This window comes from Pseudomonas sp. W2Aug9 (genome assembly GCF_023127755.1).
GTDB classification, from domain to species: domain Bacteria; phylum Pseudomonadota; class Gammaproteobacteria; order Pseudomonadales; family Pseudomonadaceae; genus Aquipseudomonas; species Aquipseudomonas synxantha_A.
In genome coordinates this window covers 115,344-172,776 of sequence record NZ_SPKL01000010.1, presented here as the reverse complement: position 1 = coordinate 172,776, position 57,433 = coordinate 115,344, and the positions used below count along the sequence as shown (strand labels likewise).

General features: G+C 60.9%; 53 protein-coding genes, 1 other RNA gene and 1 riboswitch (2 of these 55 only partly in view). Of the genes, 21 read left to right on the top strand and 33 right to left on the bottom strand.

Annotated elements, in window-relative coordinates; genetic code table 11:
- Window positions 1–325, top strand: partial view of a GNAT family N-acetyltransferase gene (locus E3O56_RS07745; RefSeq protein ID WP_032877712.1) — the 3' portion only. It extends 158 nt beyond the left edge of the window; 325 of the gene's 483 nt are visible here — the last part of the coding sequence; its start codon lies off the left edge, out of view; the stop codon is at window positions 323–325.
- Between the two features lie 108 nt (window positions 326–433).
- Entirely contained in the window at window positions 434–1,177 is a 744-nt protein-coding gene (locus tag E3O56_RS07740; RefSeq protein ID WP_103734610.1) for a YkgJ family cysteine cluster protein, read from the top strand.
- Between the two features lie 51 nt (window positions 1,178–1,228).
- Here the strand turns inward: E3O56_RS07740 and E3O56_RS07735 are convergent, their stop codons facing one another.
- Both E3O56_RS07735 and E3O56_RS07730 read right to left on the bottom strand, forming a co-directional pair.
- Window positions 1,229–2,011 (bottom strand): transporter substrate-binding domain-containing protein, encoded by a 783-nt coding sequence (locus E3O56_RS07735; RefSeq protein WP_078820316.1) that lies wholly within the window; start codon window positions 2,009–2,011, stop codon window positions 1,229–1,231.
- A 162-nt stretch (window positions 2,012–2,173) separates the two neighbouring features.
- Window positions 2,174–2,407 carry a hypothetical protein gene (locus E3O56_RS07730; protein ID WP_005784964.1) on the bottom strand — a complete coding sequence of 78 codons (234 nt, stop codon included), beginning with the start codon at window positions 2,405–2,407 and terminating at the stop codon, window positions 2,174–2,176.
- Window positions 2,408–2,600: 193 nt separating this feature from the next.
- Here E3O56_RS07730 and E3O56_RS07725 point away from each other — a divergent pair, with 193 nt between their 5' ends.
- From E3O56_RS07725 to E3O56_RS07700, 6 genes are all read left to right on the top strand, one after another.
- On the top strand, window positions 2,601–3,767 hold the full coding sequence (locus E3O56_RS07725) for an efflux RND transporter periplasmic adaptor subunit (protein WP_103734613.1): 1,167 nt from the start codon (window positions 2,601–2,603) through the stop codon (window positions 3,765–3,767).
- Window positions 3,764–6,859 (top strand): multidrug efflux RND transporter permease subunit, encoded by a 3,096-nt coding sequence (locus E3O56_RS07720; protein WP_248128061.1) that lies wholly within the window; start codon window positions 3,764–3,766, stop codon window positions 6,857–6,859. Before E3O56_RS07725 ends, E3O56_RS07720 begins: the two co-directional genes overlap by 4 nt.
- 7 nt (window positions 6,860–6,866) lie before the next feature.
- Entirely contained in the window at window positions 6,867–7,544 is a 678-nt protein-coding gene (locus E3O56_RS07715) for a heavy metal response regulator transcription factor (RefSeq protein WP_005784958.1), read from the top strand.
- Entirely contained in the window at window positions 7,534–8,898 is a 1,365-nt protein-coding gene (locus E3O56_RS07710) for a heavy metal sensor histidine kinase (protein WP_148853472.1), read from the top strand. The genes E3O56_RS07715 and E3O56_RS07710 overlap by 11 nt, the downstream gene beginning before the upstream one ends.
- 382 nt (window positions 8,899–9,280) lie before the next feature.
- Window positions 9,281–10,603, top strand: coding sequence for an OprD family porin (locus E3O56_RS07705; protein ID WP_032877718.1), 1,323 nt, complete (start codon window positions 9,281–9,283; stop codon window positions 10,601–10,603).
- Window positions 10,604–10,708: 105 nt separating this feature from the next.
- On the top strand, window positions 10,709–12,193 hold the full coding sequence (locus tag E3O56_RS07700) for a diguanylate cyclase (protein ID WP_032877720.1): 1,485 nt from the start codon (window positions 10,709–10,711) through the stop codon (window positions 12,191–12,193).
- A 67-nt stretch (window positions 12,194–12,260) separates the two neighbouring features.
- Here E3O56_RS07700 and lpxC read toward each other — a convergent pair whose 3' ends face one another.
- The 18 genes from lpxC to rsmI form a co-directional block, all read right to left on the bottom strand.
- Entirely contained in the window at window positions 12,261–13,172 is a 912-nt protein-coding gene (gene lpxC, locus E3O56_RS07695) for a UDP-3-O-acyl-N-acetylglucosamine deacetylase (protein ID WP_003171886.1), read from the bottom strand.
- A 112-nt stretch (window positions 13,173–13,284) separates the two neighbouring features.
- Complete coding sequence (gene ftsZ, locus E3O56_RS07690; RefSeq protein ID WP_005784951.1) at window positions 13,285–14,490, bottom strand: cell division protein FtsZ; 1,206 nt, start codon at window positions 14,488–14,490, stop codon at window positions 13,285–13,287.
- 75 nt (window positions 14,491–14,565) lie between these two features.
- Window positions 14,566–15,828, bottom strand: a complete 1,263-nt coding sequence (ftsA, locus tag E3O56_RS07685; RefSeq protein ID WP_003188682.1) for a cell division protein FtsA — start codon at window positions 15,826–15,828, stop codon at window positions 14,566–14,568.
- 15 nt (window positions 15,829–15,843) lie between these two features.
- Window positions 15,844–16,713, bottom strand: a complete 870-nt coding sequence (locus E3O56_RS07680) for a cell division protein FtsQ/DivIB (RefSeq protein ID WP_032803262.1) — start codon at window positions 16,711–16,713, stop codon at window positions 15,844–15,846.
- Window positions 16,714–16,716: 3 nt separating this feature from the next.
- Complete coding sequence (locus tag E3O56_RS07675) at window positions 16,717–17,673, bottom strand: D-alanine--D-alanine ligase (RefSeq protein ID WP_032877721.1); 957 nt, start codon at window positions 17,671–17,673, stop codon at window positions 16,717–16,719.
- The gene (gene murC / locus E3O56_RS07670; RefSeq protein WP_005784945.1) at window positions 17,670–19,118 is read right to left on the bottom strand and encodes a UDP-N-acetylmuramate--L-alanine ligase; all 1,449 of its coding nucleotides are present in this window, start codon (window positions 19,116–19,118) and stop codon (window positions 17,670–17,672) included. Before murC ends, E3O56_RS07675 begins: the two co-directional genes overlap by 4 nt.
- Window positions 19,111–20,181, bottom strand: a complete 1,071-nt coding sequence (murG, locus tag E3O56_RS07665; protein ID WP_032877722.1) for an undecaprenyldiphospho-muramoylpentapeptide beta-N-acetylglucosaminyltransferase — start codon at window positions 20,179–20,181, stop codon at window positions 19,111–19,113. Before murG ends, murC begins: the two co-directional genes overlap by 8 nt.
- A complete protein-coding gene (gene ftsW / locus E3O56_RS07660) occupies window positions 20,171–21,382 on the bottom strand; it encodes a putative lipid II flippase FtsW (protein WP_164365925.1) in 1,212 nt (403 codons plus the stop codon). Before ftsW ends, murG begins: the two co-directional genes overlap by 11 nt.
- A gap of 8 nt (window positions 21,383–21,390) precedes the next feature.
- Window positions 21,391–22,737, bottom strand: a complete 1,347-nt coding sequence (murD, locus tag E3O56_RS07655) for a UDP-N-acetylmuramoyl-L-alanine--D-glutamate ligase (protein ID WP_248128060.1) — start codon at window positions 22,735–22,737, stop codon at window positions 21,391–21,393.
- 6 nt (window positions 22,738–22,743) lie between these two features.
- Window positions 22,744–23,826: a phospho-N-acetylmuramoyl-pentapeptide-transferase gene (gene mraY, locus E3O56_RS07650; protein ID WP_005784939.1), complete on the bottom strand. Its 1,083-nt coding sequence runs from the start codon at window positions 23,824–23,826 to the stop codon at window positions 22,744–22,746.
- A complete protein-coding gene (gene murF, locus E3O56_RS07645; RefSeq protein ID WP_248128059.1) occupies window positions 23,826–25,196 on the bottom strand; it encodes a UDP-N-acetylmuramoyl-tripeptide--D-alanyl-D-alanine ligase in 1,371 nt (456 codons plus the stop codon). The genes mraY and murF overlap by 1 nt, the downstream gene beginning before the upstream one ends.
- On the bottom strand, window positions 25,189–26,652 hold the full coding sequence (locus E3O56_RS07640) for a UDP-N-acetylmuramoyl-L-alanyl-D-glutamate--2,6-diaminopimelate ligase (RefSeq protein WP_005784935.1): 1,464 nt from the start codon (window positions 26,650–26,652) through the stop codon (window positions 25,189–25,191). Before E3O56_RS07640 ends, murF begins: the two co-directional genes overlap by 8 nt.
- Window positions 26,652–28,394 (bottom strand): penicillin-binding protein 2, encoded by a 1,743-nt coding sequence (locus E3O56_RS07635; protein WP_248128219.1) that lies wholly within the window; start codon window positions 28,392–28,394, stop codon window positions 26,652–26,654. Before E3O56_RS07635 ends, E3O56_RS07640 begins: the two co-directional genes overlap by 1 nt.
- On the bottom strand, window positions 28,394–28,687 hold the full coding sequence (gene ftsL / locus E3O56_RS07630; RefSeq protein ID WP_003188663.1) for a cell division protein FtsL: 294 nt from the start codon (window positions 28,685–28,687) through the stop codon (window positions 28,394–28,396). The genes E3O56_RS07635 and ftsL overlap by 1 nt, the downstream gene beginning before the upstream one ends.
- Window positions 28,684–29,625 (bottom strand): 16S rRNA (cytosine(1402)-N(4))-methyltransferase RsmH, encoded by a 942-nt coding sequence (gene rsmH / locus E3O56_RS07625; RefSeq protein WP_087945273.1) that lies wholly within the window; start codon window positions 29,623–29,625, stop codon window positions 28,684–28,686. The genes ftsL and rsmH overlap by 4 nt, the downstream gene beginning before the upstream one ends.
- 2 nt (window positions 29,626–29,627) lie before the next feature.
- Window positions 29,628–30,083, bottom strand: coding sequence for a division/cell wall cluster transcriptional repressor MraZ (gene mraZ, locus E3O56_RS07620; protein WP_003171868.1), 456 nt, complete (start codon window positions 30,081–30,083; stop codon window positions 29,628–29,630).
- A 355-nt stretch (window positions 30,084–30,438) separates the two neighbouring features.
- Window positions 30,439–30,792: RNase P RNA component class A (gene rnpB / locus E3O56_RS07615), an RNA gene on the bottom strand.
- A gap of 95 nt (window positions 30,793–30,887) precedes the next feature.
- Window positions 30,888–31,793 (bottom strand): 16S rRNA (cytidine(1402)-2'-O)-methyltransferase, encoded by a 906-nt coding sequence (rsmI, locus tag E3O56_RS07610; protein WP_164699512.1) that lies wholly within the window; start codon window positions 31,791–31,793, stop codon window positions 30,888–30,890.
- Between the two features lie 176 nt (window positions 31,794–31,969).
- On the opposite strand from rsmI, the gene E3O56_RS07605 reads away from it, so the two are divergent.
- The 4 genes from E3O56_RS07605 to E3O56_RS07590 all read left to right on the top strand — a co-directional run bounded on the left by E3O56_RS07605 (window position 31,970) and on the right by E3O56_RS07590 (window position 35,417).
- Window positions 31,970–33,781: a penicillin-binding protein activator gene (locus E3O56_RS07605; protein WP_248128058.1), complete on the top strand. Its 1,812-nt coding sequence runs from the start codon at window positions 31,970–31,972 to the stop codon at window positions 33,779–33,781.
- Complete coding sequence (locus E3O56_RS07600; RefSeq protein WP_005784926.1) at window positions 33,781–34,152, top strand: YraN family protein; 372 nt, start codon at window positions 33,781–33,783, stop codon at window positions 34,150–34,152. Before E3O56_RS07605 ends, E3O56_RS07600 begins: the two co-directional genes overlap by 1 nt.
- Window positions 34,153–34,245: 93 nt before the next feature.
- Window positions 34,246–34,839 carry a phosphoheptose isomerase gene (locus tag E3O56_RS07595; RefSeq protein ID WP_007904374.1) on the top strand — a complete coding sequence of 198 codons (594 nt, stop codon included), beginning with the start codon at window positions 34,246–34,248 and terminating at the stop codon, window positions 34,837–34,839.
- Entirely contained in the window at window positions 34,836–35,417 is a 582-nt protein-coding gene (locus E3O56_RS07590; protein ID WP_005784922.1) for a BON domain-containing protein, read from the top strand. The genes E3O56_RS07595 and E3O56_RS07590 overlap by 4 nt, the downstream gene beginning before the upstream one ends.
- A 69-nt stretch (window positions 35,418–35,486) precedes the next feature.
- On the opposite strand, the gene E3O56_RS07585 is transcribed toward E3O56_RS07590, so the two are convergent.
- Both E3O56_RS07585 and E3O56_RS07580 read right to left on the bottom strand, forming a co-directional pair.
- The gene (locus E3O56_RS07585) at window positions 35,487–36,260 is read right to left on the bottom strand and encodes an OmpA family protein (RefSeq protein ID WP_148853468.1); all 774 of its coding nucleotides are present in this window, start codon (window positions 36,258–36,260) and stop codon (window positions 35,487–35,489) included.
- A gap of 177 nt (window positions 36,261–36,437) precedes the next feature.
- Window positions 36,438–37,082, bottom strand: coding sequence for an MBL fold metallo-hydrolase (locus E3O56_RS07580; protein WP_032877732.1), 645 nt, complete (start codon window positions 37,080–37,082; stop codon window positions 36,438–36,440).
- A gap of 149 nt (window positions 37,083–37,231) precedes the next feature.
- Between E3O56_RS07580 and E3O56_RS07575 the strand changes: the two genes are divergently transcribed.
- The 4 genes from E3O56_RS07575 to E3O56_RS07560 are packed head-to-tail and all read left to right on the top strand — an operon-like array spanning window position 37,232 to window position 40,665.
- Window positions 37,232–37,822 (top strand): paraquat-inducible protein A, encoded by a 591-nt coding sequence (locus tag E3O56_RS07575; protein WP_248128057.1) that lies wholly within the window; start codon window positions 37,232–37,234, stop codon window positions 37,820–37,822.
- A complete protein-coding gene (locus E3O56_RS07570; protein WP_032877734.1) occupies window positions 37,819–38,463 on the top strand; it encodes a paraquat-inducible protein A in 645 nt (214 codons plus the stop codon). Before E3O56_RS07575 ends, E3O56_RS07570 begins: the two co-directional genes overlap by 4 nt.
- Window positions 38,444–40,093, top strand: coding sequence for an MlaD family protein (locus E3O56_RS07565; RefSeq protein WP_032877736.1), 1,650 nt, complete (start codon window positions 38,444–38,446; stop codon window positions 40,091–40,093). Before E3O56_RS07570 ends, E3O56_RS07565 begins: the two co-directional genes overlap by 20 nt.
- Before the next feature lie 14 nt (window positions 40,094–40,107).
- Window positions 40,108–40,665, top strand: coding sequence for a PqiC family protein (locus tag E3O56_RS07560; protein ID WP_032877738.1), 558 nt, complete (start codon window positions 40,108–40,110; stop codon window positions 40,663–40,665).
- A gap of 12 nt (window positions 40,666–40,677) precedes the next feature.
- Here the strand turns inward: E3O56_RS07560 and E3O56_RS07555 are convergent, their stop codons facing one another.
- The 5 genes from E3O56_RS07555 to E3O56_RS07535 form a co-directional block, all read right to left on the bottom strand.
- Window positions 40,678–43,410 carry a LuxR C-terminal-related transcriptional regulator gene (locus tag E3O56_RS07555; RefSeq protein ID WP_248128056.1) on the bottom strand — a complete coding sequence of 911 codons (2,733 nt, stop codon included), beginning with the start codon at window positions 43,408–43,410 and terminating at the stop codon, window positions 40,678–40,680.
- Window positions 43,411–43,660: 250 nt separating this feature from the next.
- On the bottom strand, window positions 43,661–45,025 hold the full coding sequence (locus E3O56_RS07550) for a DUF1329 domain-containing protein (RefSeq protein ID WP_005784906.1): 1,365 nt from the start codon (window positions 45,023–45,025) through the stop codon (window positions 43,661–43,663).
- 42 nt (window positions 45,026–45,067) lie between these two features.
- Complete coding sequence (locus E3O56_RS07545) at window positions 45,068–46,927, bottom strand: DUF1302 domain-containing protein (RefSeq protein ID WP_032877744.1); 1,860 nt, start codon at window positions 46,925–46,927, stop codon at window positions 45,068–45,070.
- A 332-nt stretch (window positions 46,928–47,259) separates the two neighbouring features.
- A complete protein-coding gene (locus E3O56_RS07540) occupies window positions 47,260–48,942 on the bottom strand; it encodes a fatty acid--CoA ligase (RefSeq protein WP_005784903.1) in 1,683 nt (560 codons plus the stop codon).
- Between the two features lie 265 nt (window positions 48,943–49,207).
- A complete protein-coding gene (locus tag E3O56_RS07535) occupies window positions 49,208–49,840 on the bottom strand; it encodes a LysE family transporter (RefSeq protein WP_078820303.1) in 633 nt (210 codons plus the stop codon).
- An 84-nt stretch (window positions 49,841–49,924) separates the two neighbouring features.
- Between E3O56_RS07535 and E3O56_RS07530 the strand changes: the two genes are divergently transcribed.
- From E3O56_RS07530 to E3O56_RS07520, 3 genes are all read left to right on the top strand, one after another.
- Entirely contained in the window at window positions 49,925–50,890 is a 966-nt protein-coding gene (locus E3O56_RS07530; protein ID WP_078820395.1) for a 2-hydroxyacid dehydrogenase, read from the top strand.
- Window positions 50,891–50,920: 30 nt separating this feature from the next.
- Window positions 50,921–51,919 (top strand): class I SAM-dependent methyltransferase, encoded by a 999-nt coding sequence (locus tag E3O56_RS07525; RefSeq protein ID WP_032877748.1) that lies wholly within the window; start codon window positions 50,921–50,923, stop codon window positions 51,917–51,919.
- Window positions 51,920–51,970: 51 nt separating this feature from the next.
- Window positions 51,971–52,089, top strand: a riboswitch (yybP-ykoY riboswitch).
- An 88-nt stretch (window positions 52,090–52,177) separates the two neighbouring features.
- The gene (locus E3O56_RS07520; RefSeq protein ID WP_005784895.1) at window positions 52,178–52,762 is read left to right on the top strand and encodes a TMEM165/GDT1 family protein; all 585 of its coding nucleotides are present in this window, start codon (window positions 52,178–52,180) and stop codon (window positions 52,760–52,762) included.
- Window positions 52,763–52,827: 65 nt separating this feature from the next.
- Here the strand turns inward: E3O56_RS07520 and E3O56_RS07515 are convergent, their stop codons facing one another.
- From E3O56_RS07515 to E3O56_RS07500, 4 genes are all read right to left on the bottom strand, one after another.
- Window positions 52,828–53,646 (bottom strand): M48 family metallopeptidase, encoded by an 819-nt coding sequence (locus E3O56_RS07515; protein ID WP_005784894.1) that lies wholly within the window; start codon window positions 53,644–53,646, stop codon window positions 52,828–52,830.
- Between the two features lie 109 nt (window positions 53,647–53,755).
- Window positions 53,756–54,376, bottom strand: coding sequence for an SOS response-associated peptidase (locus E3O56_RS07510; protein WP_005784892.1), 621 nt, complete (start codon window positions 54,374–54,376; stop codon window positions 53,756–53,758).
- Between the two features lie 37 nt (window positions 54,377–54,413).
- Window positions 54,414–54,674 carry a DUF2007 domain-containing protein gene (locus tag E3O56_RS07505; protein ID WP_032877751.1) on the bottom strand — a complete coding sequence of 87 codons (261 nt, stop codon included), beginning with the start codon at window positions 54,672–54,674 and terminating at the stop codon, window positions 54,414–54,416.
- A gap of 31 nt (window positions 54,675–54,705) precedes the next feature.
- Window positions 54,706–54,888 (bottom strand): CPXCG motif-containing cysteine-rich protein, encoded by a 183-nt coding sequence (locus tag E3O56_RS07500; protein WP_032877753.1) that lies wholly within the window; start codon window positions 54,886–54,888, stop codon window positions 54,706–54,708.
- A gap of 132 nt (window positions 54,889–55,020) precedes the next feature.
- On the opposite strand from E3O56_RS07500, the gene E3O56_RS07495 reads away from it, so the two are divergent.
- Window positions 55,021–56,184, top strand: a complete 1,164-nt coding sequence (locus E3O56_RS07495) for a 1-acyl-sn-glycerol-3-phosphate acyltransferase (protein WP_223017596.1) — start codon at window positions 55,021–55,023, stop codon at window positions 56,182–56,184.
- Between the two features lie 166 nt (window positions 56,185–56,350).
- Here the strand turns inward: E3O56_RS07495 and E3O56_RS07490 are convergent, their stop codons facing one another.
- Window positions 56,351–56,599 (bottom strand): hypothetical protein, encoded by a 249-nt coding sequence (locus E3O56_RS07490; protein WP_032877757.1) that lies wholly within the window; start codon window positions 56,597–56,599, stop codon window positions 56,351–56,353.
- A gap of 182 nt (window positions 56,600–56,781) precedes the next feature.
- Here E3O56_RS07490 and E3O56_RS07485 point away from each other — a divergent pair, with 182 nt between their 5' ends.
- Window positions 56,782–56,991: a hypothetical protein gene (locus tag E3O56_RS07485; protein ID WP_005784881.1), complete on the top strand. Its 210-nt coding sequence runs from the start codon at window positions 56,782–56,784 to the stop codon at window positions 56,989–56,991.
- Between the two features lie 59 nt (window positions 56,992–57,050).
- Here E3O56_RS07485 and E3O56_RS07480 read toward each other — a convergent pair whose 3' ends face one another.
- Window positions 57,051–57,433: the 3' portion of a YajG family lipoprotein gene (locus E3O56_RS07480; RefSeq protein ID WP_032877759.1), read on the bottom strand. The gene runs 202 nt beyond the window's last position; the window shows 383 of its 585 coding nt (coding positions 203–585); its start codon lies beyond the right edge, outside the window — the gene reads right to left on this strand; it ends in the stop codon at window positions 57,051–57,053.

The window sequence follows — 57,433 nt, the reverse complement described above, 5'->3', positions numbered from 1 at the left end:
CGCCAGCCTGGATGAATGGCGCCGACAGTTCGTGACCGATGCCGAGTGCGACCCGACGTTGTGCCTGGTCGCCATTAACGCCGACGGCATTCTCGGTGTCGCCCAGTGCTGGACCAGCGCCTTCATCAAGAACCTTGCGATACATCCTTGCGCCCAGGGCCAGGGGCTGGGGCGCGCCTTGTTGCTGCACAGCTTTCAGGTGTTCAAGCAGCGCGGCGAACCTTATGTCGACCTCAAGGTGCTGGAAAGCAACCTGCGTGCCCGGCAACTGTATGAAAGTGCCGATATGAGATTTGTCCTGCGCGACACTGTGCCCAAGGGCTGACAACCCCTGGCGCATAACTTGCTTCCAGAGTGCCGAGCGGTCGATAGAGGTAAAAAACCCGTCACCCCTCAAGCGTGCCCTCTGACCTAGCCTGGTGACAGATCCGCCATGAACACTCAGTTTTCTTGCGTAGGTTGCGGCAAATGCTGCAGCGACCATCACGTCCCCCTGACCCTCGCAGAAGCCCGTAGCTGGGCGGCGGACGGCGGTAACGTCATCGTCCTGGTCGAGGGTTTCCTCGGCAACGGCCTGGGCCTGCCCCTGCAACAACGTGAACACGCCGAGCGCCGATCGGTGATGGTGCCCAGCGGCACTACCGAGGCGTTTGTGGCAATCACCTTTGCCGCCTATAACGCCGGACGCTGCCGGAATCTTGACGAAGACAACCTTTGCCGCATCTATGAACGACGCCCACTGGTGTGCCGGATCTACCCGATGGAGATCAACCCGCATATCCCGCTGAACCCGAGTGCCAAGGATTGCCCGCCAGAATCCTGGGAACAGGGCCCGGCTTTGATCGTCGGTGGCGAGTTAATGGACAAGGAACTGGCTGAACTGATCGGCCGCTCGCGCCAGGCCGACCGTGATGATGTACAAACCAAGGAAGCGGTGTGTGCGTTGCTCGGCATTCGTACCACAGCGCTCAAGGGCGACGGCTTTACCGCCTACCTGCCGGATATGCAGGCGTTTGCCCAAGCTGTCGAGCAGGCAGTGGTCCAGCCGAGCATGGCCAATGAATGGGTGTTCCATGTATCCGGTATGGACATCGCCGAACAACTGCTGGACGCCGGGGCGCAGATTGCCACCGAAGTGCCGGCCAACTATGCGTTTATCTCGTTGCGGGCTGCCTGACCGCCGACGGGGATTTGACTGAGTCTGCTCCCGCATTGAGATCTATCTCGATCATGGAGTGGCAGGCGCTACATCCAGACCATAGGGCTGGAGGATGCGTTGGTATTCGCCGTTTTGCATCAGCTGTTCAAGCGCATGGTTCAGCTCATTGCGCAGCGCGGTATCAGGTTTGCGTACCGCGATAGCCACGCTGTTGCCCAACAAGCCCGATGACACCACAGGCCCCAGGAAACCGAAGTCCAGGCCGTCGGCGGTGTCGAGCAGCGCCTCACGGATCTCCACGGCACCTTGCAAGGTCGCATCGATATCACCCGACACCAGGCTCTGAATCAGTTGATCGTTGAGCCAGAAACTTCTGATGATCACCCCCGCCGGTGCCCACTGCGAGAGCGCAAAGGCTTCACGATTACTCCTGACCAACACCCCCACGCGCTTGCCCTTGAGCGAGCGCCGGCCAGGGATCAAGCCTGAGCCTTTACGACCCACCAGGCGGGTGGTGATCGGGTAGAGGTCATCGGTAAAACTCACCCGTTGTCGGCGCCGACATGTCGGCGCCATACCCATGATCGCGTCGAACTGCCGGGCTTCGAGGGCCGGAAAATTTTCCATGACGACTTGGTCAACCCAGATACAGCGCACGTTGAGTTGTTCGCACAAGGCATTGCCCAGTTCGATGTTCAGCCCCACCAATTGCCCTTGCGGGTTGCGGCTCTGAAAGGGGGGAAAATGCGCGGCCACGGCGAAACGAATCTCGCGCCGCGGTTGAACGTCGCCCGCAACGGCAGTCGTCGAGAGCAAGAAGGCAAGCACTGCACAGAGGTGTATCAGGGCCACGGGAACGTCCTTTTCCGGAAAGCTTACTCACTCGTCCCGATGGAGCGTCATCGGGACGAAGCAAACGCTGTGCAAGCTTTCAAGAATCGACCGCGGACCTACAAGTAGAAATATCGACAGGCGACGTAGGCAACAGCCTATAACGCGAGCTTCGATTTAGCCTTAACGTTTACCCATCGAACGGCGCGTGCCTGGAGGTGCCATGCCTGGGGTCTTGGTATGGCCGTTCTTGGCGCCACCTTTGTACCAGGGCTGGCTGGCGTTTTTGGCGCCTGCCAGTTCACCCGGCTTGAAGGGGAACTTGAACGCCGGGATCTCGGCTTTTTCAGCACTGTCGGCGGTGGCCGAATCGACGAGGTCGGCCGCTTCAACAGGGGGTTGGGTGGGGGAAGTCATAGGGGCTCCGGCACAGCTATAGGTGTAAAAACGCGAGTATACGGGGCCGAGGCTGCCAGCAGTAACTTCAAGCGACAGGCTCACACAGCCTAACTGTCACGGCTGTCAGTTTGCCGTCACCGTGCTGACGGTGAAACAGCGCTATAAAGCAGCTTTCCAAACTCCAACGTGCAGTTTGCGCCGGCGTCCTCCTATGCAGATCAAACGAAACATGGCCCTGATAGTGGGTGCCCTCCTGATACTGGCTGTCGCAGCCTGGGCATTGACCCGGCCGGTCAAAGCACGGCTGGCGGCGCCTACCGCCATTCCCGTGCGGGTGGTGAGCGTGACGCAACAGGATGTTCCGCGGTTTGTCAGCGGTATCGGCTCGGTGCTGTCGTTGCACAATGTGGTGATTCGCCCGCAGATCGACGGCATCCTCACCCGATTGCTGGTCAAAGAAGGTCAGTCGGTGAAGGCCGGTGACCTGCTGGCGACCCTCGATGACCGCTCGATCCGCGCCAGCCTCGACCAGGCCAAGGCGCAACTGGGTGAAAGCCAGGCGCAGTTGCAAGTGGCACTGGTCAACCTCAAGCGCTACAAGGCACTGAGCATTGACGACGGCGTATCAAAGCAGACCTATGACCAGCAGCAGGCATTGGTGAACCAGCTCAGGGCCACCGTGCAAGGCAATCAGGCTGCGATTGATGCTGCTCAGGTACAACTTTCCTACACCCAGATTCGCTCCCCCGTCAGTGGTCGCGTGGGCATTCGCAGTGTGGATGAAGGTAATTTCCTGCGCATGAGCGACACCCAGGGGTTGTTCTCCGTCACCCAGCTCGACCCGATCGCCGTTGAGTTCTCCCTGCCGCAGCAGATGCTGCCGACCCTGCAGGGCCTGATCGCGGCGCCAACCCCGGCCAGCGTCGACGCCTACCTGGGCGCCGATACCGACGGCGACACCGGCCACCTGCTCGGCGAAGGCCACCTGAGCCTGATCGACAACCAGATCAGCTCCACCACCGGCACCCTGCGGGCCAAGGCCGAGTTCAACAACCCATCGCAAAAGCTGTGGCCGGGGCAACTGGTGACCATCAAGATCCAGACGGCCCTCGACAAGCATGTTCTAGTGGTGCCACCGACCGTAGTACAGCGTGGGCTGGACTCGCACTTCGTGTACCGGGTGAACGGTGATAAAGCAGAAGTGGTGCCGGTACAGGTTGCCTATCAGGACAGCGAGATCAACATCATCAAAGGCGTGCAGGCTGGGGACGTGCTGGTCAGCGACGGTCAGTCGCGGCTCAAGGCCGGCGCCCAGGTGGAAGTACTCAAGGAGCCACCACAGGTGATCCAGACCGCTGACGCCACGGTGCAACCATGAGCGGCAGCCGTTCGCCCTCGGCCTGGTGCGTTGATCACCCGGTCGCCACCCTGTTGTTGACGTTTGCCTTGGTACTGCTGGGGGTCATCGCCTTCCCACGCCTGTCCATCGCCCCGTTGCCGGAAGCGGAATTTCCGACGATCCAGGTCACCGCGCAACTGCCCGGTGCCAGCCCGGACACCATGGCCTCATCAGTGGCCACGCCCCTGGAAGTGCAATTCAGTGCCATCCCCGGCGTGACCCAGATGACCTCCAGCAGCGCCTTGGGCTCAAGCCTTTTGACGTTGCAGTTCACCCTGGAAAAAAGCATCGACACCGCCGCCCAGGAAGTCCAGGCCGCGATCAACACCGCCTCCGGCAAGCTGCCCAGCGATATGCCGAACTTGCCGACCTGGAGAAAGGTCAACCCGGCGGACAGCCCGGTACTGATCCTCAGCGTCAGTTCAGGCAGCATGCCCAGCACCGAGCTGAGTGATTATGTGGAAACCCTGCTGGCGCGCCAGATCAGCCAGATCGACGGCGTCGGCCAGATCAACATCACCGGCCAGCAACGCCCGGCGATTCGCGTGCAGGCCTCCCCCGACAAACTCGCGGCCATCGGGCTGACCCTCGCCGACATACGCCTGGCCATTCAGCAGTCGAGCCTCAACTTGGCCAAGGGCGCGATCTATGGCGAGAACAGCGTCTCGACTCTGTCGACCAACGACCAGCTGTTTCATCCCGAAGACTACGGCCAGTTGATCGTTTCCTACAAAGACGGCGCACCGGTTCAACTGCGCGATATCGCCAACGTCATCAATGGTTCGGAAAACGCCTACGTGCAAGCCTGGTCCGGCGATACGCCAGGGGTCAACCTGGTGATTTCGCGTCAGCCCGGCGCCAACATCGTCGAAACCGTCGACCGCATCCAGGCCGAACTGCCGCGCCTGCAAGGCATGTTGCCGGCCTCGGTGCAGGTCAGCGTATTGACCGACCGCACCAAGACCATCCGCGCCTCCCTGCATGAAGTGGAAATGACCCTGCTGATCGCCATCCTGCTGGTGGTGGCGGTGATGGCGCTGTTTTTGCGCCAGCTCTCGGCGACACTGATTGTTTCGGCCGTGCTGGGTGTATCGCTGGTGGCCAGTTTTGCCCTGATGTACGTGATGGGGTTCAGCCTGAACAACCTGACCCTGGTCGCTATCGTGATCGCCGTGGGCTTCGTGGTGGACGATGCGATTGTGGTGGTGGAGAACATCCATCGGCACCTGGAGGCCGGCCTGGGCCAGCGCGAAGCGGCGATCAAGGGGGCCGGCGAAATCGGCTTTACCGTGGTGTCCATCAGCTTCTCGCTGGTGGCGGCGTTTATTCCGCTGCTGTTCATGGGCGGTGTGGTCGGGCGGTTGTTCAAGGAGTTCGCGCTGACGGCCACTTCGACCATCCTGATTTCGGTGGTGGTTTCGCTGACATTGGCGCCGACCCTGGCCGCCTTGTTCATGCGCGCACCGAGCCATCCTGCCCACGCCAAACCCTCCTTCAGCGAGCGCCTGCTGGCCGGCTACGCGCGCAATCTGCGCCGGGCACTGGCGCACCAACGCAGCATGGCGGCGATCTTCGTGGTGACCCTGGCCCTGGCCGTGGTCGGTTATGTGTTTATCCCCAAGGGTTTCTTCCCGGTGCAGGACACCGGTTTCGTGCTCGGCACCAGCGAGGCGGCGGCCGATGTGTCCTACAAAGACATGGTCGCCAAGCACAAGGCCCTGGCGGACATCGTCAAGGCCGACCCGGCGGTGCAGGCGTTTTCCCACTCGGTGGGCGTCACCGGCAGCAACCAGACCATCGCCAACGGGCGCTTCTGGATTGCCTTGAAAGATCGCGGTGATCGCGACGTGTCCGCCAGCCAGTTCATCGACCGCCTGCGCCCGCAACTGGCGAAGGTGCCCGGTATCGTGCTGTACCTGCGCGCCGGCCAGGACATCAACTTGAGTTCCGGCCCCAGCCGCGCCCAGTACCAATACGTGCTCAAGAGCAACGACGGCCCGACGCTCAACACCTGGACCCAACGCCTCACCGAGAAACTGCGCAGCAACCCGGCGTTTCGTGACCTGTCCAACGACCTGCAACTGGGCGGCAGCATTACCCACATCAACATCGACCGCCAGGCCGCTGCCCGCTTCGGCCTGACCGCCACCGATGTCGACCAGGCGCTGTACGACGCCTTCGGCCAGCGCCAGATCAACGAGTTTCAGACCGAGATCAACCAGTACCAGGTGATACTCGAACTGGACAGCCAGCAACGCGGCAAGGCCGAAAGCCTCAACTACTTTTACCTGCGCTCGCCGCTGACCAACGAAATGGTGCCGCTGTCGGCACTGGCCAGGGTCGAGCCGCCCAGCGTGGGGCCGTTGTCCATCAGCCATGACGGCATGTTCCCCGCCGCCAACCTGTCGTTCAACCTGGCGCCCGGCGTGGCCCTGGGCGACGCGGTGATCATGCTCGACCAGGCCAAGAGCGACATCGGTATGCCGAGCACCCTCATCGGCAACTTCCAGGGCGCGGCCCAGGCGTTCCAGAGTTCGCTGGCCAGCCAACCGTGGCTGATCCTCGCAGCGCTGGTGGCGGTGTACATCATCCTGGGTGTGCTGTACGAGAGTTTCGTGCACCCGCTGACGATCATTTCCACCCTGCCCTCGGCGGGCCTGGGGGCGCTGATCATGCTGTGGCTGCTGGGCCAGGACTTTTCGATCATGGCCTTGATCGGCCTGGTGTTGCTGATCGGCATCGTCAAGAAAAACGGCATTTTGATGATCGACTTTGCACTGGAGGCCCAGCGCATGCGCGGGCTGACGCCGGAGGATGCAATTTATGAAGCCTGCGTCACGCGGTTCCGACCGATCATCATGACCACCCTCGCCGCCCTGCTCGGCGCGGTGCCCTTGATGTTGGGCTCGGGCCCGGGGGCGGAACTGCGTCAACCGCTGGGCATTGCGGTGGTGGGAGGCTTGCTGGTGAGCCAGGCGCTGACGCTGTTCACGACTCCGGTCATATACTTGTACCTTGAACGGACTTTCCACAGGCCCAAACCAGCGCTGGCGCTGGCGACCACACACTGAGGCGGTCATGCGCGTCCTGATTATTGAAGATGAAGAGAAAACCGCAGACTACCTGCACCGTGGCCTGACAGAGCAAGGCTACACCGTCGATGTGGCACGCGAAGGCGTCGAGGGCCTGCACCTGGCGCTGGAGAATGAATACGCGGTGATCGTGCTCGACGTGATGCTCCCCGGCCTGGACGGCTTTGGCGTATTGCGGGCGTTGCGCGCCCGCAAGCAGACGCCGGTGATCATGCTCACCGCCCGCGAGCGCGTGGAGGACCGCATTCGCGGCCTGCGTGAGGGCGCCGATGATTACCTGGGCAAGCCGTTTTCGTTTCTTGAGCTGGTGGCGCGCCTGCAAGCCCTCACCCGCCGCAGCGGCGGCCATGAGCCGGTGCAGGTAACCGTCGCCGACCTGTGGATCGACTTGATCAGCCGCAAGGCCAGTCGCAACGGTGTACGCCTGGACCTGACCGCCAAGGAGTTCTCGCTGCTCAGCGTGTTGGCGCGTCGCCAGGGAGAAATCCTGTCCAAGACCGCGATTGCCGAGATGGTCTGGGACATCAATTTCGACAGCGATGCCAACGTGGTGGAAGTGGCGATCAAGCGCCTGCGCGCCAAGCTCGACGGGCCGTTCGAACACAAGCTGCTGCACACCATTCGTGGCATGGGCTATGTGCTGGAGAACCGCAGTGTCGGCTAACTCCATCGCCCTGCGCCTGAGCGGCATGTTTACCCTGGTGGCGCTGCTGATCTTCGTGTTGATCGGCGGCGCGCTGTACCAGCAGGTGGATCGCGGCCTGGGGTTGTTGCCGGGCGCCGAACTGGATGCGCGCTACAGCGTGCTGGAATCGTCGGTGAACCGCTTCGGCACGCCGGAGCATTGGGTCAAGATAAAGTCCAAGCTCAAGCTGCTGGGGGAAGAGGACAAGCGCATTCGATTCTGGGTGGTCAGTAGCGACCCGAGCTATGAATATGGCGAGCCGGACGCGCAAATCCGCGCCTTTGCACAGGGCCCGACGGGCAAGCGCGACCTGCGCCTGCCCGGCCACGCTTATCCGTTCAAGGTGCTGGTCAGCCAGTTTGCGGCCAAGGACCAGCGCCCGGCGTTGCGCTTTATGATCGCCATCGACACCGAAAACTTCCGCGCCACCCAGCATCATTTGCTGGTGGCGTTGATCAGCCTGGCAATGGTGGGTGTGGTCATGGCCGCGCTGCTGGGTTTCTGGGTTGCGCGCATCGGCTTGAAGCCACTGGAAAAGCTCTCCGACGAAGCGCGCAAACTCGCCCCGCCCAAACTCTCGGGGCGCTTGCAATTGTCACCGCTGCCGCCGGAGTTGAGCCTGTTCGTCAATTCGTTCAATGCCACTCTCGACCGCGTGGAACAAGCCTACTCGCGCCTGGAATCGTTCAACGCCGACGTGGCCCATGAACTGCGCTCGCCGCTGACCAACCTGATCGGCCAGACCCAAGTCGCACTGACACGCGGGCGTTCGGCCGAGCACTATTTCGAGGTGTTGCAATCGAACCTGGAAGAGCTGGAACGGCTGCGCTCGATCATCAACGACATGCTGTTCCTCGCCAGCGCCGACCAGGGCAGCAAAGCCACCAAGCTGATCGAATGCTCACTGGCCGATGAAGTGGCCACCACCCTCGACTATCTGGACTTCATCCTCGAAGACGCTCAGGTGCGGGTGCGGGTGCACGGCGACGCCCGGGTGCATATCGAAAAGGCCCACCTGCGGCGTGCGCTGATCAACCTGCTGAGCAATGCCGTGCAACATACCGCGCCCGGACAGGTTATCAACGTGCACATCCAGGTGCAGGGGCAACAGGTAGCGATTGGCGTGACCAACCCGGGCGAGGCGATCGCCAGCGAACACTTGCCACGCCTGTTCGAACGTTTCTACCGGGTGGATGCATCACGCAGCAACAGCGGGGCCAATCACGGGCTGGGGCTGGCGATCGTCAAGGCGATTGCGTTGATGCATGGCGGGGATGTGTTTGTGCGCAGCGAAGGCGGTGGCAATACCTTTGGTATCACCCTTCCGGTCTAAACAACTCGGTCAAAAATGTGGGAGCTGGCTTGCCTGCGATAGCATCACCCCGGTGCGCCTGGCATACCGAGGTGTCTGCATCGCAGGCAAGCCAGCTCCCACAGAAGATCCTATCGCCCACACTGTTGCGATTTGGGCAATAGTTATTATCTTGTTACACTCTGTATCGCACCGCTCGCCTGCGTTACTTTGACGCATCGATGAGCGCGACGGCAAAGGCAGCTGACCCGCTTACCCGAATTTCCCTCGACTTATTTCCAGGGCTCTACACTGGGAATCTGTCTTAAAGCCGCTGACTTCAGCGGCTTTTTTTTGCCGTGAAAAAAGGCCGGGCACACCCCACGACACTGGCCGTTCATGATTGACCAAAGGAGCTCCACCGGTGAAGAACTCGCTGACGTTCACCCCGTTATTCCTCGCAATCGCAGCAACGATCATCCCCCTTGCCCACGCGGCGGACGCCCCGCCCGACGAAGGCTTCGTCGAGGGTTCGCACCTCACGGTCAACACCCGCAACTACTACATGAACCGCGACCGTCGCGACATCCATACCGATGACAGCAAGGAATGGGGCCAGGGCTTTATCGGCACTTTCGAGTCCGGCTACACCCAGGGCACCGTCGGCTTTGGCCTGGACGTCAACGCCATGCTCGGCCTGAAGCTCGACGGCGGCGGCGGCACTGATGGCTCCAGCATCCTTCCCTACGGCAGCGGCAACGGCAAGGCACCGGGTTCGTTTTCCACCGCCGGCGGCACCTTGAAAATGCGTGCCTTCGATACCGAACTGAAAGCCGGCGACCTGTTCCTCAACAACCCGGTGATCGCCGGCGGCATGACGCGCATGTTGCCGCAGACGTTCCGGGGTGTAAGCCTGACCAACCACAGCTTTGACGGCTGGATGATCGAAGGCGGCCAGGCCAGCTTTACCAAGCTCTACAACCAGAGCGGCCATCGGCGCATCGGCACCAGCTACGGTGCATTGCCGGCCAATGCCGACAGCCAGCACCTGGACTGGGCCGGCGTGTCGTTCAGCGGCATTGCCGGGTTGACCAGCAACCTGTACGCCTCCGAACTCAAGGACGTATGGCACCAGTACTACTACGACCTCGAATATACCTACGCCCTCAATGATCTGGTCAGCCTGACCCCCGGCCTGCACTACTACCACACCCAGGACACCGGCCAATCGCTGCTGGGTGATATCGACAACAACACCTACAGCCTGCATTTCACTGTAGGCGTGGGCAACCACAGCGTCACGGCCACCTATCAGCGGGTCAACGGCAACACGCCGTTCGACTACATCACCCAGGGCGACAGCGTGTACCTGGACAACTCCCAGCAGTACTCGGACTTCAACGGCCCCAACGAGCGCTCCTGGAAGCTCAAGTACGCCTACGACTTCGCCGGCCTCGGCGTGCCGGGGCTGACGTCTGCCGTGTCCTACATCAGCGGCAAGACCGACCTGACCAAGGTCGACCCCAACAGTCGTGGCTACAGCAGTTGGTACAGCGCCGACGGCAAGGACGCCAAGCATTGGGAACGGGATATCGACGTGAAATATGTGGTGCAGGGTGGCAAGGCCAAGGACCTGGCCGTGCGCCTGCAATGGGCGACTAATCGAGGAAGCAATGGCTACTCGGCAGTGGATCGGGATGTGGATGAGTACCGTGTGATTGTGGATTACCCCATCAACATCTTCTGACAACGTTCCAAATGTGGGAGGGGGATTGCTCCCACATTTGGGTTCTGCGACCTATTCCAGAGTTGCTACTAAGCTATTGGCATCCTCAAAGCAGAAGTGCGTCCGATGAGCCCAAGCCTTACCCGCCCTGAGCGCCTGCTTATCCTGGGCAGCACGCTGACAGTGTTGCTGATCGTGGGAGTCGTCACGGCGCTGCTGATTCGTGAACACGCCAATACCTTGCAGACGGCCAAGCGCACCGCCAATACCATCACCCAATTGATCGACGCCGACGTGTTGCGCAATGTCGAACTCTACGATGTGGGCCTCAAGGGTTTGATCACCGCTACCGAACGTACTGACCTGCAGGATGTATCCGCGAGTATCCGTCAGTTGGTGCTGTTCGACCGCTCCGCCGCCGCGCCATACAAGGGCGATGTCCTGTTGCTGGATCCCACCGGCGAGGTGATTGCCGACTCGTCACTGCTCACGATCAAGCCCGGCAACTTCGCTGATCGGGACTATTTTCAGGTTCACCGCCAGAATCCGGACGTGGGGTTGTACATCAGCCGTCCGTTCATGGCCCGCTGTGTGTGCGATGACCAATGGCGCATCGCGTTCAGCCGCCGCGTTTCGTCACCGGACGGGCGCTTCCTGGGAGTCGCCGTCGCGTCCATGCGCCTGTCGTACTTCCACCAGCTGTTCACCAGCCTGAATATCGGCAGCAACAGCACGATCAACCTGCTCAACCACCAAGGCATCCTGCTGGCGCAAGAGCCTTTGCTGGAAGCGGATATCATCAATAAGGACCTGAGCCAACGCCCCAACGTCGCACGTATGCTGCGTGAACGGGACGGCAGTTTCCAAAGCATCTCCAGTGTCGACCATCAGGCACGCCTTTACAGTTTCTCCAATGTGGGCAATTTGCCATTGATCGTTGCGGTGGCCCTTTCCAGTGATGAAGTGTTCGCGCCCTGGCGGCGCGCAGCGTGGCTGGTCAGCCTTGCGACGGGGGTGTTATGCGTGGGTCTGTTGTGGCTGACCTGGGCGCTGTGCATGGAATTGCGCCGTCGCCATCGTGCTGAGCAAGTGCTGTCAGAACTGGCAGCCACCGACGCCCTCACCGGCCTGGCCAACCGTCGTACTCTGGACGAGCGTTTGCGTATGGAATGGGACCGTGCGCAGCGCTCAACCGAGCCGCTGACTGTGCTGATGATCGACGTGGACCACTTCAAGGCCTTCAACGACCGCCACGGCCATCAGGGTGGGGATGATGCGTTGCGGGCAGTCGCGCAGGTAATCAACAGCACTATCCGTCGCCCGGCCGACCTGGCCGCGCGTTATGGCGGTGAAGAGTTCGCCGCGGTGCTGCCCCATACCGACGCCAAGGGCGCCTGGGTGATCGCCGAGCGTATCCGCCAGAGCGTTCAGCATTTGCCGCAGGTGGCCGGGGATGATCAGCCGATCACGGTGAGCATCGGCATGAGTACCTGGCACAAGCACAGCCGTATCACCCTTGAGGACTTGCTGCTCAAGGCTGACCAAGCGTTGTATGAGGCCAAGCACAGTGGGCGTAACCGCATTGTGGATGCGGCAACCCATCCCATATAAAACGGCGCGCCATAAAAAAAGGCCACCCGAAGGCAGCCTTTAAAAACTAAAGAAAGAGAGTTGTTACTTACACCGCCGCAACGGGACGCATGTAAGAGATCGGTGCGGTGCTGGCATCTTCGAAGGTCACGACTTCCCAAGCGTCTGTCTGCTCAATCAACTTGCGCAGCAGCTGGTTGTTAAGGGCGTGGCCCGACTTGAAGCCTTTGAACTCGCCTATCAGGCTATTGCCCAGCAGGTAGAGGTCACCGATTGCATCGAGGATCTTGTGCTTCACGAATTCGTCTTCGTAGCGAAGGCCGTCTTCGTTCAGTACACCATCCGCGTCGACCACAATGGCGTTTTCAACGCTGCCGCCGAGTGCGAGGTTGTGCTTGCGCAGGTACTCGATGTCACTCATGAAACCAAAGGTACGGGCGCGGCTGACTTCTTTTACGAACGAAGTGCTGGAAAAATCCACGCTTGCACTTTGGGTGCGGTCACGGAATACCGGGTGATCGAAATCGATCTCAAAGCTCACTTTAAAGCCTTCGAACGGGACGAAGGTGGCGCGCTTGTCGCCGTCTTCTACTGTCACTTCCCGCAGAATGCGAATGAACTTCTTGGCTGCGTCCTGTTCTTCCAGGCCGGCAGATTGAATCAAGAATACGAAGGGTCCAGCGCTGCCATCCATGATCGGGACTTCGGACGCGGAGAGCTCGACGTAGGCGTTATCGATGCCCAGGCCAGCCATGGCCGAGAGCAAGTGCTCCACCGTGTCCACTTTGACGTCACCGTTGACCAGAGTGGTCGACATCGTGGTTTCGCCAACGTTTTCCGCGCGAGCAGGAATCTGCACCACAGGGTCCAGGTCGGCACGAACAAACACGATGCCGGTGTCGACAGGTGCGGGCTTGAGGGTCAGGTATACCTTCTCCCCGGAGTGCAGACCTACACCTGTGGCACGGATAATATTCTTCAGGGTGCGTTGTTTAATCATGGCTTGGACCGCTTCAGCGCAAATTGCGAACTGGTATCAACAAAGGCTGGCGATAATAACAGACCAGACCTTTGCTGAACACCAATCACCTTCATAGCCCTGATACATTCCATTAATCGGCCTGACGACGCAGGAATGCCGGGATGTCCAGGTAGTCCAGATCATCTTGCGGATTCAGGCTACGGGATGCAGCAGCACCGGCCTGGGCCTGGTTGCGCATCACGGTCGGACGGTCCAGATCACGGTAGTTCACCGACGGCAGTTCCTGGCGAGCAGGTGCTGCAGCGGCCGCTGCCTGATTAGCCTGGCTGACCTGGCTGTTGTGCAGGGTGTTGTCGATGACCTTTACAGGCTTCTCGATTTTCGCACCCAGGCCGGTCGCAACCACGGTTACATGCAGTTCATCACGCATATCCGGATCGATAACGGTACCCACCTTGACCATGGCGTGCTCGGACGCGAAGGCTTCGATGATGCTACCCACGTCGGAGTACTCACCCAGGGACAGGTCGGGACCTGCGGTGATGTTTACCAGGATGCCGCGTGCACCTTGCAGGTTCACGTCTTCGAGCAACGGGTTGCGGATGGCCGCTTCGGTCGCTTCGCGTGCACGGTTAGGACCGCTGGCGCAGCCAGTGCCCATCATCGCCATGCCCATTTCGCTCATGACGGTACGAACGTCGGCAAAGTCGACGTTGATCATGCCCGGACGCTTGATGATGTCGGAGATACCGCGAACGGCACCGGCCAGTACATCGTCAGCCTTGGCGAACGCAGACAGCAGGCTTGCGTCCTTGCCCAGGATGGTCAGCAGTTTCTCGTTGGGGATGGTGATCAACGAGTCGACGCTTTCAGACAGCAGACGGATACCTTCGTCGGCGATCTGCATGCGCTTGCGGCCTTCGAACGGGAACGGACGCGTCACGACCGCAACGGTCAGAATCCCCATTTCCTTGGCCACTTCGGCAATGATCGGAGCAGCACCGGTACCGGTACCGCCGCCCATGCCGGTGGTGATGAACACCATGTTGGTGCCTTGCAGCACTTCGGCAATACGCTCGCGGTCTTCCAGAGCGGCTTGACGGCCGACTTCCGGATTGGCGCCAGCGCCGAGGCCCTTGGTCACCGCTGTGCCCAATTGCAGGATGGTCCGCGCGCCGATGCTTTTCAGCGCCTGGGCATCAGTGTTGGCGCAGATGAATTCAACGCCTTCAATGTTGCTCTTGACCATGTGGTTGACAGCGTTGCCGCCGCCACCGCCGACACCGATTACTTTGATAACCGGGCTAGCGGGGATGTTGTCTACGAGTTCAAACATGTTCCCTCTCCTTTCGTTTTCTCTAGTTTTTTCGCCTACTGCTTACTGCGGGTGCTGCGGTGTTGCGGTAAATCTTTAGAAGTTGCCTTTGACCCAAGCCTGCAACCGCTCGAACAACGGCGCTTTGGCTTCGTCGTCACTGCGGTAGCTGTCGCGGATGCTCGGGCCCGACAGGGAAATGCCATCGGTCTGCTTTTGCAGCCCGTACAACAGCAAGCCCACACCGGTGGAATAAATCGGGTTGCGCACGACGTCGCCCAGGCCTTTCACGCCATGGGGCACGCCCAGGCGCACAGGCATGTGGAAGATCTCTTCGGCCAGTTCGACCGCGCCTTCCATTTTCGAGGTGCCACCGGTCAGCACGATGCCGGCCGGGATCAAATCTTCGTAGCCGCTGCGACGCAGTTCGGCCTGGATCAGGGTGAACAGTTCGTCGTAGCGCGGCTCGACCACTTCGGCCAGAGCCTGGCGCGACAGTTCGCGCGGTGGACGGTCGCCCACGCTCGGCACCTTGATGGTCTCGCCGGCACCGGCCAGTTTGGCCAGGGCGCAGGCGTAGCGGATCTTGATTTCTTCGGCGTACTGGGTCGGTGTACGCAACGCCATGGCGATGTCGTTGGTGACCTGGTCGCCGGCAATCGGGATCACCGCGGTGTGACGGATCGCACCCTCGGTGAAGATCGCGATGTCGGTGGTGCCGCCGCCGATGTCCACCAGGCACACGCCCAGCTCTTTTTCGTCGTCGGTGAGTACCGAGTAGGCCGAAGCCAACTGCTCGAGAATGATGTCGTCGATTTCCAGGCCGCAACGGCGCACGCATTTTTCAATGTTCTGTGCGGCGTTGACGGCGCAGGTCACCACGTGAACCTTGGCTTCCAGACGTACGCCCGACATGCCCAGGGGCTCGCGCACGCCTTCCTGGTTATCGATCACGTAGTCCTGCGGCAGGGTGTGCAGCACGCGCTGGTCAGCCGGGATCGCCACGGCCTGGGCGGCGTCGAGGACGCGCTCAAGGTCGGCCGAGCTGACTTCACGGTCGCGGATCGCCACGATGCCATGGGAATTCAGGCTGCGGATATGGTTGCCGGCCACGCCGACGAACGCCGAGTGAATCCGGCAACCGGCCATCAGCTGCGCTTCTTCGATGGCGCGCTGGATCGATTGCACGGTGGACTCGATGTTCACCACCACGCCCTTCTTCAGGCCCCGGGACGGATGCGTGCCAATACCGACGATTTCGATCGCGCCGTCTTCCCCAACCTCGCCCACCAGCGCCACCACCTTGGAGGTGCCGATATCGAGACCGACGATCATTTTGCCGCTTTGCACGTTTGCCATGGGTCCTGCCTCTTCTTAATTCTTCGCGACAGCGGGTTGTGCTGCCGTGGGCGCGGCCGGTGCACGCCAGCCGACGGCCAGGCCGTTGGCGTAACGCAGGTCGACGCTCGCAATGTTCGTAATCTGTTCTTTCAAGGTTTTTTCATAGATGGCAATAAAGCGGCGCATCTTTTCCACCAAGCGGTCGCGTCCCAGCAACAACTCGATGCCCGGGCCGGAACTGCCTGCCCCGGTCGTCAAAAACCAGCTGCCCCGTTCACGCAGTTCCAGGCGTGCAATGGAGAAGCCCAGTGGCCGCAGCATCTGGCTCAAGGCCTGGTACTGCTGCATCACTTGCTGCTGCGCCCGCTGCGGCCCGAACAGCTGCGGCAGGTGCTCATAGTTGGCCAGCTCACGCGGGGTGAACGCCTGGCCCTGGTTGTTCAACAGCGCTTCATCACCCCAACGGGCCACGGGCAGTTGTTCTTCCAGGCGGATCGTGACCTGGTCGGGCCATACGCGGCGCACTTCGGCGTGTGCGATCCACGGCATCTGTTCCAGCTCCGAGCGCATACCGGCCAGGTCGATGGTAAAGAAGCTCGCGGCCAGGTACGGGCCGATGCGCTGCTGTACCGCCTGCTGGCTGATGTAGCTCAAGTCGCCCTGCACGCTGATCTTGGTGATCGGCCGGTCGGCATACGGCAGCAGGCGTTGCGCGCCTTCGTAGGTACCGAACCCCAGCACCACCAGCAATACCGGCCAGAACAGCGCCTTGATAAAACCAAAGTTGGCTTTGGGCAGGCGCGCCGACATCGGCTCTTTGGCCACCATGCGGCTGGCACCCCGTGGCACCGGCTTGCGGCTCGGTGCTTGTGGGGGCTGATGACGAAGCGATGCGCCTTTCATGTCTTAGCCTCGTGACTCGATACTTGCCGCCAGGATCGCCAGCACCAACTGCTGAAAATCCAGGCCGGCTGCGCGAGCGGCCATCGGCACCAGGCTGTGGTCGGTCATCCCCGGTGCGGTGTTGACTTCAAGGAACCAGAAATTCCCTTGGTCATCCTGCATCACGTCTGCCCGCGCCCAACCGGCGATACCCAACGCCTCACAGGCTTTCGCCGTGAGGTCCATCAATTGCTGTTCCTTGGTTGCTTCGAGGCCACATGGGATCCGGTACTGGGTATCGGAAGCCAGGTACTTGGCGTCGTAGTCATAAAAGGTGTGGGGCGTGCCCAAGGCGATGGGCGGCAATACCTGGCCACGCAGGGTGGCGATGGTGTACTCGGGACCGGAAATCCACTGTTCCACCAACACTTGCGAATCGTAGGTACTTGCCGCTTTCCATGCGTCGATCAATTCGGCGGCCGAGTTCACTTTAGCCATGCCGATACTGGAGCCTTCATGGGCTGGTTTGACGATCAAAGGCAGGCCCAGTTCCTTGGCCGCAGAAATACAATCGTCTTCGCTGCACAGCACGGCGTGACGCGGGGTCGGAATACCCAGGCTGTGCCACACCTGCTTGGTGCGCAATTTGTCCATCGCCAGCGCGGAAGCGAGGATACCGCTACCGGTGTAGGGGATGCCGGCACATTCGAGCAGGCCTTGCATGCTGCCGTCTTCACCGCCACGACCATGGAGGATGATGAAGGCGCGGTCGATCTTCTCGGCTTGCAGACGGGCGAGGAAGTCATCGCCGACGTCGATGCCAAAGGCGTTCACACCGGCACTTTGCAGCGCCTGGAGCACGGCATTGCCGGACTTGAGCGACACTTCGCGCTCAGCGCTCTTGCCGCCGAACAGCACAGCGACGCGACCGAAATCGGCAGGCGCGACAGTGGAAAACAGGGAGCCGTAGTCAGTGATCATTTCGACGCCCCCTTTGCCACGGCTGCAAACAGCGGGCTCGCCAGCAACTTGGGCGCAAGGCCACCGATATCACCGGCACCCTGGCACAGCAGGATGTCGCCGGCGCGCAGCAACGGCTTGACGATAGGGGCCAGGTCGACGCCACGCTCGATGTAGATCGGGTCCAGTTGGCCACGCTGGCGGATGCTGTTGCACAGCTTGCGGCTGTCAGCGCCCGGGATCGGTTCTTCACCGGCCGGGTAAACCTCCATCAGCAGCAGCACGTTGGCATCGGCCAGTACATTGACGAAATCGTCGTACAGGTCGCGGGTACGGCTGTAGCGGTGCGGCTGGTAAACCATCACCAGGCGGCGCTCCGGCCAGCCGCCGCGCACGGCCTTGATCACAGCGGCAACTTCGGTCGGGTGGTGACCGTAGTCGTCCACCAGCATCACGTCACCGCCTTCAACCGGCAACTGGCCGTAGACCTGGAAGCGACGGCCGACACCGGCAAAGCGCGACAGCCCTTCGACGATGGCTTCATCGCTGACGCCCTCATCGGTGGCGATGCAGATGGTCGCCAGGGAGTTCAGCACGTTGTGGTTGCCCGGCATGTTCACCGAGACATCCAGCGGTTCGCGGTCGGGACGCAACACGGTGAAGAAGGTTTGCATGCCTTCCTGGCGTACATTGATTGCGCGCACATCGGCGTCTTCGCTGAAGCCGTAGGTCACGGTCGGACGCTTGACCTGCGGCAGGATTTCACGCACCACCGGATCGTCCAGGCACACCACCGCCAGACCGTAGAACGGCAGGTTGTGCAGGAAGTCGACGAAGGTTTTCTTCAGTTTATTGAAGTCACCGTCGTAGGTCGCCATGTGGTCTTCGTCGATGTTGGTGACGACGGCGACCAGCGGTTGCAGGTGCAGGAAGCTCGCATCGCTTTCATCGGCTTCGGCGATCAGATAGCGGCTGGTGCCGAGCTGGGCATTGGTGCCGGCTGCATTCAGGCGGCCACCGATGACGAACGTCGGGTCCAGGCCACCGGCGGCGAACACCGAAGCGATCAGGCTGGTGGTGGTGGTCTTGCCATGGGTACCGGCGACGGCGATGCCGTGGCGATAGCGCATCAGTTCGGCGAGCATCTCGGCACGCGGCACCACCGGGATACGGCGTTCAAGGGCGGTGGCCACTTCCGGGTTGGACGTGTTCACGGCACTGGACACCACCAGCACGTCGGCCTCGGCGGCGTTCTCGGCACGGTGGCCGATAAAGATCTGCGCACCGAAGGACTTCAGACGCTCGGTGACCGGCGACTCTTTCAAGTCCGAGCCGGACACCTGGTAGCCCAGGTTCAGCAGTACTTCGGCGATGCCGCACATGCCCACACCACCGATACCGACGAAGTGAATGCGACGGATGCGGCGCATCTCGGGTTGCGGCATGGCTTTCTGATTCTCAACCATGGGCCACCTCCAGGCAGATATCGACCACGGTGCGGGTTGCGTCAGGTTTGGCCAGGCGGCTTGCGGTGCTCGCCATGCTGTTGAGTCGTTCCGGTTGCATCAAAACCTCGGTCAGGCGTGCGGCCAAATCGGCGGCGCCAGTCGTTCTTTGCGGCAGCAGGAAGGCAGCGCCCTCCCCGGCCAAATATTCGGCGTTGCGGGTCTGGTGATCGTCGATCGCATGGGGCAAAGGCACCAGCAACGACGGCAGACCGGCAGCGGCCAGTTCACTGACGGTCAGCGCACCAGCGCGGCAGACCACCAGGTCGGCCCAGCCATAGGCTTGGGCCATGTCTTTGATGAAGGGCTGTACATTGGCCTCCACACCGGCCTCGCGATAACGCGTGGCGGTGACTTCATCATGGTTCTTGCCGGCCTGGTGGAAGATCTCCGGGCGCAGAGTCTCAGGAAGTTGCGCAACGGCTTCAGGCAGCAATTTGTTCAGTGGCTCGGCGCCCAGGCTTCCGCCCAGGATCAGCAGGTGCGCCTTGCGGCCGGCCAGAGCGTCACGCGCAATGGCCATGAACAGTTCGGTACGCACTGGGTTACCGGTGGTACGAAGCTTGTCCGAGGCAGCGAAGGTTTTCGGGAAGGCTTCACACACCCGCGATGCCAACGGCACCAGCAGACGGTTGGCAGTCCCGGCGACGGCGTTCTGTTCGTGCACGATCACCGGTACGCCAGCGAGCTTCGCCGCAACGCCACCAGGGCCGGTCACATAACCACCGAAACCGAGCACGCACACCGGCTTCAGTTCGCGGATGATCCTGCGTGCCTGCATGACCGCCTTGAGCAACACGAACGGCGCCTTGAGCAGGGACAACTTGCTCTTGCCACGCAGGCCGGTGACGTTGATCAAATGCAGGGGCAAACCGGCATTGGGCACCAACTCGTTTTCAATGCCACGGGGCGTACCCAACCAGTGCACGGTATAGCCGCGGTTCTGGAATTCACGGGCGCAAGCCAGGGCCGGGAACACATGCCCCCCGGTGCCGCCGGCCATGATCAACACGTTAGCGCCCATGGGTCGGCTCCTCGGCGAAGTCGCTTTCGCTGAACTCCATCTCTTCGCTGCCCAAGTGGGTTCGACTCTCCCACTCGATACGCAGCAACAAGCCAAGACAGGCGCAGCAGATCACCAACGAACTGCCACCGTAGCTGAGGAACGGCAAGGTCAGGCCCTTGGTCGGCAACAGGCCGACGTTCACGCCGATGTTGATCAGGAATTGGCCGATCCACAGGAACGCCAGCCCGTAGGCAACGTAGGCGGCAAAGAACTGCTTGGCCTTCTCGGCCCACAGACCGATGTACATGGCGCGTACACAGACGAATACGAACAGGCCGACAGTGCACAGCGAACCCACGACACCCAGCTCTTCGGCCAGTACCGAGAACACGAAGTCGGTGTGGGCTTCGGGCAGGTAGAACTGCTTCTGCACGCTGTTGCCCAGGCCCACGCCCAGCCACTCGCCGCGACCGAAGGCAATCAGCGCCTGGGTCAACTGGTAGCCGGAACCGAACTGATCGGACCAGGGGTCGGTAAAGGTAATCAGACGCGCCATCCGGTAAGGCTGCGCTTGTACCAGAATGGTCACCGCCGCGACTGCCAATACCACCATCAAGGTGAAGCGGAACAGTCCGACGCCGCCGAGGAACAGCATGGCCGCCGCAGCCCCCATCATGACCACGGTGGCACCGAAGTCGGGTTCCATCAGCAATAGCCCGGCCATGGGCAGCAGCACGATGAAGGGTTTGAAGAAGCCCATCCAGCTTTCGCGCACTTCTTTCTGACGGCGTACCAGGTAACCGGCCAGGTAGATCACCACGAACACTTTGGCGATCTCCGAGGGCTGCACGTTGAACGCGCCGAAGCCGATCCAGCGCATCGAACCGTTCACCTCGCGGCCGATGCCGGGCACGATCACCATCACCAGCAAGCCGAACGCGCCGATCAGCATCAGCCAGCCCAGACGCTGCCAGGTGGCGATAGGAATCATCATGGTGACGATGCACGCGCCGAGGCCGATCACCAGATACACCAGGTGACGGATCATCATGTAAAGGGTATTGCCCGACTGCACGGCAGCCACTTCGGAGGATGCCGAAGTGATCATCACCAGGCCCAGGCCGAGCAGCGCGAGGCACCCGGCGAGCATCGGGAAATCGAGGTCGATGCCGCGCCCGGTAATGATCGGCGACGGGTACGGCTTGATGATGTTTTTCAGGTTGAGGCTCATGCCAAGGCCTCCACGGCGCGGGCGAACAGCTGACCGCGCTCTTCGTAATTCTTGAACATGTCGAAACTGGCGCAGGCCGGCGACAGCAGCACCGCGTCACCCGGCTGGGCCAGGGCTTTGCATTGGGCAATGGCGTCATCCAGCGAAGTCGCGCGTACTTGCGGCACCGCGTCGCCGAGGGCGGCGGCGATCAGGTCCGAATCGCGACCCACCAGCACCACGGCGCGGCAATGGGCGGCGACCGGATTTGCAAGGTCCTTGAAGTCGGCGCCCTTGCCATCACCACCCGCGATCAGCACCAGCTTGCCGTCGATATCGGCACCCAGGCCCTCGATGGCAGCCAGGGCGGCACCGACGTTGGTGGCCTTGGAGTCGTTGTAGTAGCTCACGCCATTGAGGTCGCGTACCCACTGGCAGCGATGCTCAAGGCCAGCGAACGTACGCAGGCTGGCGAGCATCGCGTCGAATGGCAGGCCAACCGCATGACCGAGTGCCAGTGCAGCCAGGGCATTGGACTGGTTATGTGCGCCACGGATCTTCAGCTCGCGTACCGGCATCAGGTTCTGGAATTCGAAGGCCAGGTACTTCTCGCCGTTCTCTTCGCGAATGCCGAAGCCTTTGAAATCGGGTTTGCCCAGGCCGAAAGTCCAGCAAGGCATGCCCTCGCCCATCAGCGGACGGCTCAGGGCATCCTGGCGATTGACTACAAATTGCCTGGCGCCACGGAAGATCCGGTGCTTGGCCAGGTGATAAGCCGGCAGGCCGCTGTAGCGGTCCATATGGTCTTCGCTGACATTCAGCACGGTGGCCACTTCAGCGCCGAGATCGTGGGTGGTTTCCAGCTGGAAGCTCGACAACTCCATCACGTACAACTCGACGTCGTCGCTGAGCAGGTCCAACGCCGGCACACCGAGATTGCCGCCCACAGCCACGCGCTTGCCGGCCGCAGCCGCCATTTCGCCGACCAGGGTGGTCACGGTGCTCTTCGCATTGGAACCGCTGATGGCCACGATCGGCGCCTTGGCGTTACGCGCAAACAGATCGATATCACCGGACAGCTTGACGCCACGCGCTGCAGCAGCTTGCAGGGCGGGTGTAGCCAGCGCCAGGCCGGGGCTCACGTAGAGCTCATCGGCACGGCACAGAAACTCGACATCCAACTCGCCACAACGCACTTCCACGTGCGGGTAGTCACGGCGCAGCGTGACCAGCTCCGGTGGATTTTCCCGCGTGTCGGCCACGGCAAACGACGTGCCCCGGTTCGCCAGGAAGCGAACCAGGGACATGCCGCTCTTGCCGAGGCCGACAACGATGCGGAAGTGGTCTGAAGCGATCAGGGACACTCGTTTCTACCTCAGTTTCAGGGTGGCAAGGCCGACCAGTACCAGAATCACGGTGATGATCCAGAAACGGACAATCACACGTGGCTCGGGCCAGCCCTTGAGTTCAAAGTGGTGGTGGATCGGCGCCATGCGGAACACACGACGCCCGGTCAATTTGAAGGAAGCCACCTGGATGACCACCGACAGGGTTTCCATCACGAACACACCGCCCATGATGAACAGCACGATTTCCTGGCGAACGATCACCGCAATGGTGCCCAGGGCAGCGCCCAGCGCCAGCGCGCCGACGTCACCCATGAAGACTTGTGCCGGGTAGGTGTTGAACCACAGGAACCCCAGGCCGGCACCGATCAGCGCGCCGCAGAACACGATCAGCTCACCGGCGCCCGGTACGTAAGGGATCAGCAGGTATTCTGCGAATTTCACGTTGCCCGACAGGTAGCAGAAGATGCCGAGTGCACCGCCAACCATCACCGTCGGCATGATCGCCAGGCCATCAAGGCCGTCGGTCAGGTTCACCGCGTTGCTGGAGCCGACGATCACGAAATAGGTCAGCACCACGAAGCCGACACCCAGTGGAATGCTCACATCCTTGAGCATCGGGATGATCAAGGTGGTTTCCACGGCGCTTGGCGCAGTGGTGTACAGGAAGACTGCCGCAGCGAGGCCGAACACCGACTGCCAGAAATACTTCCAGCGGCTTGGCAGCCCCTTGGAGTTTTTCTCGATCACTTTGCGGTAGTCATCCACCCAGCCGATGGCACCGAACAGCAGGGTCACCAGCAGCACCACCCACACGTAGCGGTTATGCAGGTCGGCCCAGAGCAAGGTGCTGACGCCGATGGACGACAGGATCAGCGCACCGCCCATGGTCGGCGTGCCGGACTTGGACAGGTGCGACTGCGGGCCGTCGTTGCGAACCGATTGACCAATTTGCAGGTTCTGCAGGGTGCGGATCATCCACGGCCCCAGGAACAGTGACAAAGACAGCGCGGTCAGCACACCCAGGATCCCGCGCAGGGTCAGGTACTGAAAGACCGCGAAGCCTTTGTGGAACTGTTGCAGATACTCAGCCAGCAGCAGCAGCATTAATGTTTCTCCGTACTTGAGCCACACAAGGCTGCGACGACGTTTTCCATCACCGCGCTGCGCGATCCCTTGATCAAAATGGTTGTGTGTTTGTCGTGTTCAGTCGCCGTCAGCGCCTGGATCAATTCAGCTTGCGTCGCAAAATGCCGCGCACCGGGACCGAAGGCGCTCACGGCGTGAGTCATGTTCGGGCCGACCGCGTAGAGCGCGTCGACCTTGCCGCTGGCGTAGGCACCTACTTCCCGATGGGACTGCTCGGCCCAGTCGCCCAGCTCGGCGATATCGCCCAGCACCAGTACTTTGCGGCCATCGAAACCCTTGAGCAGATCTATGGCGGCGCAGACCGAGGACTGGTTGGCGTTGTAGGTGTCATCAATCACGCGCATCCCGTTGGCAGCCAATTGCGCCACAGTGCGGCCCTTGACCGGCTGCACCGCGCCCAGGCCCGTAGCGATACCGAACAGCGACACGCCCAGGGCATGGGCGGCGGCGGCGGCGGCCAGGGCGTTGGCAACGTTATGGTTGCCCAGCAGGTTCAGCTGCACGTGTTCGCTGCCTTGCGGGGTATGCAAGGTGAAGGACGGGCAACCGCGGGCGTCGACGGTGATATTTGAAGCATGGAAGTCGGCCGCGGCATTGAGCACCGCAAACGTCAGCACCTTGCGACCGGCGGCGCGTACACGCCAGGTCTCGAAAGCCTTGTCGTCCAGGTTCAGCACAGCGGTGCCTGAGGCGTCGAGCCCTTCAAGAATTTCACCCTTGGCTTCGACGATTTTTTCCGGGCCGCCGAACTCGCCGACATGGGCGGTACCGGCATTGTTGATGATCGCCACGTGAGGCTTGGTCAGCGCCACGGTGTAGGCGATTTCGCCGATACGCGAAGCCCCCAGCTCGATCACGGCTGCCGTGTGCTCCGGGGCCAGTTCGAGCAGGGTCAGCGGTGCGCCGAAATCATTGTTGAGGTTGCCCCGGGTCGCAAGCACCGGCCCGCGCGTACGCAGGACACCGGCAAGCAGTTCCTTGACCGTGGTCTTGCCGCTGGAGCCGGTAATGGCCGCCACCGGCTTGTCAAAAGCAGCGCGGTTGAGCGCCCCCAATTGACCCAAGGCCAAGCGAGTATCGGGCACCAGCAATTGCGGCAAGGTGGAGTCGGGCACTTCACGCTGTACCAAGGCACCGACGGCACCTTTGGCGGCGACTTCGTTCAGGTAGTCGTGACCATCGAAGCGCGGGCCTGCCAAGGCGACAAACAACTGCCCAGGCTGAATGTTGCGGCTGTCGATACTCACGCCGTTGAAGGTGCAATCGCTCGACACTACGCGGGCCGACAGGGCCTGGGTGAGTTGGCTGAACTGCATGACTTTAAGCATGGGCGACCTCCCAGGCAGTCAAGGCGTGATCAGCCTCGACCAGATCGGAGAAGGCATGGCGCTCGCCGTTGATTTCCTGGTAGTCCTCGTGCCCCTTGCCCGCCAGCACCACCACATCGTCAGCGCTGGCGCTGGCAATCAGTTGGGCAATGGCGGCACCACGACCAGCAACGAAGGTGGCCTTGGAGGCATCTTTGAAGCCGACACGGATGTCATCGAAAATCTGGCTTGGGTCTTCACTGCGCGGGTTGTCGTCGGTGACGAGTACGCCGTCGGCCAAACGCTCGACAATCTCAGCCATCAATGGACGCTTGCCGCGATCGCGATCACCGCCGCAGCCGAACAGGCAGAGCAATTTGCCCTTGGCATGTGGGCGCAGGGCTTCGAGAACTTTTTCCAGGGCATCCGGGGTATGGGCGTAATCGACCACCACCAGCGGCTGTTTGCCGCCACCCAGGCGCTGCATACGGCCAGCCGGGCCCTCAAGCTTGGGCAGTACGCGCAGGATTTCATCCAGGGCGTAATCCAGACCCAGCAGCGCGCCGATGGCAGCGAGTACGTTGCTCAGGTTGAAGCGGCCGAGCAAGGTACTGCGCAAGTGGTGTTCGCCCTGGGGCGTGACCAACGTGGCGCGTACGCCCTCGTCATTGAACTGGGCTTCGCGGCAATACAGGTAGGCACTGGAATCTTTCAGGCTATAACTGATCAGGCGTGCTTCGCTTTCTTCGCCAGCCAGTTGACGGCCAAATGCGTCGTCCAGGTTGATCACCCGGCACTTCAGGTCATTCCAGGCAAACAGCTTGGCCTTGGCGGCGGCGTACGCCTCCATGGTGCCGTGGTAGTCGAGGTGATCACGGGACAGGTTGGTCATCACCGCAACGTCAAAGGCCAGGGCAGCCACTCGCCCCTGATCCAGACCATGTGAGGAAACTTCCATGGCAACCGCCTTGGCGCCGGCCTTTTTCAGGTCGGCCAGGGTCGCTTGCACGGCAATCGGGTTCGGCGTGGTGTGCAGGCCGCTTTGCAGCGCACCATAAAAGCCAGTGCCCAGGGTGCCGACGATGCCGCAGTGCTGGCCCAACAGGTCAAGAGCCTGGGCGACCAACTGGGTCACGCTGGTCTTGCCATTGGTGCCGGTCACGCCGATCAGGTTGAGTTGGCGGCTCGGGTCGCCGTAAAAACGCCCGGCGATGTCAGAGAGCTGCGCAGCCAGGCCCTTGACTGGAATCAACGGCACGTCGGTGATCGGCAGCACAGTGGCGCCTTCCACTTCATAGGCCACAGCCGCCGCGCCGCGCTGCAGGGCGTCTGCGATATGCGCACGACCATCGAACTTGCCGCCAGGCACCGCCAGGAACAGGTCACCGGCGCGTACGTTGCGGCTGTCCAGGCTCAATTCGCGAATCAGCAGATCGCGGCCGGCATGGGCAAAAATCTTGTTGAGGCTCAGAGACATCAGCCGCGCCCTCCATTGGCTTTGACAGCGGCGGCCGGTGGTCCGGCGTTGGCTTGTTGGGTCGACGGCAGATTGTCCGGCGTGATGTTCATCAGGCGCAGGGTGCCGGACATCACTTTGCTGAACACCGGCGCCGAGACCAGGCCACCGAAGTAGCCGGCTTTACTCGGTTCGTCGATGACCACGACGATGGCGTAGCGCGGGTCGCTCATCGGGCCGAAGCCAGCGAACAGCGAGCGGTAGGAATTTTCGGCGTAGCCTTTGGTGCCCACGGACGTCTTACGCGCAGTACCGGACTTGCCTGCCACGTGATAAGCCGGCACCTGAGCCCGGAATACACCGCGTGGAGCTTCGATCACTTGTTGCAGCATGCCCTGGATGGTCTTGGCGACTTTTTCCGGAATGACCTGGTTGGCTTTCGGCGGTTCGTCCACATGGATCAGGCTCAGCGGCACCATGCGGCCGTTATTGGCCAACACCGAAAACGCGTGGGCCAGCTGGATCGCAGTGACCGACAGACCGTAGCCGTAGGACAGCGTGGCAGTCTCGGCCTTTCTCCACTCGCGGTAGTTCGGCAGGTTGCCCACGCGCTCACCCGGGAAATCGAGGCCGGTGGGTTGCCCCAGACCGATTTTCTGCGCCAGGTGATAGATCGTTTCGCCGCCAATGTCGAAGGCGACCTTACTCATGCCCACGTTACTGGAATTGATCAGGATGCCTGTCAGATCCAGCACCGGACCTTCGCTGCGGGATACGTCACGAATGGTGTATTTGCCAAGTTGCAAGGTGCCTGGGTAAACCTCGACCTTGTCGGTAGGTTTCCAGCGCCCGGTTTCCAGGGCAGCGCTCATGGAGATGGCTTTCATGGTCGAACCGGGCTCGAACACGTCGATCATTGCGCGGTTACGCATCATCGCCGGCTGCAGGTTGCGACGGTTGTTGGGGTTGTAGGTCGGCTGGTTGACCATGGCGAGGATCTCGCCGGTCTTCACGTCCATGATCACCAGGCTACCGGCCTTGGCGCCGTTCTCGATGATCGCGTTACGCAGTTCGCGGTTGGCCAGGTATTGCAGGCGCAGGTCGATCGACAACGCCAGAGGCTTGCCGGCCTTGGCGTTTTTGGTGACCTGGACATCCTTGATCAGCCTGCCGCGCCGATCCTTGATGACCTGCCGCTTGCCCGGAACTCCGGCCAGCCATTCGTCGTAGGCCAGCTCAACGCCTTCGCGACCATGATCATCGATATCGGTAAAGCCGACCATGTGCGCGGTGGTTTCACCGGCCGGGTAGAAACGACGAAACTCCTCGATGCCGTAGACACCGGGGATTTTAAGGTCGAGCACCTGCTGGCCCTGCTCGGGTGTGAGCCCGCGAACCAGATAGATGAATTCCTTGTTGGCCTGGGCTTCGAGGCGATCGGTCAGGGCCTTGCGGTCCTGGCCAAGGGCGGCGGCCAGCTCGGGCCACTTGTCCTTGGCAACTTGCAGCTCTTTAGCGTTGGCCCACAGCGTCGTCACCGGGGTACTGACGGCCAGGGGTTCGCCATTACGGTCGGTGATCAGGCCGCGGTGCGCAGGAATTGGAATATGCCGCAGGCTGCGGGCGTCACCCTGGCCGATCAGGAAGTCGCGGTCGACCACCTGCAGGTCGAAGATGCGCCAGACGATGGCACCCACCATCAATGCCAGCAAGCCGAGCATCAGGCGGAAACGCCACGGGTAGAGTGCGCCTTCGAGCTTCATCATGGCGCCACCATGCGAACTTCGGCCGCGCCCGGGATGTGCATCTTCAACTGCTCGGTGGCCAGCACTTCGATACGGCTGTGGGCTGTCCAGGTACTTTGTTCGAGGATCAACCGGCCCCACTCCGCCTGCGCCTTGTCACGCACGCTCAACTCCCCATACAGGGTATTGAGCAACTGACGGTTCCAGTGGGCGCTGTAGGACACCGCAATCGCGGACACCAGCACGCCGACAAACAGCAGCAACATAAAGAAGCTGCCGCCCGGCAGGGGTTTGGCGAAAAGCTTGCTCACCGCAGCTTCTCCGCGACGCGCATGACGGCGCTACGGGAACGTGGGTTGGCCTTGAGTTCGGCTTCGGAAGCGAACTGCGCTTTGCCATGGATTTTGATTTTCGGCACAAAGGCTTCGAAACGTACCGGCAGGTTGCGCGGCAGGTTGTCGGACTCGCCCTTGACCAGACGACGCATGAACAGTTTGACGATGCGGTCTTCCAGGGAGTGGAAGCTGATCACCACCAGGCGACCGCCCACTTCCAGAGCATCCAGAGCGGCTTCGAGGCCGGCTTCCAGATCGCCCAATTCGTTGTTGACGTGAATGCGCAGACCCTGGAACGCGCGAGTTGCCGGGTTCTTGCCCTTTTCCCACGCAGGGTTGGCGACCTTCAACACTTCGGCCAGGTCGGCGGTACGCTCGAAAGGCTGGATTTCCCGACGCTCGACCACGGCACGCGCCATCCGGCCGGCGAAGCGTTCTTCGCCGTATTCCTTGAATACGCGGGCGATTTCTTCCACCGGTGCAGTGGCGATGAACTGGGCAGCGCTGACCCCACGTGTGGGGTCCATGCGCATATCCAGGGGGCCGTCGTTCATGAAGCTGAAGCCGCGCTCAGGGTCGTCGAGCTGCGGCGAAGACACGCCCAGGTCGAGCAAAACCCCGGCCACCTTGCCTGCCATGCCGCGCTCGGCGACTTCGGCACCCAGCTCGGCAAAGCTGCGCTGCACAACGACAAAGCGGCCGTCTTCGGCCGCTAGCGCTTGCCCGGTGGCAATCGCTTGAGGGTCCTTGTCGAACCCGAGGAGCTTACCGTCGGGCCCGAGCTGGCTGAGTATCAAACGGCTGTGCCCGCCCCTGCCGAAGGTGCCATCCAAATAGCAGCCATCCGCGCGTACGGCGAGAGCCTCAACGGCTTCGTCAAGCAGTACGGTGATGTGGTTAAAGCCGCTATCAATAGTCACAGGATCAAATCACGCAGTTCATCAGGCATGGCGCCCGGTTGTTGAATAGCAGCCAGGTCAGCTGCAGACACAGCATCCCAGGCATCTTCGTCCCACAATTGGAACTTGTTCAGTTGGCCCACCAGCATTGCGCGCTTGTCGAGCTTGGCGTACTCGCGCAGACGCGGAGGCACCAGGAAACGACCGCTGCCATCGAGTTCAAGGTCAACGGCATTGCCGATCAGCAAACGCTGGAGGCGGCGGTTTTCTTCACGCAATGAAGGCAGCGCGCGCAACTTGGTTTCAATCAACTCCCACTCATCGAGAGGGTAAACACACAAACAAGGGTCAACGGCGTCAATCGTGATGATTAACTGCCCTGAACTTCGCGAAATGAGCTCGTCACGATACCGGCTCGGCATGGCGAGACGGCCTTTTGCATCGAGACTGATAGCGTTAGCTCCGCGAAACACAGATGCGTTTCTCCAAATTTTAGCGTTTTACGTTCAAAAAACCCACTTTGTGCCACTTTCCGCCACTTGCGCACACTATAGGAATGCGCCTACCACACCGTCAAGGCGCGGATTCAAGGAAAAGCCTTACAGAACGGAGATTTAGGAGGGTAAGAGGAGGAGAAACGAGAGTTTGACGATGTTTTTGACTCAACAACGGCAAATAGCTCATGGAGCTACGACTTAAAGTTAAAGTAATTTATTAAGAGTAAGATTTTTTTGGTATTACGAAGACGCATCTGCCAATGATTTGGCAGGGAGGGATTCTTGCGTTACTACCGGGTTTGCGCACGAGATTCGAACGCAAGGAAAAAAGGTGGAGAGTCGATCTGTAAGCCGGGTTCTGTCTTGAACAGTCATTCGTCTACGATGGCCATCACTGGACATCTTTAGCAACCTACCCGGTCCCAGCGCGGGCCACGCCTTGGGACCCTATTTGGTCTTGCTCCAAGTGGGGTTTACCTAGCCACGAACTGTTGCCAGTCGTGCGGTGCGCTCTTACCGCACCTTTTCACCCTTACCGGCACCGAAGCGCTTAGGCGGTTATTTTCTGTGGCACTTTCCGTAGGCTCACGCCTCCCAGGCATTACCTGGCACTTCGCCCTATGGAGCCCGGACTTTCCTCCCCCCCCTAATTTTCATAGAGGGCAGCGACTGTCCAATCGACTCTCCGCCGCGCAGGTTAACGGCACGAAGGTCTGAGGACAAGTATTAAAGTGCGGCAGTGCCATCATGTTCAGACGAAATACAGATTCGACCCCGGAACTATTCAGCCTTCTGTTTATCGAGCGCCACTTGATACAACACGTTTTTACGCACCCCGGTAATTTCTGCGGCAAGGGCAGCGGCACGCTTGAGCGGCATCTCCTTGAGCAACAAGTCGAGGATGCGCATGGCTTCGCTGCCCACGGCATCTTCATTCTCCGGCGCACTCCAGCCCGCCACCAGCACCACACATTCGCCTCGCTGCTGATTGCTGTCGCCCTCGACAAACGCCCGCAACGCCTCCAGCGGCAGCCCCTTGAGGGTTTCGAAGGTCTTGGTCAACTCCCGGGCCAGCAATGCCAGGCGCTCGCCGCCGAACACCAGTTCCATATCCTGCAGGCATTCAAGGATGCGGTGCGGAGCTTCGTAGAAGATCAGGGTGCGCGGCTCTTCCTTCAGGGCCTGAAGGCGCGCGCGACGGCCGACTGCCTTGGCCGGCAGGAAACCTTCGAAAATAAACCGATCCGACGGCAAGCCTGCGGCAGATAATGCGGCAATCAGCGCGCACGCTCCCGGAACAGGCACTACATTGATACCAGCGGCGCGTGCCTGGCGGACCAGGTGGTATCCCGGATCGGAAATCAACGGCGTACCCGCATCGGAGATCAATGCCACGTCATCACCGGCCAGCAAGCGGGTGATGAAACGGCTGCCTTCTTCACGCTCATTGTGCTCATGGCACGCCGCCAGTGGCGTGCTGATTCCAAAATGCTGCATCAACCGTTGGGAGTGTCGCGTGTCTTCCGCCGCGATCAATTTAACCTCGCGCAACACCTTCAGCGCCCGGGCACTGATGTCGTCCAGGTTGCCAATCGGCGTCGCCACCACAAAAAGCGAGCCAGCAGTGGAATTCAATGGACCTGGAGCAGTCAAAACGCACACCTCGATGGTTGGCAAAAGCCACATTGTAGCGCGTAGACGCCTTGAAAATATGCCATCACGGTGGATGCCGTTTCAGCCAGCCTTTGCCAATCGCAACATTTACACGACCTAAATCCACGGTTTCACGCCACTAACATCGCGCCTGGGCCAGTGCTTGGGTACACTTCCACGCTAATTTGATCGGTATCAGGAACACTTACATGATCGCTTGCCTGCGGCTGCTCTCCGCCCTCTGCCTCGCTGCCTTGCTGGCCGCGTGTGCCAGCTCGCCCTCGTCCAGCCTTGGCGACCTGCCACGGACTCCGGATGCCAGTATCGAGCAACTGCTCGAACAGGCAACGAACGCCAACACGCCAGAAAAGGCCGCCATGCTGCGCCTGAGTGCGGCAGACCTGGCCTATCAGCAGAACAATGCCGGCCGCTCGTCGCAGATCCTTGCGCAGGTGCCCCTGGACGCCCTCAAACCCGCCGCGCAGATATTTGCCAGCACCCTGGCCGCCGAACTGGCGATGACTCGCAACCAGCCCAAGGCGGCATTGGCGGCGCTGAACCATCCCAGCCTGCAAAGCCTGAAGGAGCTGCCGGTAGACCAGCAGATCCGCACCGGTACCGTGCACGCCCGCGCTTACGAAGCCGACGGCCAGACCCTGGCCGCCGCTCGCGAGCGGGTCGCCATGGCGCCGCTGCTGACCGGCGATGCCGCTGCAAGCAACCACGAAGCCATCTGGGTGCTGATTGCCGCGCTGCCGGCCGAACAGTTGCAAGCCACCGGCAACCCGACACTCGATGGCTGGGTGACCCTGGCCCAGGCGGTCAAGGGCGCCGGCACCCTGGAGCAACAACAGGCTGCTATCGATACCTGGCGCGCACAGAACCCGGGCCACCCGGCAGCGGTGCAACTGCCCACGCCGCTGACCAGGCTCAAGGAACTGGCCAGCCAGCCCCTGAACAAGATCGCCGTGCTGCTCCCGCAGGAAGGCCCATTGGCTTCGGTCGGCAAGGCATTGCGAGAGGGTTTCATGGCGGCTCACTACCAGGCCGAACAGGCCGGGCAGAAGGCGCCGGTCATCGAGTTCTACGACAGCTCGCGCCTGAGCTCCCTCGATGACTTCTACGCCAAGGCCCAGGCCGCCGGCGTGCAATTGGTGGTCGGCCCGCTGGAAAAACCACTGGTGAAACAACTCAGTGCACGCCCGCAATTGCCGATCACCACCCTGGCACTCAATTACAGCGAGACCGACCAAGGCCCGGCGCAACTGTTCCAGTTCGGCCTGGCCGCTGAAGACGAAGCCCGTGAAGTGTCGCGCCGCGCCCGTGCCGATGGCCTGCATCGCGCTGCAGCCATGGTGCCGCGTGGCGAATGGGGCGAGCGTGTCTACAAAGCCTTCCGCCAGGATTGGGAAGCCAATGGCGGCACTGTGATGGGCGTCGAGTATGTCGATCAGCCAGTGGCACTGGCCCAGCAGATCGCCGACCTGTTCCAGTTGCGTAAAAGTGAAGGTCGCGCCAAGAGCCTGCAAAGCACGGTCGGCACCGACGTTGCCGCCCAGCCTTCGCGTCGCCAGGACATCGAGTTCATCTTCCTGGCGGTCACCCCGCAACTGGCCCAGCAGATCAAGCCGACCCTGAACTTCCAGTACGCCGGCGATGTGCCGGTCTACGCCACGTCCCATGTCTTCAGTGCCAGCGGCGACCGCAACCAGTACCTGGACATGACCAACGTGATGTTCTGCGAAACCCCTTGGCTTCTTGACACCACCGACCCGCTGCGCAACCAGGTCGCCGCGCAATGGCCGCAAGCCAATGGCAGCCTGGGCCGCCTGTACGCGATGGGCGTCGACGCCTACCGCCTGGCACCGCGCCTTGGCCAACTCAAGGCGTTGCCGGACACCCGTGTCGACGGTCTCTCGGGCAACCTGGGCATCAGCGCCAACCAGCGCGTTGACCGCCAGATGCCATGGGCGAAGTTCGTCGGCGGCGCCATTCAGCGCCTGCCCGATACCCCACGCTGATGCCTGAGCGGTCCAGCGCACAAAGCGGCAAGGATGCCGAACTTCAAGCGCTGAAATATCTGCAACAACAGGGTCTGCGCCTTCTGGCGCAGAACTGGTTATGTAAACGCGGCGAGCTTGATCTGGTCATGCTTGACGGCGATACAGTAGTATTCGTCGAAGTCCGCTACAGAAAACACGCACAATGGGGTGGCGCGCTCGCCAGTATCGACGGGCGCAAGCGTCAGAAACTGATACTCGCCGCGCAGTTTTTTCTGCTAAAAGAGCATCGCTGGGCTGACAGCCCCTGCCGTTTCGATGTGGTCGCCATAGAAAGCACACCGTCGGGTCCTGCTGATCTGAACTGGCTCAAAGATGCCTTCGACAGCTGACGCACCCGGCACCTTCACCACACACTTTTGCTCTTTGCATTGCGGGCTGCACATTACCTGTGCCAAACAGCCGCGCTACTTAAGGTCACACAGATGGACATGCAATCCCGAATTCGCCAGCTTTTCCAGGCCAGCATCGACACCAAGCAACAGGCGATGGACGTACTTGCACCGCACATCGAGCAAGCCAGTCAGGTCATGGTCAACGCCTTGCTCAACGAAGGCAAAATGCTTTCGTGCGGCAACGGTGGTTCGGCTGGCGATGCCCAGCATTTCTCTTCCGAGCTGCTCAACCGCTTCGAGCGCGAGCGCCCGAGCCTGCCGGCCATTGCCTTGACCACCGACTCGTCGACAATCACTTCGATTGCCAACGACTACAGCTACAACGAAATCTTCTCCAAGCAGATCCGCGCCCTCGGCCAGCCCGGCGATGTGTTGCTGGCGATTTCCACCAGCGGCAACTCGGCGAATATTATTCAAGCGATCCAGGCCGCACATGATCGTGAAATGATTGTCGTAGCCTTGACCGGTCGCGATGGTGGCGGCATGGCTTCGCTGCTGCTGCCTGAGGACGTGGAGATTCGCGTCCCGGCCAATGTCACTGCACGCATTCAGGAAGTCCACCTGCTGGCGATCCACTGCCTGTGCGATCTGATCGACAGCCAACTGTTCGGGAGTGAAGAATGACCGTTAACCGCCTCAGCCTTTTGGCCATTACGCTGTGCCTCGCCATCAGCGGCTGCAGCTCGGCAATCACCGCTACACGGGACACCCCCATCCAGGACGACCGGGGCACACGTACTTTCGGCAGCACCATCGATGATTCGCTGATCGAAACCAAGGTCAAGGTCAATGTCGCCAAGGCCGCCACAGACCTGGGCAACGGCGCCTCGCGCATCGTGGTGACCAGCTTCAACGGCGTCGTCCTGCTGGCAGGGCAAACCCCGCGCGCCGACCTCAAGGCCCAGGCTGAACAAGCCGCTGCGGGCGTGCAACGAGTCAAGAAGGTCCACAACGAATTGCAGGTCATGGACCCGATCACCCTGCTGGCCATCAGCAACGATGCGCTGCTGACCACCAAGATCAAGGCGCAGATGCTCACCGACAGCGCGGTGCCGGGCTCGCGCATCAAGATCGTTACCGATAATGGCATCGTCTACATGATGGGCCTGCTGACCCAGGCCGAAGCGACCCGTGCCGCCAACCTGGTGCAGGGCGTGTCGGGCGTACAGAAGATCGTGAAGGTGTTCGAATACATCGACTGATGTAGACACACAGCCACAAAAAAGGGCGCCGTGCATTGACTGCACGGCGCCCTTTTTAGTGGCCAGTGTTTACTGGTACTGCTGGTACGGGTTGCCCTGGAACTGATTGTTTTGCTGTGGCGCCTGTTGTTGCTGACCAGGCTGGCCGTATTGCTGGCCTGGGATCGGGCCGAGGTTGACTTCGACACGACGGTTCTGGGCACGGCCATTCACATCGCTGTTGCTGGCAATCGGGTTATCCGGGCCGGCACCGCGAGCACTCAGGTTGGCAGCACTGACACCCTGGGAAGTCAGGTAGTCGGCCACGCTCTGCGCACGGCGCTGGGACAGGTCCATGTTCAGTTGGCGACTACCGGTGCTGTCGGTGTAGCCGACGATCTGGATGGTGTTCTGGTTGAACTGCTTGAGGGAGTTGGCCAGGTTATTGAGCGGCTGGTAGAAGCTGCTGGCGATCGCGGCCGAGTTGGTGGCGAAGGTGATGTTGCCCGGCATGATCAGCTTGATCTGGTCACCCTGGCGCTGCACTTCCACACCAGTGTTGGCCATGCTTTCACGCAGTTTTTTCTCTTGCTGGTCGGCGTAGTAGCCATAGCCGGCAGCACCGGCACCCGCAACGACGGCGCCAATCAGCGCGCCCTTGCCACGGTTGTTATGGTCGATGGCCGCACCGGCCAATGCACCGGCCAGCGCGCCGAGGCCGCCGTACTTGGCGGTCTTGCTCATACCGCTTTCAGAACCATTGCCGGCCTGTCCCTGGCTGCCGTCATAAGGATTAGGTGAGGCACAGCCAGACAACAGGGCTACGGCGGTAGCGACAACAAGCAGACGACGCGGAGTAAACATGAAGGGAGCTCCTACTTTTGCATTCTGTGATGCAGAGGACATTGGCAATGGACCTGTGCCGAGTTTGGAACGCGACAAGCGGCAAAAATTCCGTGGGGCGTGCGCAAAGCATAGCTGTCTTTGGCTCGAGCCTGTGCCTGCGTGTCTGTACCGACTTGTATCAGAGCCGACAACCCATCACGCACGCACGAAAGGATTCTCTCGCATCTCATCGCCCAGCAACGTATCCGGCCCATGCCCTGTCACCACTGTCGCGCGCTCATCCAGCGTGTATAAGCGCTGCTTGATCGACCGCACGATCGTCGCCTGGTCGCCGCCCCACAAATCCGTGCGCCCAACGCCGCGCCGGAACAAGGTGTCACCGGCAATCAGCAGCTTGGCATCGGCAAACCAGAAGCTCATCGAACCCGGCGTATGCCCAGGGGTGTGCAAGGCAACACCGCATCCACAGGCCAATTCTTCATCGTGTTCCAGCCAGCGATCCGGCGACGGCACTGGCACATAGGGCACGCGAAACATCTGGCATTGCATTTCCAGGTTATCCCATAGAAATTGATCATCTTTGTGCAGGTGCAGCGTGGCTCCGGTTTTTTCTTTCAATTGGCCAGAGGCCAGGAAGTGATCCAGGTGAGCATGAGTGTGGATAATGCTCACCACCTTCAGACCCAACGCATCAAGACGCGACAGGATCAATTCGTGATTGCCGCCGGGGTCGACTACGATGGCTTTTTTAGTGATCGGGTCGCCAATGATGGTGCAGTTGCACTGCAACGGGCCGACGGGGAAGGTTTCGCGAATCAGTGGTGGTTTTTCGGTAGTCATGAGTGTCCTGCAAGCTCTCTGGCGCGTTCCAAGTGCAGTATGGTGGAGGTTGCCCCCACTCTGGAAGGGATCGATTCGGCGATGTATCCGCTGCTAAGCTACACAAGCGCCATCCCCCGCTGCAGTCAGTCGCATTTGGAGCAACACCCATGGCGAATCAACAGATCATCTGCGAGCACTGCGACTGCGTGTACGAAAAGGTCACGCTCGCCAAACATCAAAAAGCCCTGTGTGTGCAGTGCTCGGGTGTGCTGCAGCGCTATAACGGCCTGTCGGTGCAACAACGCCTCGCGCTGACGGTGACCGCAGCAGTGCTGTGGACCTTTGCCAACTTTTATCCGGTGATGAGCATCAGCCTGCAGGGCTTGAAAAACAGTGCGACACTGTGGGATTCGGTGGTGGCGCTGAGCCTGGGGCCGATCACGTTCATTGCGTTGGTGGCGGCGATCTCCATCATCATCGCGCCGGTGTTTCAGCTGGTCTTGCTGATCTGGGTTTTGAGTTTTGCCTTGGCCGGCCAGCGTTCGCCGGCGTTCAAACTGTGCATGCGCTGGCTGGAAGCGCTCAGGCCCTGGAGCATGCTGGAAGTCTGCCTGCTGGGCGCCATGGTTGCCGTGTTCAAGCTGGCGGGTATGCTGGATGTAATCCCCGGTACCGGCCTGTTTGCCTTGGCCGCCCTCAGCCTGTTGCTGATCCGCATTGCCGGGCGCGATGTCCGCGACCTGTGGGACACCGTATGAATTCACCGCCCACCGCCCGCGAGCTCAACCTGTGCCTGTGCCATACCTGCGGCCAGGCCTGCGACATGCGCCTGGAGCCCACTGAATGCGAGCGCTGCGGCGCGCCCTTGCACCGGCGCAAAACGCAATCGCTGACACGCACCTGGGCCTACATGCTCACCGCCCTCGCCTTTTACATACCGGCCAATTTGCTGCCGGTGATGAACACCACCATGCTCGGCTCCGGCGCAGACAGCACCATCATGAGCGGCGTGCTGGAGTTCTGGCAGCATGGCGCCTGGGACATTGCCCTGATCATTTTCATCGCCAGCATTGCCGTGCCGGGCATCAAGTTCCTGTCACTGGGGTTGCTGCTGATCACCGTGCAGCGCAACAGCCAGTGGGCGCGCAAGGAACGCTCAAAGCTGTTTCGGTTTATCGAGCTGATCGGCTATTGGTCGATGCTGGACGTCATCGTGGTCGCACTGGTGGCCGCGCTGGTTAAGTTTCAAGCCCTGGGCACGATCGAACCGCGCCTGGGCATTCTGTTTTTTGGCTTGGTGGTGGTATTTACCATGCTCGCGGCCATGAGTTTTGATCCCCGGCTAATCTGGGAAAACCCACATAACGAGGAGACCTCGGATGAGCGCATCCAAGGCTGACACCCCTGCGGGGCAACCCGCGATCAAGACGCGTCGCTTCAGTGTCTCGCTGGTCTGGATCGTGCCGATTGTCGCCGTGCTGGTGGGGATCTCGCTGGTGATTCACAGCGTCATGCAACAAGGGCCGACCATCGTCCTCAACTTCAAGACCGGCAGCGGGCTGGTCGCCAACAAGACCGAGGTCAAATACCGCAACGTGGTGATCGGCCAAGTGACCGCCGTGGCCTTGAGTGGTGACCAGAAAAGTGTCAACGCCACCATCGAGCTATCCAAACAGGCCGAAAGCTTCACCCGCGAAGACTCTAAATTCTGGGTGGTGCGCCCACGTATCGGCGCAGGCGGCGTATCCGGTATCGACACGCTGCTGTCCGGCGACTACATCGGCGCGGATATCGGCCAGTCCGAAACCCGCGCCAAACATTTCACCGGCCTGGAAAACCCGCCCCCCATCACCTATGGCGAGCCTGGCAAGCGTTTCACCCTGCACACGCAGACGCTGGGCTCCCTGGACATCGGCTCGCCGGTCTATTACCGCAAAATCCCGGTAGGCCAGGTGGTGGCTTATGAGTTGGACAGCGAAGGCAAGGGCGTGAACGTCGAAGTCTTCATACACGCGCCCAATGATGGGTATGTCACCGAGAACACGCGGTTCTGGAATGCCAGCGGTGTCGATCTGAGCGTCGGTGCCAATGGCTTTGCGCTGAAGACCGAATCGGTGTCGTCCATGCTGATGGGCGGGATCTCCTTCCAGGCCCCACCCTACAACCCCAACGACAAGCCGGCCGAGGAAAATCGCGGCTTTGAATTGTTCGAAGACCAGCAAAGCGCCCTCGCACCGCCCAATGGCAAAGGGCAATACATGGTCCTGCGCTTTGATCAGGCCCTGCGTGGGCTGAAAGTCGACGCACCGGTGGAGTTCCTCGGCGTCGAGTTCGGCAAGGTGGTGTCGATCAATCTGGATTTCGATGCGAAGAAACGCAGCTTCCCGGTCAATGTCGGCATCGTGATCTACCCGCAACTGCTCGGCGCGGCCCATACCAAGCTGCTCAAGGCCATGAACAACAACCCTGACGATGAGGCGGCCGGCGTGCGCCTGATCGGCAGCTTCATTGAAAACGGCCTGCGCGCCCAGGCCCGCAGCGGTAACCTGCTGACCGGCCAGTTGTACATCGCCCTGGACTTCTACCCCAAGGCCGAGAAAGTGGCGTTCGATCCGAACCAGCGCCCCGTGGGCATTCCCACCATCCCGGGCAACCTGGAACAACTGCAGGAGAAGTTCGAAGGTATCGTCAACAAGCTCAGCCAACTGCCGGTCGAGCGGATTGCCGGCAACCTCGACGCCAGCCTGGTCGAACTGCGCAAGGGCCTGGCGCAATTCAACGCCAAGACACTGCCGGGTGTGCAGACGACACTGGCCGACGTGAGCAAGACCCTGCAATCGGCCAGCTCAACCCTGGCAGAAGACTCACCCCAGCGTGAACAACTGACCCAGACCCTGGATGAACTGGCACGCATGTCGCGCTCCTTGCGCGAGCTGTCCGATTACCTGGGCCGGCATCCGGAGTCGCTGATTCGCGGTCGTCCTGATAACGCCGCGCCGAACGACCTGCAAGGGCCACCCCGCAAATGACCATTGGAGCCGCCATGACGTCGCCGTTGAAGATCACACTGCTGACCACGATGCTGTTGCTCGCGGCCTGTCGCAGTGACCCCATCGCCTTCCACACCCTGACCCCGGCACATGCGAGCAACAGCTCACGCGCAGATGCCGGTGGTGTACGGATTGAAAGCCTCAGCGTGCCGCCCCAGGTCGACCGCGCGCAGATAGTGGTGCGCCAGGGTGACAGTGGGTTGGCGATTCTTGAAACCCAGTGGTGGGCCGCCAGCCTCGCTGACGAACTCAGGAGCGCGTTGGTGGATCAATTGGCCAATAGCGATCCACGCCACGCTGTGGCCCTGCGCCTTGAAGTGCAACGCTTTGACTCGGTCCCCGGGCAGTACGCGCTGCTCGACGTGCGCTGGCGCCTGCGCCAGATCAATGGCGACCGCCCAGCCCTGACTTGTCGCAGCACCTTGCAGTCACCCGCGGGGCCAGGCATCGACGATCTGGTGGTGGCGCATCAGAACAACCTCAAGCGGTTCGCGGCACTGATCAATCAAACCATCGGCACGTCACTCAAAGGCTGCCCTGCCGCGCCATAAACTGCGCTGGGCTCAGACCAGCAAGCCCATGGCCTTGGCTCGCGCCACTGCCTGGGTTCGGCGCTCCACGCCGAGCTTGCTGTTGATATGGCTGGCGTGGGTCTTGACGGTGTGCAAGGAAATAAACAGCTGGTTGCTGATTTCCTGGTTTGAACAGCCTTGGGCAATCAGTCGCAGCACCGCCAGCTCTCGCGTACTCAGGGTTTCTTGATGAGCTGGGGCCTGGACCACGCTGACTTGGGGCAGCAGCGCCAGCAAGCTCTGGTTCAGCAGACCATGGGGATCTTTGCCCAACTGCTCACGCATCCAGTCCGGGTAGCCCTCCAGCAACCGCTGGAACGGCTGCAACGCGCCGCCCGAGCCGGCTTCAAGTGCACGGGCCAATACCTGTCCGGCCTTGGCCTCCTGGCCGCCCGCCAACAGAAGCTGCACCTGCTGGGTCAGCGCCATCAAGGCAATCATCTGTCGCCCACTGTTCTGGGACTGTTGCGCCAATGCTTCCAGACATTGCAACGCGGTGTCGGGCTGATGGCGTATGGCATCGAGCGCGGCTTGTTGCAGTTCGATATGTTGTGGCAGGTGTGGGTGGAACTCCGGCGCGGCAGCGGCGTGCTCGCCGTTGTAGGTCTGCCCCAGCCTGGTCAGCCAGGCGTCCGCCAGCTCGGTACGACCCTGGGCCAGCCATAGCTCGCATTTGATCAACGTAATCATCGCCAGGTAATAGATCGGCGGTACGTCCCAGATGTGCATCAAGCGCTCGGCCTCGGCCAGCTCGGCAAAGGCATTGGAAAACTGGCCGCGCCGCCCTTCAAAGTTGGCGATCACGCAATGCCCGATCAGCACGCTGATATCCCGGCAGGCACGGGCTTCGGCCAGGCCGGCGCGCAAACGCACAAGGCCGGCTTCGGGCTGGTAACGCGCCAGCAGCAGGTAACCTTCGTAGAGCGACAACCGCGCACGCACCGCATACAGGCGCTGGGGCGCCAGGCCGTGCAAGCGTTCCAGGCCCTGGCGCACTTCGTCCAGGGAGCGCAGGATTTCGCCGCGTGACTGCAACACCCGCGCCCGGTCGTAATGGGCCAAGGCTTCAAACAACGGATTACCGACGCGCTGCGCCAGCTCCAGGGATTCGCGGTTCAAACCGCGGGCGCGCCACAGGTCGGCATCGACAATTGCCAGGTTGGACAGGGTCGACAGGCACATCAGGCGCTGGCCGTAGCGCTTTTGCGGCAGGCTCTCCAGTGCCTCGTTGCAATAGCGCAGGGTCAATTCGCGGTCCCCGCGCCCACGGGCGATGATCCCGCTCAACGCCAGCCATTGGGCCAACATGGACCTTTGCGCGGTCGCCGAGGGTGCCGGCAGGAAGCGACTGAGGTAGCTGGAAAGCTCCTGGGCCGCGTCCAATTGGCACGCCAGCCCCAATGCCCAGCTGTAGAGCACGATCAAGCGCGGCGTGCTGATCAGCAGGCTGTCGGGCAAGTCCATCTTCCAGCGCAGCAACATGCCAACATTCTGCTCTGCCAACAGTTGCTCTTCGGACAGGTTCTGGACCAGGTTCGCCGCCACGTCCAGATGGCCGGCCCGCAGCGCCTGCTCTACTGCCTCGTCGATCAAACCCTGGGCGTTGAACCAGCGGCAGGCGCGCAAGTGCAAGCTGGCAGGCGGCAATGTGGTGCTCTTCTCGCGGCGGGTACGCAGCAGGTCGGAAAACAAATGGTGATAGCGGTACCAGTGGCCCTGTTCATCCAGCGGCACCAGGAAAACCTGATGGGCCTGCAAATAATTCAGGATTTCGGCGCTGTCATGGGCTTCGCGGACCGCGTCGCACAACTCGCTGCAAAAACGCTCCTGGGGAGCAGTGTCGTACAGGAACGCTTGCACGTCGGCAGGCAGGCAGTCGATGACTTCTTCAAGCAGGTAATCACGAATCAGCCCTTCGCCACCGTGAAGGCGTTGGGGCAAGCCCCCCTCATTGCCACCGGCTTCGGACGCCGCCAATAGCCAGAAGCGCAGGCCGGCGACCCATCCCTCGCTGCGGCGGATCAGGTTTTCCAACGCTTCGCCGCCTAACGCGCCGCTGTGCCCATCCAGCACGGCCAGGGATTCGTCGTGAGTCAGGCGCAGGTCTTGTTCATGCAGCTCCAGCAGATGCCGCGACAAACGCAGGCGCGCCAGGTGCCAGTCCGGACGCTGCCGGCTGGTGACCAGTACCAACAGACCGTCGGGCAAATGATTGAGGAAAAATTGCAGGCAACGATCCAGCACCGGGCCCTGGGCCAGGTGGTAGTCATCCAGCACCAGCAATAGCGGCGAGCGCGTGGACAGATGCTCCGCCAGCTCATCGAGCAGGCCATCCAGCCATTCTTCAAAGGCAAAGGGTTGATGACGCTGACGCATTTTCAGCAAACCCAGGGATTGGGCGCCCAACTGCGGAAAATAGTGCTGCAAGCCGTCGAGCAATCGCTCCAGGAAGCGGCCGGGGTCATTGTCCCGTGGGCTCAGGCCCAGCCACAGACTTTGCCAGTGGGCCGGCAGGCCCTGGCAGAACTCCACCGCCAACGAACTCTTGCCGAACCCCGCCGGTGCGCAGACCAGCAACAATCGCCCGTCCAGGCCCGCGTTCAACCGTTGGCACAGGCGCGGGCGCAGCACGTAGCCGTCAGGCAATGGGGGCCTGTAGAAGCGGCCTTCCAGGGTTGGCATCACCACACTGGCAGGCCCTTGGATTCGGGACAGATCAGTCATCGCCGGGCTCTTGTAGAAGGCTGTTGTCGGCATTGCAGATGTCCGCAGACTAGCGGTAAAAGCGGCGGGATTGTAGATCTTTGCAACAATTGGCTGAAAAAGAACTGCGACAAGAAATATCCCTACAAACAGCACACACAAAAAGTGGGAGGGGGCTTGCTCCCGATGGCAGTGGATCAGTCAGAATTTTAATCGACTGTCAGACCGCCATCGGGGCAAGCCCCCTCCCACAGGGGTGCATTAGTGTGGGTTAGCGAACACCGTCCTGGCGCAGGGCCGCTGGGGTGAAGTCGCTGGTGGTGGCGGTGAAGCCGAAGTCATAAGCCTGTTTCTCTTCGTTCTTCATGCCCAGGGCCAGGTAGCGGCCGGACTGCAGGTCGTACAGGGTTTCCAGGGCGTACCACGGCACTTGCTTGTCGTAGTAGTTCTCGGCATGGGCTTCGGCAACGCGCCACAGTTGGCCACGGCCGTCGTAGTGGTCGATCACCGCCGCTTGCCAGGTGTCTTCGTCGATGAAGAAGTCACGCTTGGCGTAGATGTGGCGCTGGCCTTCCTTCAAGGTGGCGACCACGTGCCAGACGCGGCGCAGCTCATAGCGCGCCAGGTCCTGGTTGATGTGGCCGGCCTTGATGATGTCGGCGTACTTGAGCTTCGGATCGTCGATCTTGTAGCTGTTGGAGGCGATGTAGATTTCTTTCTTGCCTTCCAGCTTCCAGTCGTAGCGATCCGGCGCACCGTTGTACATGTCGAGGTTGTCGGAGGTGCGCAGGCCATCGGCAGCAGTACCCGGCCCGTCATAGGACACTTGCGGGGCCCGGCGCACACGGCGCTGGCCGGCGTTGTAGACCCACGCCGAACGCGGTTCCTTGACCTGGTCCAGGGTTTCGTGCACCAGCAGTACACCACCGGCCAGACGCGCTGGCGCGGTGACTTGCTGCTTGAAGTAGAACAGGATGTTGCCCGGGTTTTTCGGATCGAAGTCCTTCATCTTGTCGCGGAACACAAACTGATCGCGGAAGTACACCAGGCTGTAGGAACCGTTGGTTTGCGGCGTGGCCTGGGTGACCAGACGGGTTACGCTGCCGCCGCGATAACGGGTGATGTGGTTCCAGATGACTTCAACGCCGGTTTTGGGAATCGGGAACGGCACGGCGGTCTCGAAGTTTTCCAGACCGTTGCCGCCGGACACCAGGTTGGTAGTGGTGGCGTTTTTCTTGATGGCAGCGAACACGTCAGCCGGCACCGTGGCACCGCGATGAGTCGGGTAGACCGGCATCTTGAAGCTGTCCGGGTAACGCTTGAACATCGCGTACTGCCCTGGAGCCAGTTTGTCTTTGTACTGCTCGACGTTCTGCGCGGTGATGGTGAATTGCGGTTGCTCGCTGGCATATGGGTTGGCCAGGAAGCCACGGGCATCCACGGCGCCGGCGTTGGTTGGCAGGGGTGACCATTTGGGGATGGTGCCGGCCGCGTTGCCCGCCATCTCGGCGCCCATCGGGGTCAGGGTAGTACCGAGCTTGGCAGCTTCATCCGCCGAGACTGCCGCCATGACGTTGCTCGCCAGGATCGACAGCCCAAGCACACCGACGTGCAACAGACTTTTAGTTATTTTCATACTCTGGTCTTCCTGAATACATGCCACTTGAAAAGAGTGTGCTTAGAAGTTGGCGCCGAAGCTCAAGGCGACAAAGTCGCGATCATCCACGGTGCTGAACTTGCCACCAAAGAAGTTGGTGTACGCCAGGCTCGCGGTGTAGGTGTTCTGGTATTCGGCATCCAGGCCAAGGCTGACCGCCTTGCGACCCTCTTCAAAGTTGCCGCCGGGACCTGGCGAGTAACCTTTGACGTCATGGGACCAGGCCACGTTGGGCTTGAGGTTCACGCCAGCGAACACGTCCGGGTATTCCCAGATGGCACGGGCACGGTAGCCCCAGGACGTTGCAGTGGTGTAGCCGTCGTTGTTGCAGTTGGTGTTCAGGCCGGCAGCGTTGGGCAGCCCGGCGCCGTTGGCGGTGGAGTTGTTCAGCGCGTTGCAGAACCCACCCGGCAGCGTGCCTGGGCCGAACACCGGATCGCGACCATAGCGAGCCTGGGACTTGCTTTCCAGGCCACCCACATGGGTCACACCGATTTCACCGACCGTGGTCAGGCGACTGGCGCCCATCACCTGGTCGAAGAAGTGTGTAAAGGTGGTCTGGAACTGGGTGACTTCCTTGCGGTTGTAGCCATGCAGGTCTTGGCCCGGCGAGCCCTTGAGCACCGAAGCATTGCCAAAGCCAGGGATCGGCGTGACACCGGCAAACAGAATGTCGGTGGTACTCAACTGCACCGGCGCATTCGGCCGATAGCTCAATTCACCACTCCAGGCGGTGCCGGTAGGCAGCGTGGTGGAGAAGCTCAAGCCGTAGAGACGAATATCCTCCGGGTACTCGACGAAGTAGTTCGAACTGCCCGCCACGATCAGTGGACGCAGTGCCCCCAGCGGGCCCAATGGACGGGTGTAGGCCGCGGACGGCGCACCCTGCGCACTAAAGATCGGCGCACGGCTGTGGTAGTTCATGAAGTAGGCGCCGAACTCGGTGTCCAGCGGTTCGAAGTTGTAATGCATGGCCACACCGAACTGGCCGCTGTCACGCGCATCACGGTCCGGCCCACGGCGCACCAGCACGCCTTCGCTGTTCACGTCCACGCCCAGGGCACCCAGGGTCGGCAGTGCCGCAGCGGGAATGGTCGAGCGCTTGTTCAACACCCGCAGGTTATTGCTGCAACCATCGGAGATCACGTCTGGCTGGGAGAAGAAAGTGCCGCAGTTATCAGTGACGGTCTGGTCCCATTCCAGTTGATAGAACGCTTCGGCCGACAGGTTGTCGGTGAGCGTCTGGGACACGTAGAACATGTTGACCGGAATCAGGCCTTCCTTGATCTCGGCCCCCGGGCGACGAAACGCCGACACGTCGATCGGGTTGATGGAGTTGATGCCGCCGCCGATGAAGGTACTTTCGCCCCAGCTCACGACCTGCTTACCAAAACGCACGGAACCCGGCGCATCGGCAATCGAGTAGTTGTGGTAGACGAACGCATCGAGAATCTGACCGCCAGAAGACTTGGCGCCTTCCTTGCGGTTGTTGTCGCTGATGTCCTTGAACTGACGGCTCTCGTCCTTGAGTTCAAAGTCGTACCAGTACTTGCCGCGCACAAACACGCCGGTGTCGCCGTACTTCAGTTCCAGGTCATGAATACCCTTGAAGATCTTCGAGAACGTCTCGCCGCGCTTGAAGTTCAGGTGACCGTCATCGGAAGTCTGGGACAGGCCCTTGCCGCCATTGTTGGCGCCGATCAGATCACGATTGGGCTTGGCCGTAGACCAGCTCGCACCCACCGAAAGCGAGGAGTCAAAGCTCCCTTCGATTTCACCGATGTTGAAACTGACGCCGAATGCAGGCCCGGCGAGCGTAGAAGCGAGACTGACGGCCAGGGGCAGTCTTGCCCGGCGCCAGAACTGGTTTACTTGGGTCATCGACGCTACTCCATGTGCATATTTTATTGTTATGGCAGTGAGCCCTTTCTTCAGATGTAACGGCCGGGATACAACGATTCCAATGCCGAACCGCAACCGAGCCTCCCTGGCTCGACGCGCAACATCCGCGAAAAACTCTGAAAGGGACTATAGCCAGAGGGGGGTAGTGCTTGATCCCTCTAAAGTGTGATTTGCATCACCAACCTGTCTGCCACAACCCTTTCGCCACGCCGACGAAGGTCGACGCGGGAAGGATGGCTGAAATTTGGCAAATCACAAGTAGAGGCTTGAGATAGAGCAGCGCCGCGCCCAAAAGGGCGCGGCGAGGGGCGTCAAAGCGTAGACAGGAAGGTGCTGTTGTTGGCCTGCCATTCGATGATGTCGATACGGATACGTTTTTTGTCGAGCTTACCTACGCTGGTCTTGGGAATTTCAGTAACAACGGCGATCTGGCTCGGAATCGCCCACTTGCTCAAATGCCCCAGTTCAACGTAAGGCTTGAGGTGCTCCTTGAGCTCCCGCGCCCCAATCACTTGGCCCTCATGCACCACCAGCAAGGCAAAGGGGCGCTCGCCCCATTGCGGATCGGCGATGCCCACCACCGCTACCTCGCGTACCGCCGGGTGGCGGCTGACCAGGTCTTCGAGGGCCAGGGACGAGATCCATTCCCCACCGGTCTTGATCACATCCTTGATGCGATCACGGATATCGATCACACCAAACGCGTCCAGTGTGGCAACGTCGCCGGTGTGCATCCAGCCGCCGGCCCACAGCTCGGCGCCCTTTTGCGGTTCGTTGTAATAACCCTCGGTCAGCCAGGGCGCGCGCAGCACCAGTTCGCCCTGGGTTTCGCCGTCGGCGGGAAGAAAGTTGCCGTCGGTGTCCATGATTGCCGCCTCCACCAACGGCCCAGGCACACCGGCCTTGATGCGATAGGTGGTGCGTTCATCTTCGCTGCCGGCCATCAGCTCTTCATTGAGGTGTGCGCACGACACCAGCGGCCCGGTCTCGGACATGCCATACGCGGCGGTCAATTGAATGCCGCGGGCCTTGGCGGCTTCGTACAGCGAGCGGTTGAGCGCGCTGCCACCAATGACGATTTTCCACCCACCAAAATCCACGCCCTGGGCAGCCTTGGCGTTGAGCACCATTTGCAGGATGGTCGGCACGCAATGGGAGAACGTGACCTTCTCCTTGCGCCACAGCTGCACCAGGTATTCGGGGTCGTAGCGCCCGGGGTAGACCTGCTTCAAGCCGAGCATGGTCGCCACATAGGGCAGGCCCCAGGCGTGTACGTGGAACATCGGTGTGATCGGCATGTACACATCGTTGGTGCCCAACAGACGCACGCTGTCGACGCTGCCCATGATGGTCGCCACGCCAATGGTGTGCAGCACCAATTGGCGATGGGTGAAATACACCCCTTTGGGGTTACCGGTGGTGCCGGTGGTGTAGAAGGTGGTGGCGACGGAGTTTTCGTCGAAGTCCTGGAAGTCGTACTGGGGGCTGGCGGCGGCCAGCAGGGTTTCGTACTCACCGACCAGGTTGGGTAGTTCGGCGGTGTGGGTGTCACCATCGGTAATCAACAGGGTCTTGTCGACGGTGGTGAGCTGCCCGGCAATCGCCTGATAGAGCCCCACGAACTCACTGTTGACCAGCACGAAGCGGTCTTCGGCGTGGTTCATGGTGTAGAGAATCTGTTCCGGCGACAGGCGCACATTGATGGTGTGGATCACCGCGCCGATCATCGGAATGGCGAACATGCATTCCAGGTAACGGTGGCTGTCCCAATCCATCACCGCCACGGTATCACCAGCCTTGACCCCGGCTTCGGTCAGCACATTGGCCAGGCGCGCAACGCGCTCGATCAGCGTCGGGTAGGTGTAGCGCAGCTTGTCGCGGTAGATGATTTCCCGGGTCTTCTCGTAGCGAGTCCCGGACATCAACAGGCGCTTGATCAGCAGCGGGTATTGGTACGCACCTTCGGCGGGCGGGATAACACGGGTCTGCAACATACGAATCCCTTTAATGACTGCACGGTCTTGACTTGAAGACCTGCACTGTAGAGGGCTTATGTTTCAACCAAATCAGCCAAAGGAATGATTTGCGGAACTCAGTAAATGCTAGCTTTGCGCCAGTATCTGCGGCTTATGGAAGACCAATGTGGGAGGGGGCTTGCTCCCGATAGCAGGGTGTCAGTCAGCTTATGTAGGGCTGACACACCGCTATCGGGAGCAAGCCCCCTCCCACATTTGAGCTGTGTACCCTTGAGAAAATTGATTACTTCATGCTGGTAAACGCCAACTTCACCCCAATGGCGATCAACACCGCGCCCATGGTCCGATCAAACCAATGCCCCATGCGCGCAAAGCCGGCGCGTACACGCTGCTGGCTGAACAACATGGCCACCAGGCAGAACCACACCGCCGTCGCCACCGCTAGGTACACGCCATAACCCGCTTGTACCGCCAGTGGCGTATGCGGGTTGATCACCACGGTGAACAGCGAGAGGAAGAACAGCGTCGCCTTGGGGTTCAGGCCATTGGTCACAAAGCCTGCGGTAAACGCGCCACGTGGGGTGCGCTCGCCCGCTTCGCGGTGCAACTCGCCCTCGGCGGCGGGCTTGGCCGGCTGCGCACGCAAGGCCTTGAAACCGATATACAACAGGTAGGCCGCTGCGGCCCATTTGAGCGCATTGAACAACACGATGGACTGGGACACGATCAAACCGATCCCCAGCAACGAGTAACCCACATGCACGAAAATCGCCGTGCCAACGCCCAGGGCCGTCCAGGTGCCGGCGCGGCGACCGTGGGTCACGCTCTCACGGACCACCACGGCGAAATCCGGGCCAGGGCTGGCCACCGCCAACAAGTGAATCAAGGCTACGGTCAAAAACTCGGCGACGTACATGCTCACTCCATTAAGTAACTGATTATTTCATCTGATAGGCTCGGAAGATTACGCCTTCGAACCTCGTCGCAAAAGGTACAGTTGATCATGAACAATCGCCGCGCCGTCTTCCTCGACCACCCTTCACTGGACTTGGGCGACCTCGATCTCAGCGGTTTGCGCGACTGCTTCAGCCAGTTGCAGCTGTTTGAGCAGACCACGCCACAGAATGTGGTGGAACGCTTGCAGGGCGCTCAAGTCGCGATCAGCAACAAAATCCCGCTCACGGCGCAAACCCTGGCGGCGTGCCCCGAGCTCAAGCTGATCCTGGTTTCAGCCACCGGCACCAACAATATCGACCTCGAAGCCGCCCGCGCCCACGGCATCACCGTGAGCAACTGCCAGGGTTACGGCACGCCGTCGGTGGCCCAGCACACGATCATGCTGCTGCTCAACCTCGCCACGCGCTTGAAGGACTACCAACAGGATGTGGCCGCCGGCAAATGGCAGCAGGCCAGGCAGTTCTGTCTGCTGGACCATCCAATTGTCGAGCTGGAAGGCAAAACCCTCGGCCTGCTCGGCCATGGCGAACTGGGCAGCGCGGTGGCGCGCCTGGCCGAAGCCTTCGGCATGCGCGTGGTACTCGGCGCGATTCCCGGGCGCCCTGCCCGCTCCGACCGCGTGCCACTGGATCAACTGCTGGCCCAGGTCGATGCGCTGACCTTGCATTGCCCGCTCAATGAACACACCCGCGACTTTATCGGCGCCCGTGAACTGGCGCTGCTCAAGCCCGGCGCGTTTATCGTCAACACCGCCCGTGGTGGCTTGATCAACGAACAGGCCTTGGCGGACGCGCTGCGCAGTGGTCATCTGGGCGGCGCGGCGACCGACGTGTTGAGTGTGGAGCCGCCGATCAATGGCAGCCCGCTGCTGGCCGGCGATATTCCTCGGTTGATTGTCACGCCCCACAATGCCTGGGGCAGTCGCGAAGCGCGGCAACGCATCGTCGGCCAATTGACGGAAAACGCCCGAGGCTTTTTCAGCGGTGCCCCGCTGCGCGTCGTCAGTTGATAAACTGCGCCCCTTTTCAAGGAGCAGACCATGGATCCGCGCAGTGAAGTACTGCTTCGTCAGGCCGAACTTTTTCAAGGCAACCTGCTGCTGGTAGGTTTGCCTGCCGACGATTTGCTTGGGCGCTTGCCCAACGCCCATGGCTGGTGCTGGCACGCTGGCGACCAGGCCGCGCTTGATGCACGGTTTCCCGAGCGCAGCCAGTTCGGGGTGAATGTGCCCGAGCGTGCCTTCGATGCCGCGGTGATCTTCCTGCCCAAGTCCAAGGACCTCACCGACTACCTGCTCAACGCCGTGGCCGCTCGCCTGCCTGGCGCCGAGCTGTTTCTGGTGGGTGAGAAAAAAGGCGGTATCGAAAGCGCTGCCAAGCAGATGACCCCCTTCGGCAAGCCGCGCAAGCTGGATAACGCGCGGCATTGCCAGCTATGGCAAGTCACCGTCGCCAACGCCCCGCAAGCGGTCGAACTGGAGAGCCTGGCACAGGTCTTCGATGTACTACTGGCCGAAGGCCCGCTGAAGGTGGTGAGCTTGCCGGGAGTGTTCAGCCATGGCCGCCTGGACCGCGGCACCGAGTTGCTGCTGGAGCACCTGGACAAGCTGCCCAGCGGGCATCTGCTCGATTTCGGTTGCGGCGCCGGGGTACTGGGGGCTGCGGTCAAGCGTCGCTACCCGCATAACACCGTGACAATGCTGGATGTGGATGCCTTCGCAGCTGCCAGCAGTCGGCTGACGTTGGCGGCGAACGGCCTGGAAGCCGAGGTACTGACCGGGGATGGAATCGATGCCGCGCCAATGGGGCTAAACGCGATTTTGAGCAACCCGCCGTTCCATGTCGGGGTGCATACCGATTACTTCGCCACGGAAAACCTGCTGCGAAAAGCAGCCAAACATCTGGCAAAAGGTGGCGAACTGCGCTTGGTTGCCAACAGCTTCCTGAAGTATCAGCCGCTGATCGAAGAGCATCTGGGTATCTGCGCAATCAAGGCCGAAGGCAATGGTTTTCGCATCTACCGCGCCAAGCGCCCCTGACGGCCGTTTGAAAAAGAACGCTTGCCGAATGGATTTTGCCTAGGCAGAATCCGCAGCGTCCTAGGGGAGTAGTCTCCCACGAGCCCATGCTCGTCCGGCATACGTCAACATACTTGGTCAGCAGACCATGGCGTATGCGACCCAGGAGTCCGCACAGACGGACCGGGGTTTGACAAGACCTATGACACGCACACCTTACCCGGGGCGGGAAGGCTGTACGTGTCATAGCCGTGTCGACCCGCCCCTGGAAACTACCTGATGCTGGATTCACTACTCGTTCCTACCGCAATCGTTGCCTTGGCCGAAATCGGCGACAAGACGCAGTTACTCGCGCTCATTCTTGCTGCCCGCTTTCGCAAACCCTGGCCGATCATTGCCGGCATTGTCGCCGCAACCCTGGCCAACCATGCGGCCGCCGGTGCCGTGGGCGCCTGGTTCGGGAGTTTCTTCTCGGATGCGGTGCTGCACTGGATCCTCGCGGCGAGCTTCTGTGCCACGGCACTCTGGACCCTGGTGCCAGACAAACTCGATGATGACGAAGCCAGCACCACCCGCAAGTTCGGGCCATTTCTGACCACGCTGATTGCGTTCTTCCTTGCGGAAATCGGTGACAAGACCCAGATCGCCACGGTGATGCTGGCAGCGCAGTATCCGGAGTTGTGGCTGGTGATTATCGGCACCACGCTGGGCATGTTGATTGCCAACGTACCGGTGGTTCTGGCGGGGAATTTCGCGGCGGAGAAACTGCCGCTGACCTTGATTCGTCGATTGGCGGCCACAGCGTTCTTTGTACTGGCGATTGTGGCGGTCTACAAAGCCATGCAAAGCAGCGGCTGGATCTAAGACTGAACCCGATCTATTGTGGGAGGGGCGGTGCGCCCCTCCCACATTTGGATCGTCATCAAGCCTCAGGATTTCTTGGCCTGCTGGTACAGCGGCATTACCTTCGGAATCGCTGCCTGCAACGAAGCAATCCGGCTGTCGGAAGCCGGGTGAGTACTCATGAATTCCGGCGGCGCGCCTTCGGAAGCCTTGGCCATTTTGTTCCACAAGGTGATCGCGGCGTTCGGGTTGTAGCCGGCACGCGCCGAAAGCTCCAGGCCGATCAGGTCGGCTTCGTTTTCGTTGCTGCGGCTGTTGGGCAAGGTCATGCCATAGTTGGCCACGGTATCGGCCAGTGCCAGGCTGTCCTGGCCGAGACCGAATATTGCACCAGCACCCTGCTTGGCCATTTCAATACCGTACGCCTTGGACATCGCTTCACGACCGTGCTCACGCAGGGCGTGGGCGATTTCATGGCCCATCACCGCAGCCAACTCGTCATCGGTGAGCTTGAGGTTGTCGATCAGCGCGCTGTACACCAGGATCTTGCCGCCAGGCCCGCAGTTGGCGTTCATCTCGTCGCTTTTGATCAGGTTCACTTCCCAGTTCCACTGGGCGGCATCTGCGCGAAAGGTCGGCGCCTGGGCGATCAGGCGCTTGGCGATGGCCTGCACACGCTTGGCGTTGGCGCTGGTCTTGTCCAGAACGCCTTTGCCACTGGCTTCACCCAGGGTCTGCTGGTAAGACTGGGCGTACATCTGGTCGACTTCCTGGCTCGACAACATGCTGAACATGTATTGCTTGCGCTCAACCCCAACAGCACCGCCGCTGGTCGTATTGACCGACTGGCAACCCGCCAGCAACATCGCTGCAACCAAACCACTTACCGCCAATGACTTCTTCATGAACACGCTCCCTGAAAACATGGCGCGTATCGTAGGCGGTCGTTTGTATTGGCGCCAGATACATCAGACATTTAACCGCTGAATTTCGGACACATCCCACAGTGCAGGCTCAAGCCGGGGTCAGGCACTCCGGCCCATTGAGCTTGGGATCATTGACCATATTGGCCAGCACGCGCTCACGTAAAGCGCTGGGCTCACCGGCCAGCAACCCTTGCAACACGTGCAGCGGCGTCTCGGGGTCGAGCCAGGCGGCTTGCCCCGCCGCATCAAGAATCAACGGCCGACGTTGGCTTTGCGCTGCCTGGGTGACCACGGCGGTGCTCAGCCACACCTGCTCCTGCACGGGATACGCTTCCCAGATCGCAGCAAAAAACAGGGTGGAGCCCTCCCCCGGCGTCAACCAATACGGGCGCTTGCGCTGGGTACCGCGCCATTCGTAGAAACCGTTGGCTGGCAACAGGCAGCGGCGCTGGCGGAATGCCTCGCGGAACATCGGTTGCTCGGCGAGCGTTTCGGCGCGGGCATGGGCCGGAGTACGGGAAAGATCCGTCAACCAAGGCGGCGTCAGCCCCCAACGGGCACGCGCCAGGGTGAGCTGGCCTTCGCTCAGGCGCTGGATCAGCACCGAATCATTGGGGGAAATGTTCCACTGGGCCTGCTGGTCGGCGGGGAAGCCGGGCAAGGCAGCAAAGGCAGGGTTCCAGCGAAACAGGGCATAACGTCCACACATGGGGCAACACGACTCTTGGGGTAAACCGACCGACAGCCTAACAGACCAATACGTCGGGGAAGCTGTCGGGTTCGTCGCCGGGCAAGGGTTGCGCGCCGATATAGGCCGTGATCAGCTCGCGGGCGTACGCCGCCTGATCATTATCGACCTCCAGCCCCAGCAAACCGAAGATCGGCAACTCGCCGGTACCACCGAGCAAGTGGCGGCCCATCAAGTGCGCTTCGATGCCCTCACTGGCCAGCATCTGTTGCAACAGCTCGCCTTCCATCAGGTTTTCCGGCTCGTAGATTCGCTGCATGGGCGTACCTGTTATTCGTTTTCGCTACGCATCATTCATTTTCGCTGCGGGTTTCGAGCATCCACTCGTCACCATGCACTTGCAGGTTGAACGTGATCGGCCGGCAACACACCTGGCAGTCTTCTATATAGGTCTGGTCCCCGCCAGACAAATCCACTGTTGTCTCGACCACTTCGCCACAATAAGGACAATCGTACATCGCAGTTTCCAGCATCGCAGTCTCCAAGGTGACTTGTGCGTATAATCGCCGGTCTATTTACAGGGCTATTTCCGGCAGAGCCAGTTTACTCACGCCGCCCCTGCTATTTCCTTTACTTACCCTAGCCGTTTCTAACAAGAGAGCATGATGGGCGAATTCGATACCATCCGACCTTACAACGACAGCGAAGTCCCGGCAGTGCTGGCGCGTCTGTTCAGTGACAAGGCCTTTCTGGACATCCTGACCCACTTTCGCTTCCCGCGCTTTGCCGGCGCCCTGGGCTGGTTGCTCAAGCCGATGATCGCGCGCAAATTGCGCCGTGAGTTTGCCGGCGTCACCACCGTGGCGACGCTGCAAGACAAAGTCGAATACTACGTTGACCACACGATTGACCGGGCGACCGACGGCGTAACCTACACCGGCGTCGAGCAGCTCAAATCCGGCACCGCCTACCTGTTTCTGGCCAACCACCGCGACATCGTGATGGACCCGGCCTTCGTCAACTATGCCGTGTATCACGCCGGCCTGCCGACGCCACGCATCGCCATTGGTGACAACCTGCTGCAAAAGCCGTTTGTCAGCGACCTGATGCGCCTGAACAAGAGCTTCATCGTGCACCGTTCGATCACCGGGCGAAAGGAGAAGATGGCGGCCTACAACCTGCTGTCGGCCTATATCAACCATTCGATCCGCAACGACTGCCAGTCGATCTGGATCGCCCAGGCTGAAGGCCGGGCCAAGGATGGCGATGACCGTACCGAATCGGCGATTCTCAAGATGTTCCACGTCAGCCGCAAGGACGAGCCGTTTGCCGAGGTCATCCAGTCGTTGAACCTGACGCCGGTATCCATAAGCTACGAGTACGACCCTTGCGATGCCGCCAAGGCCCGCGAGTTGTATATCCGCGCCACCACCGGCACCTACACCAAGGCACCGGGCGAGGACGACGTGAGCATCGCCCTGGGTATCACCGGCTACAAGGGCCGCGTACATGTGAACTTTGCGCCGCCGATTACCGAGCGTTTCGAAGATACCAAGCTGCTGGCAATGGAAATGGACCGGCAGATCCTCGGTGGCTACCGCTTGTTTCCGGTGCATTACCTGGCGTACGCACAGTGGGATGATGCCGATCCGCAGTTGCAGGTTCCTAAAGCGGCGGATGTATTCCCCGCCGATGAGCTGGCCAAGGCCAAGGCAGAATGGGAGCGACGCTTGAACGAATGCCCGGCCGAACACCGGCCTTATCTGGTGGTGCAGTATGCGACGCCGGTACGCAATCAATACCGAGTCAAGGCCGGGATCCCCCTGTAATATGTGACCCTACAGGGGATATGTGGCAGGCGCTGATTCTACGGGCAGTACATGGCCAGTGTGGGAGCTGGCTCGCCTGCGATAGCGGTGGGTCAGTTAAAGATTCAGTGGCTGATACACCGCCTTCGCGGGCAAGCCCGCTCCCACATTTGGTTTTGCAGTGGAATTAGAAATGGGTGCTGAGCCAGGAGGCGGCCAGGGCCAAGCCAAGGCAGCCGAACCCCACACGGTAAGCCTGACGATGCGCCCGTTCGGTGTGCGTATCCAGAAAAAGCATCGGCTGGTCGATAGCACGCTCTTCACTACGCATGGCGAGTTCAGCCATCGCACGTTGCGCATGCAGGCGGGTGATAAACAGCACCAAGGCGCCCGAGCAGGCAACCAACAGGGCAACAGCATTGATGAGCAGCGCCATCGCAAACCTCGGCGAATCAGTATTCGGATATCAGTCCAGATACCAACCTGAACGATAGTCGCCTCCTGCGCCTTTAATGCTCCTTCTCCGTTGACGGCTAATGTATCCAGTAATTTACAGCGTCACCTGAACGTCACCTTAACAAGCCACTCTGTTGCCCTTCGACGCTTGAGGAGCAAGTCATGTTGCACGCGCAAAACCAGGATCGGCTGTATCTGATCGCCCCAAACGATGAGCAAGAGGCGCTGGTCGGCAGCCTTGCGTTCAACGTCCAGGATCGCCACTGGCTGGTGTATTGCGCCCTCGGCGGCCACCAACATGCGGACTTGCCGGAACTGGATTTGCTCACCGGCGTGAGTGTGCTGGACTTCTATGTCGATACGGCGGCATGACCAAACCACGGGCATAAAAAAACCGGGCTCATCACTGAGCCCGGTTTTTTGTGCACGGTTTATTGCGAACTGAGCAACTGGCTGATGCTTGGGTCCTTGAACAGGCGGGTCAGTGCATCGCTGAGCACATCGCTGACCAGCTTGGTGTTGGTTTCCTGGTTGGGCGACATGCCGAAGCGCTGATTCAGCGATGCGGCGTAGCGGCCACTGTAGCGACGGGTACCGGCGCTGACGTCAGACTTGAAGGTCGCACCGATGGAGGCTTCGGTCACATACAGCCCCTCTTTGGGCGACTGGTACTTCAGCTCGGCCAGGGTCACGGTCAGTTGCGGCACACCTGGCGAGTTGGTCGGTGTAAAGCCCAGCAAGCGCACAGCGGCTTCAGCCTGGGCCTGCAGCTTGGGCAGCACATCCTGGCCGGTCACCGAAATCAGCGCAGTCT

Coding starts and splice junctions, on each gene's coding strand:
- murC (WP_005784945.1), bottom strand. CDS start 19,118: ATGGTTGAGAATCAGAAAGCCATGCCGCAACCCGAGATGCGCCGCATC.
- E3O56_RS07490 (WP_032877757.1), bottom strand. CDS start 56,599: ATGGCGCTGCTCATCAATGCTGTTGCCCTGTTGGTTGCCTGCTCGGGC.
- E3O56_RS07565 (WP_032877736.1), top strand. CDS start 38,444: ATGAGCGCATCCAAGGCTGACACCCCTGCGGGGCAACCCGCGATCAAG.
- E3O56_RS07700 (WP_032877720.1), top strand. CDS start 10,709: ATGAGCCCAAGCCTTACCCGCCCTGAGCGCCTGCTTATCCTGGGCAGC.
- E3O56_RS07605 (WP_248128058.1), top strand. CDS start 31,970: ATGATCGCTTGCCTGCGGCTGCTCTCCGCCCTCTGCCTCGCTGCCTTG.
- E3O56_RS07525 (WP_032877748.1), top strand. CDS start 50,921: ATGGATCCGCGCAGTGAAGTACTGCTTCGTCAGGCCGAACTTTTTCAA.
- E3O56_RS07520 (WP_005784895.1), top strand. CDS start 52,178: ATGCTGGATTCACTACTCGTTCCTACCGCAATCGTTGCCTTGGCCGAA.
- E3O56_RS07555 (WP_248128056.1), bottom strand. CDS start 43,410: ATGACTGATCTGTCCCGAATCCAAGGGCCTGCCAGTGTGGTGATGCCA.
- lpxC (WP_003171886.1), bottom strand. CDS start 13,172: ATGATTAAACAACGCACCCTGAAGAATATTATCCGTGCCACAGGTGTA.
- E3O56_RS07575 (WP_248128057.1), top strand. CDS start 37,232: ATGGCGAATCAACAGATCATCTGCGAGCACTGCGACTGCGTGTACGAA.
- E3O56_RS07635 (WP_248128219.1), bottom strand. CDS start 28,394: ATGAAGCTCGAAGGCGCACTCTACCCGTGGCGTTTCCGCCTGATGCTC.
- E3O56_RS07485 (WP_005784881.1), top strand. CDS start 56,782: ATGTTGCACGCGCAAAACCAGGATCGGCTGTATCTGATCGCCCCAAAC.
- murF (WP_248128059.1), bottom strand. CDS start 25,196: ATGCTTAAAGTCATGCAGTTCAGCCAACTCACCCAGGCCCTGTCGGCC.
- murG (WP_032877722.1), bottom strand. CDS start 20,181: ATGGGCGCTAACGTGTTGATCATGGCCGGCGGCACCGGGGGGCATGTG.
- E3O56_RS07640 (WP_005784935.1), bottom strand. CDS start 26,652: ATGTCTCTGAGCCTCAACAAGATTTTTGCCCATGCCGGCCGCGATCTG.
- E3O56_RS07595 (WP_007904374.1), top strand. CDS start 34,246: ATGGACATGCAATCCCGAATTCGCCAGCTTTTCCAGGCCAGCATCGAC.
- E3O56_RS07550 (WP_005784906.1), bottom strand. CDS start 45,025: ATGAAAATAACTAAAAGTCTGTTGCACGTCGGTGTGCTTGGGCTGTCG.
- E3O56_RS07715 (WP_005784958.1), top strand. CDS start 6,867: ATGCGCGTCCTGATTATTGAAGATGAAGAGAAAACCGCAGACTACCTG.
- E3O56_RS07500 (WP_032877753.1), bottom strand. CDS start 54,888: ATGCTGGAAACTGCGATGTACGATTGTCCTTATTGTGGCGAAGTGGTC.
- E3O56_RS07505 (WP_032877751.1), bottom strand. CDS start 54,674: ATGCAGCGAATCTACGAGCCGGAAAACCTGATGGAAGGCGAGCTGTTG.
- E3O56_RS07680 (WP_032803262.1), bottom strand. CDS start 16,713: ATGAAAGGCGCATCGCTTCGTCATCAGCCCCCACAAGCACCGAGCCGC.
- E3O56_RS07675 (WP_032877721.1), bottom strand. CDS start 17,673: ATGATCACTGACTACGGCTCCCTGTTTTCCACTGTCGCGCCTGCCGAT.
- E3O56_RS07540 (WP_005784903.1), bottom strand. CDS start 48,942: ATGTTGCAGACCCGTGTTATCCCGCCCGCCGAAGGTGCGTACCAATAC.
- E3O56_RS07510 (WP_005784892.1), bottom strand. CDS start 54,376: ATGTGTGGACGTTATGCCCTGTTTCGCTGGAACCCTGCCTTTGCTGCC.
- E3O56_RS07740 (WP_103734610.1), top strand. CDS start 434: ATGAACACTCAGTTTTCTTGCGTAGGTTGCGGCAAATGCTGCAGCGAC.
- mraY (WP_005784939.1), bottom strand. CDS start 23,826: ATGCTGCTGCTGCTGGCTGAGTATCTGCAACAGTTCCACAAAGGCTTC.
- E3O56_RS07730 (WP_005784964.1), bottom strand. CDS start 2,407: ATGACTTCCCCCACCCAACCCCCTGTTGAAGCGGCCGACCTCGTCGAT.
- E3O56_RS07580 (WP_032877732.1), bottom strand. CDS start 37,082: ATGACTACCGAAAAACCACCACTGATTCGCGAAACCTTCCCCGTCGGC.
- E3O56_RS07725 (WP_103734613.1), top strand. CDS start 2,601: ATGCAGATCAAACGAAACATGGCCCTGATAGTGGGTGCCCTCCTGATA.
- E3O56_RS07560 (WP_032877738.1), top strand. CDS start 40,108: ATGACGTCGCCGTTGAAGATCACACTGCTGACCACGATGCTGTTGCTC.
- E3O56_RS07585 (WP_148853468.1), bottom strand. CDS start 36,260: ATGTTTACTCCGCGTCGTCTGCTTGTTGTCGCTACCGCCGTAGCCCTG.
- E3O56_RS07600 (WP_005784926.1), top strand. CDS start 33,781: ATGCCTGAGCGGTCCAGCGCACAAAGCGGCAAGGATGCCGAACTTCAA.
- ftsA (WP_003188682.1), bottom strand. CDS start 15,828: ATGGCAAACGTGCAAAGCGGCAAAATGATCGTCGGTCTCGATATCGGC.
- E3O56_RS07590 (WP_005784922.1), top strand. CDS start 34,836: ATGACCGTTAACCGCCTCAGCCTTTTGGCCATTACGCTGTGCCTCGCC.
- E3O56_RS07720 (WP_248128061.1), top strand. CDS start 3,764: ATGAGCGGCAGCCGTTCGCCCTCGGCCTGGTGCGTTGATCACCCGGTC.
- ftsZ (WP_005784951.1), bottom strand. CDS start 14,490: ATGTTTGAACTCGTAGACAACATCCCCGCTAGCCCGGTTATCAAAGTA.
- E3O56_RS07570 (WP_032877734.1), top strand. CDS start 37,819: ATGAATTCACCGCCCACCGCCCGCGAGCTCAACCTGTGCCTGTGCCAT.
- E3O56_RS07495 (WP_223017596.1), top strand. CDS start 55,021: ATGGGCGAATTCGATACCATCCGACCTTACAACGACAGCGAAGTCCCG.
- E3O56_RS07535 (WP_078820303.1), bottom strand. CDS start 49,840: ATGTACGTCGCCGAGTTTTTGACCGTAGCCTTGATTCACTTGTTGGCG.
- E3O56_RS07545 (WP_032877744.1), bottom strand. CDS start 46,927: ATGACCCAAGTAAACCAGTTCTGGCGCCGGGCAAGACTGCCCCTGGCC.
- rsmI (WP_164699512.1), bottom strand. CDS start 31,793: ATGTGGCTTTTGCCAACCATCGAGGTGTGCGTTTTGACTGCTCCAGGT.
- E3O56_RS07515 (WP_005784894.1), bottom strand. CDS start 53,646: ATGAAGAAGTCATTGGCGGTAAGTGGTTTGGTTGCAGCGATGTTGCTG.